This window comes from Mesorhizobium sp. M1329, from assembly GCF_040318035.1.
In the GTDB taxonomy this organism is placed as follows: Bacteria; Pseudomonadota; Alphaproteobacteria; order Rhizobiales; family Rhizobiaceae; genus Mesorhizobium.
In genome coordinates this window covers 1-54,087 of record NZ_JAMYLN010000032.1, presented here as the reverse complement: position 1 = coordinate 54,087, position 54,087 = coordinate 1, and the positions used below count along the sequence as shown (strand labels likewise).

The window sequence follows — 54,087 nt, the reverse complement described above, 5'->3', positions numbered from 1 at the left end:
AGGCTTGCGGCGATGGCCGGCGAGCGCATGAAGCAGCCTGGCTATACCGAACTCAGCGGCGTGTGCTCACATCCGGAATTTCGCGGCGGTGGCCTGGGCAAGCTGCTGTCCCTGTTCGTGGCAAACCGGATAGTGGCGCGCGGCGAAGTTCCCTATCTCCACGCCTACGCCAGCAACGCCACGGCCATTAGATTATACGAGTCCATTGGCTTCAGGTTGCGAAGCACAATGAATGTGGCTGTGGTTCAGCGCACCGGATGAGTGTCGGCGCATGATGCGCAGCATGGATGCATCCCGTATCGGAAAGGAAGGATTTCGTATGGCCGAAATCCTTCCTTGAGACTGCAAGACCTTGCTGCGTGTCAGACCGCGATCTTGCCGCCGCCTTGCCTGGTAATGGCAACGACCGACGGGCGCACCGGCATGTCCGGCTTGAAGTCGGGCCAGCGGGTCGACAAATCCTCATAGTAGGACGGACGGCCGAAAGCCTCCCAGTCCTCGCCGCCGTCGCCCGGATGCTGGACGGCAACGAAGGCGGTCTGGTCGTCCGGCGCAAACAAGGGACCGCACATTTCGGCGCCGATCGGCACGCGGAAGAACAGCTTTGATGTCGCCCGCGCCGGCCCTTCCGTATCGACAGCCCACAGACCATCGGTGCGGCCGGTGGCTTTCGGGCCTTGGCCGTCGGTAGCGACCCAGAGGCGGCCGGCCGAATCGACCGCGCAATTGTCCGGCATGCCGAACCAGCCATTGGCGGTGGTTGCGGTCGAGAAGGTGGCGCCGACAGCGGCAACCGAGGGATCACCGCATTTCAGCAGGATTTCCCACCTGCCCTTTGTCGCGGTGAAATCACCGCCGTCCTCGACGATCTCGATGATGTGGCCAAAGGCATTTTCGGCACGCGGGTTGGCGGCGTCGACCTGATCGGCCTTGCGCTTCGAATTGTTGGTCAGCATGACATAGACCTTGCCGTTGGCGGCATTGGGCTGGATGTCTTCCGGGCGGTCCATCTTGGTGGCGCCGAGCAGGTCGGCGGCGCGGCGCGTTTCGATCAGCACGTCGGCCTGGCTGGCAAAGCCGTTCTCGGCCGTCAGCGGCCCCTGGCCGAAGACGATCGGCAGCCATTCGACCGAACCGTCGTCGGCAAACTTGGCGACATGCAAGGTGCCGTCGTCGAGCAAATCCATGTTGGCGGCGCGATCGTCCGGGTTGAACTTGCCTGTGGTAACGAACTTATAGACATAGTCGAAGCGCTCGTCATCGCCGAGATAGAAGACGACACGGCCGTCCTTGGCGACGATCGATTCGGCGCCCTCATGCTTGAAGCGGCCCATCGCGGTGCGCTTCCTCGGCACCGAAGTCGGATCCTGGACGTCGACCTCGACGATCCAGCCGAAGCGGTTCGGCTCGTTCGGCTCCTTGCCGATGTCGAAACGGTCGTAATGCGCTGCCCATTCATAGGCACCTTCGGGAATGCCGAGGCGCTTGTAATTGGCGGCTTCCTTATGGCCCTGCGGCAGCTCGCCCGAGAAATAGCCGTGGATGTTCTCCTCGGCCATGACATAGGTGCCCCATGGCGTGACGCCGCCGGCACAATTGTTGACGGTGCCGATGACCTTCGTGCCGGTCGGATCGGCGCTGGTCTTGACGCGGTCGTGGCCGGCGACGGGGCCGGAGAGCGCAATCTCGGTATTGGAGGTGACGCGGCGGTTGAGCTTGCCGTTGCGAACGACCTGCCATTTGCCTGATAGCTTGCGGATCTCGACGATGGTGCCGCCATGCGCGGTCATCTCGACGTCGACTTGTTCCTTGCTGAGAGGTGCCTGCTTGGCTTTGCCATCGACGATGGTGACGAGGCCCGGGAACATCAGATGCGGATTGGTGTATTCGTGGTTGACGACCAGCAGGCCATGCTCGGCCGAGCCGTCGATCGGGATATAACCGGCATAGTCGTTGTTGTAGCCGAATTGTCTGGCCTGGGCTTCCGCCGACTGTTTTGTCGGATCGAATTCCGGCGAATCGGCGAACAGCGGGTCGCCCCAGCGCAGCAGCACGTCGGCGTCATAGCCGGGTGCGACGTGATGCTTGTCGTCGATGCCGGCCTCGAGCTCGTCGAAAGTGAAGGCGGAGCCTTCGGCGGCGCGGGCGCTGTCGGCGGTGATCAGCGCCAGCGGGCTGACGGTAGCGGCTATGGCCGAGACGGCAAGCGAGCCCTTGAGGAAGCCGCGGCGCGAGAACCGCGCGGCGATGATCTCACCCATGGTGCGGTTGTCGGTGGGATTGGCTCCCGGCCCATCGTTTTCCTCGAGCAGGCTGGTGCGGAAATGAGCGTCAGGGATGCGATGTTCGGTCGAGCGCTGTTCAGTCATGGGGGCCTGCCTCTGGCTGGATGGATTGCTGGAGCGTGTTGCCTGGCCAGTCCGGTATCGCCGGCAGGTCACAGTTTGATGACATGCCGGCTAATTGCCACCTGCGATTTCCTATCCAACATCGGGCCCGCTTGACCGCGACCGGCGCTTCGGAAACAAGAGCTGCGGCAGGCGCGTAGGGACACATCGGGAGGAACAAAAAGTGAGTTTCTGGGGACTTGGGCAGCTCTGCGTTTCGACGGTGATCTTCCTGCTGGCGGCGATGGCTGCAAAACAGTGGGGGCTGGCGCCGAGCCTCGGCAAGATCGTGCTGACGTTGGCGCTCTATTCGCTCGGCAATCTGATCATGCTGAGGCTGATCCGTGAATTCGGCATGTCGGTGTCGTTCAGCCTGTCGGCGGTGATCCAGCTGGTGTCGGTGAATGTGGTGGCGCTGGTCTTCTTCGGCGAGCGCGTCAATGCCTTACAGGCAACCGGCATCGTGCTTGCCATCGCAGCGGTGGCGCTGATCACGCTCGGGCCCTATCTGCAGAGGCTGTAACTGCGATCGGGCCGATGAAGAAGGTTGCAAGCAGACTGCGCAACTGGCTGGAGTTCCCGGTTCTGCTGGCCGGGCTGGTCATTGCCGGCGGGCTGTGGGGGTTCGAGGAGCTGATGGAGATGGCGCGGGCCACCACGCCGCATGCCTTCGATACCGAAATCCTGCTTGCCTTCCGCAAGGCCGGCCAGCCCGACAATCCGATCGGACCGGCGTGGCTGGAAGGAGCGATGCGCGACATCACCAGTCTCGGCAGCGCCAGCGTGCTGGTGCTGATCACGGCAGCAATGATCGTCTATCTACTCCTTATCCGCAGGCCAGGCGCGGCGCTTCTCATGTTCGTCGCGGTAGCGGGCGGCCAGCTCCTGTCGAGCGTGCTGAAATTCGATATCGACCGGCCGCGCCCCGATCTGGTCTCGCATCTCGCCGACGTGGCATCGCTTTCGTTTCCGAGCGGCCACGCCATGCTGTCGGCGGTGACATATTTGACGCTGGGCAGCATGGCGGCGCGGTTTTTGCCCGGGCGGACAACGAAGATCTATGTGCTCGGGCTGGCGGTGCTGACGACGGTGGTGGTCGGCATCAGCCGCATCTATCTCGGCGTCCACTGGCCGTCCGACGTATTGGCCGGCTGGTGCGCCGGCTTTGCCTGGGCGATGCTGTGCTGGCTTGCGGCACGGTTCCTGCAGCGATGGCTTGGGCGGGCCGACGGCACCTGACTCAAATCAGCCTGTTGATCAGGCCAGGGCCGCAGCCTGCCAGCAGGAAAACCATCGACAGCAAGGCTGTCGAGGTCGCCAACGCTTTGAATATCTTCACCCGCTCATCCTTTTGAAGTCGCGCCTATGAAATCGGGATCGCAGTGGATATCCCGCCAAACGATGCCGAGGTTTGTAGCATCATAGCGCATCGGCTGGCAAAGAGTGCTGCATGTCAGGTATGCAAGATGATTCTTGAACCATCATAATATTCAGGCGCTTCACCGTAGACACGCCGCATGCTGATCAACCACGGCGTCAAGCGGCCGCTGGTGACTTATGCCGCCTCGATCACGGATGCGCGGGCGCAGTTGAAGAAAGCCGCGCCCGCCGCCTGAGCCGATGGCTGGCTTAGTCGAGGCCTAGTGCCGCGATCTCGCCGTCGTTCATCAGCGGCACGAAGATGGTAGACCTACCGTCGGTGCCGATGTCGGCGCTGCCCGGCTTGAGCGTTGCAGCCACTTGCGGCGTGCCGCCGGCTTTGTAGCGGTAGAGCGTGCCCGTCATATACGCGGTGGCGTAGACGCTGCCGCCGATGACAACGACGCCATCGAGGTTGGCGAATTTTTCCGCGCCGGGCAGTGACGCAATTGCCTTGGTAGCGAGATCGACCGAGAGCAGGCCGCCCGGCTCCGCGGTGCTGAAATCTGATTTGATGCCCTTGCCCCACGAAGCGACGATCAGCCGGCCGCCATCTGCGAAGATGCCATTCGGCGAAGCAAGCGCCGCATCCCTGACGAACAGTTCGGGCCGGTCGCCGTCGATACGATAGATCGTGTCGGCCAGCATATCGGTGACGTAGACCTTGCCGGATGCATCGGCGGTCATGTCGTTGAGGAAGACGGCGTTCGGCACGTCGATCGTCGATGCTAGCTTGCCGCTTGCGAGATCGACGACGCGCACATGGGTGATATCGGCGACGTAGAGTTTGCCATCGGCAATCGCCATGCCCTTGGGCGCGTCCATGCCGTCGGTCCAATGTTGCGTAACCATCTTGCCGTCCATCGACAGGACCGACAGATATCCATTGCCGTCGGCGTCGCCGGGATTGCCAACGATATTGGAGATGATGATGCGTTTGCCGGCGGCATCGAACAGCGCCGATTCCGGCTGCTCGAGGCCGCCGGCGCGCCAGAGTTCAGCGGCCTGAACTGCCGGCGCGGCCGCGATGCCGACCAGAGTGAGAAGTATCGGTGTGAAGAGGCTCTTCATGGCTAGTCTCCTGTAATGGACTGGCGGAGAGCTAGGCCTTTCGATACTTTTCGGGAAGATGTATCAGGACTAGTACCGAAGGCTGATACCAAATCGCGCAAAAGAGGTGCATCCCATGAACGGCGTGATCTTCGAGGCGCTGAAGCGGACGCTTAAGGCCAAGGGCGTGACCTACCGCGTCCTTGCCGAGCGGATGGGCGTTTCCGAGCCGACAGTGAAGCGCATCTTCCACGAGCGCAACTGCAAGCTCGACCGGCTGATGGAGATCTGCACTGCCGCCGGCGTGGAGTTGGAGAACGTGCTCGGCTCTATGAACAGAGGGCCGGGACCTGCCAACCAGATCGCGCCGGAGATCGAGCGCAAGCTCGCAGGGCGGCCGGCACTGCTGTTCGTCTTCGTCATGCTTTCCGAGAAATTCACGCCCGAAGGTATCATGCGCTCACAAGGGCTGAGCGAGGCTTCGATGTTCCTCTATCTGCGCGACCTCGAGGAACTCGGCCTGGTCGCGCTCGGTCGCGGCCTGTCGGCAAGGCTGCTGGTCGAGGCGCCGATCCAGTGGAATTTCGACGGGCCATTGCGGCTGCTGTTCGAGATGACCAACAAGAATTTTATCGGCTGGGCCATCACCCATCTTGAGCGCGAGTCGACGTTCGTCAGCTTCTCCAGGCGGATGCGGCCGGAAACGGCGGAAATGGTCAGGCGCGAGGCTGAGGAATTGGCGGAGCGCGCCAAATTGCTTGCTCATCACGACCAGCACACGACGCCCGAAGACGGGCTGGTTGGTTACAAATGGACGTTTGCGTTCGGCGCAACGCCGTTCCCGGTGATCATGCCGATCGGGCCGCATCCGCGCGACGCAGGCGCGCGGACGGACAATCGAGTTGCAGCCGCCGCAAATGGACGGCGTCTGCCGGCCTAGGTCAAGACGCAGAACGACCGAATCCGGGCTGTTGGCGGCAGCCAGTCTGACTGAGCTTCTCACCCCTGAGTATCGGCCGCAAACCGGTTATCAGAGCGTCCCATGCTCAACCACAAGATCGAGCGGCTATTCGGCGGTCTTGTTCGCCGCCACCTTGTCATCCCAGACCATCTGCCGGTAGTCGAAGCCGTATTCCAGCGTCGGCTTGACGATGCGGAAATAGGGCGACAGGTCGAAGTCGCGCGGCGTGTAGAGCGAGTGGTGGCGGATGTGCAGGATTTCCTTGCGCGAATAGCTCGACTGGGCCGAAGCACGGCCGGGCGCCCGGGTAATCTCGGGCAGGATCGGGTAGCGGATCTGGCCGTAAGCCTCCGCGATCAGCGACGAGCAGATGGCGCGCGTCGGGTCGCCGGAACCGAAAGCCAGCATGCGGCGGCGCCAACGCACCGGCACCGGCGGCGTCGGCAAGAAGTAGCGCAGCATGTCGAATATGTTCTTGAGATCGTATCTGAGACCGAGTCTGCCGATCATGAAGGCGACGACCGCTTCGCGATCGTCCGGAGCCAGGCCGCTCGCACGGCAGATGCGGGTATTGTAGCTGCGGTAGCGCGACAGCGGCACGGCGATGCAGCCATCGCCGAGCGTGACCTCGATCAGGCGCCGCCGCTCCGATCCGTCTTCCGGCTCCGGCAATGCATCGCCGACATAGAAGGCGGCATGCGACCAGGTCGACTGGGTGAGGTATTTGATTGCCGCCGAGATCTTCTGGTTGCCCTCGATGAGCAGGATGTCGCCGGGTTCGAGCGTGCGGCGCAGCGTTTCGGCGTCCGACGGCGTGTAGGGCTCGTAGCCGGACGATTCCTCCTGCAGCCGGCCGGCAAGCCAGCGGCCAAGTCGGTCCAGAAGCGTGTCGCCGGGCTCGGTCATGCCAGACGGCGATTACCACAGGGCGGCAAATTAGACCATGATCAGCCCACGCCAGGCGCGCCGGCGTCTTCGTGCTGCGGTACCGCTGTGAGATCTTCGCGCGCTTTACGGGCGAGCTTCCTCGTCGAGCGCTTCAGGCTGTCGCCGAAAAGCTCGGCCGCCTCGGCGAGGCAGGTCTTTTTCAGGCTCTTTTCCGAGCGTTTCAGCAGCTTGGCAAGCAACCGCGTGTCCTCAGGGGGGCCAAGCGGCTGGTCCTCGGCATCGAGAAGCGCGCGCATAACGAACACATCGTGCAATTCGCCGAGCCGCTCGCCCAATTCGTCGACGGCCTTGCGTCGCGTCTTGATCGACGTCGGCCACAGCCTGCCGAGCAGCGACAGGTGCATGGCATGCGTCTTGGCCGCCTTGCGCAGATCGTGAAAGTCATCGGCTTCGCCGCGCGAAGCCGCCTTGTCCAGCGCTTTCCTGGCGCGGCGCAAAGTGGTGCGCGCGCCTTCGGCGAGCACGTCGGCAGCCTGCTCCGGCTGGTCGGGCAGAGCGAGCTTGTCGATCCGAACGACACCTTCCTCGCAAGCGGCGATCGCCGCGCCTATCGCAGCGTCAAGGCCTGCTCCGCCATGCAGTTCATGCTGGCGCGCAACGAGCCTGTCACGCACGGCATCAAGGCCGCCGGCACTTTGCTCGGGAAAGCTTGCCGCCAGCCGGTCGATTGTTTCGACCAGTGCAGTCGCCTCACGCGGGCCGGCAAGCAGGGCCGCTACCTGGCGGTAGCACTGGTTCTCGGTCACGCAGAATGTTTCGTCTCCGGAACGGACAAGGCGCAGCAAGGCGCGGACGTTCTTCAGCCGTTTGCGGCATTTGTGCAGCCCCTGTTCGGGCCTGTCACGCGCCGCGTTCAGATGGTCGAGCGCCTTGCCGATCTCCTCGGCAAGGATGCGCCTGACCTCGCCGGTCAGCGACATGCGCGGATCGATACGAAAGCTCATGCGACGATCTCCGGAATCCCCCCAAGGGCGAGCGACGCGTTGTAAAATCTCGGCTCGCCGGTGACTTCACGGCCGAGCCAATCTGGCAGCATTTCGTCCGGTACATCCTCCGGCGTCTCGAGCTCGGCGATCACCAACCCCGCAAGCGTCCCGCCGAAGACATCGACTTCGTAGCGATAGCCGCGGTGTCTAACATGATGGCGTGTCTTCTCGATGACATGTCCGATGGCAAAGGCCTGCATCTCCTGCGCCTCCGCCAAAGGTACTGGATATTCGAATTCATCGCGCACGCGTGCCTGGCTGCCGAACTTGAGCGTCAGCTTGGCGGCCGCATCGTTGCTGATGCGCACACGCACCGTACGGCTGGGTTCGGCGACAAGATAGAATTGACGGATATGAATGTCCGCCTCGACCATTGCCCGCCATTCCTCACCTGAGACCAGGAATTTACGCTCGATTTCCTTGCCCATGGCCAGGCACTAAAGCGCGCACGGCCAGAGTTGGCAAGCCGCTTGACCGCACTTGACTTTAATCATTCGATTGATTAAATTATCGGCCATGATCAAATCGCCCAGCGCCAGCGGCCCTCCTCATGAGGCGCCCAAGGCCGCCGCAGATATGACGCGGACGGCACTCGTGCACGCGGCGCTGAAGCTGTTCGGACGGCAGGGTTTCGACGGCACGTCGACGCGCCAGATCGCGGCTGAGGCCAAGGCCAATATCGGCTCGATCGCCTATCATTTCGGCGGCAAGGAAGGGCTCCGCAACGCTGCGGCCGACTACATCGTCGACACCATCCAGACCGTTGCCGGCCAGGCGATCGGCAATCTGCAAGCGCCGGCCGCGGCATTGGCGGACACCGAGGCCGCGCGGGCACATTTAGCCGTTGCACTGGAGCGGATGGTCGCCTTCATCGCGGCAAGGCCGGAAGCCGGCGAGATTGTACAGTTCGTCCTGCGTGAGCTGTCGCATCCAACCGCCGCGCTCGACCGAATCTATGATGGCGTGTTCGAACCGGCGCATCACCGGCTCTGCCTAATCTGGGAACAGGCGACGGGCGAGCCGGCCGAGAGCGAGCGCACAAAACTCACCGTATTCACGCTGATCGGCCAGGTCGTGTATTTCCGCATCGGTCGCGAGGCGGTTATGCGCCGGATGGGCTGGCGCGAGATCGGCGATGACGAGGCCGGCAGGATCGCGGCAACAGTAACCGACAATCTCAGTGCGATTTTAGCTCGGCGCGATTTGGCTGTACGGAAGGATCGTGGATCATGAGCCTGCTCTGTTCTTTGCCGCTTGCCGCCCAGCTTTTCAGCGCCTGCGCGCCGGCAGCACCGCTCGCCGTCGGCTACGTCGAGGGCGATTATGTCCTGCTGGCACCGATCGAGGTGGCGCAGGTCGAGACGATTGCGGTCAAGCGCGGCGACCGCGTCGCGCCCGGCACGCCGGTGGTGACGCTGGAAAACGCCGACGCCAAGATCGCGATCGCACAAGCCGAGGCGGCCCTCGCGCAGGCCCAGGCGCAACTTGCCGACCTGCAGGTCGGCAAGCGGCCGGAAGAGATCGCGGTGCTCAAGGCGCAGGTCGACATGGCCAAGGCGCAAGCCGCCGACGCCAAACGCCGATACATCCGCGCCAGCGATCTGTTCAAACGCGGCACCGGCACACAGGCCGACTACGACACGGCTTCCGCGACGCTGGAGACGGCCAACGCGCAGGTCGGCCAGGCGGAGGCCAATCTCGCCGTCGGCGGCCTGCCGGCACGGTCCGAGACGATCAAGGCCGCCGACAATCAGGTGAGGCAGGCGCGATCGGCGCTGGAGCAAGCGCAATGGCGGCTGTCGAAGCGCGTGCTGACGGCGCCCTCGTCCGGCCGGGTCAACGATGTCATCCGCTATCCGGGCGACACGGCCGGCCCGACCGCGCCGGTCATCTCCATACTGCCGGACGGCGCGGTGAAGCTCAGCGTCTATGTGCCGGAAAGCGCGTTCTCCTCGGTTGACGTCGGCACGCTGCTCAACGTCCATTGCGACGGTTGCGGATCGGGCGTGAAGGCTCGCGTCAGCTATGTGTCGCCGGATCCGGAATTCACGCCGCCGGTGATTTACTCGCTCGAGACCCGGCAAAAGCTGGTCTATCTGGTCGAAGCGCGGCCGGAGGGCGACGCCAGCGCATTGCAGCCCGGGCAGATCGTCGACGTCGATCTGGCGGACATCGGAAAATGAACGTCATCGACGTGCATGGCCTGGTCAAACGCTTCGGCGACAAGACCGTCGTCGACCATGTGACGATGACGGTGGCCGAGGGCGAGATCGTCGGCTTCCTCGGGCCGAACGGCTCAGGCAAGACGACGACCATCCGCATCATGTGCGGCTTGCTGACGCCGGATGAGGGTGAAGGCACGGTTCTGGGCTTCGACATCCGCACCGACAGCCTGCGGATCAAACGCGAAGTCGGCTACATGACGCAGAGATTCTCGTTCTACGAAGACCTGACGATCGGCGAGAATCTCGAATTCGTGGCACGGCTGTACCGGCTGAAGCCGCTCGATGAGCATGTGGCTAAGACGCTTGAGGAGCTTGGCCTGACGTCGCGCAGAAACCAGCTGGCCGGCACCTTATCCGGCGGCTGGAAGCAGCGGCTGGCGCTGGCCGCCTGCATCATGCACAAGCCGAAACTGCTGCTTCTCGACGAACCGACGGCTGGCGTCGACCCGAAGGCCAGACGCGAATTCTGGGACGAGATCCACCGGCTGGCGGGCGGCGGGCTGACCGTGCTGGTCTCCACCCATTACATGGATGAGGCCGAGCGCTGCCATCGCATCAGCTACATCTCCTATGGCAAGATGCTGGCCACCGGCACGGTCGAGGACGTGGTGAGGAATGCCGGGCTGACTACGTTCGTCCTGCAGGGGCCGCGGCTCGACCAGGTCGCTGCCGCACTTCATGGCCGCCAAGGCGTCGACCAGGTGGCGCCGTTCGGCGCGACGCTGCATGTCGTCGGCTCCGACAGAACGGCCCTTCAGGCAGCGCTCGCCGACGTCGAGAAAGACCACAAGGGCGTCAGGGTCTCGCCCGGCGAGACCAGCCTGGAGGATGTGTTCATCCAGTTCATGTCCGGTTCGAAGGACAACATGGGATGAAAAACGGGATAAACAGCATCTTTTCCTTCGCCAGGCTGGGCGCGCTGCTGATCAAGGAGTTCATCCAGATGCGGCGCGACCGCATCACCTTCGCCATGATGCTCGGCGTGCCGCTGATGCAGCTGGTGCTGTTCGGCTATGCCATTAACAACGACCCGAAGAGCTTGCCGGCAGCGCTGGTGGTGATGAGCAGCGATCCTTACACGCGAGCCATGGTTTCGGCGCTGCAGACCACCGGCTATTACCGCTTCGACTATGTCGCGCAAAGTGCCGCCGAAGCCGAATTCCTGATGGCGCGCGGCGACGTTGCCTTCGTCGTCACCATTCCCGCCGATTTCGCCCGACGGGTCGAGCGTGGCGACAGCCCGCAGATCCTGATCGAGGCGGATGCGACCGACCCGGCCGTCGCCAGCGGCGCCATCTCGACGCTCGGCACAGTTGCCAACCAGGCGCTGCTCAGGGCACGCGGCATGCAGGAGACGGCGGCCGAAGCTGCCCGGGGCCAGCTCCAGGTGGTGGTGCACCGGCGCTACAATCCGGAAGCCGTCTCGCAATACAACATCGTGCCCGGCCTGCTCGGCGTCATCCTGCAGATGACGATGGTGATGATGACCTCGATCGCGCTGACGCGCGAGACCGAGCGCGGCACGATGGAGAACCTTTTGGCGATGCCGTCCAGCCCGCTCGAGATTATGCTGGGCAAGGTGCTGCCCTATCTGGCGGTCGGCGCCGTGCAGGTGCTGGTGGTGCTGGCGGCGTCGAAGCTTCTGTTTGCCATCCCCTTCACCGGATCGATGTCGCTGCTGTTGACGGCCGTCCTGATCTTCGTGCTAGCGCTGGTGCTGCTCGGCTACACGATCTCGACGATCGCCCGCACGCAGATGCAGGCACTGCAGCTCACCTTCTTCTTCTTCCTGCCGTCGATCATGCTGTCGGGCTTCATGTTCCCCTATCGCGGCATGCCGGACTGGGCGCAGATTTTCGGCGAGGTGCTGCCGCTGACGCATTTCCTGCGCATCATCCGCGCGGTGATGCTGAAGGGCGCCGAGCTGCCGGCGGTGGCAACGGAAATCGGTTGGCTGGTGGTGTTCGTGGCGCTGTTCGCCGGCATTGCGCTGGTGCGGTTCCGCCGGACGCTGGATTAGGGTCAACGCAATCAGCTTGCGCAAATGATCGAGATTCACACGGTCCTGGCCTGGCCCGGAACCGGGGTCAATTCAGGCGCATTGAGCCCTTCGAAGGGATCGCGCCAGGCGTCGATTTCTTCAAGCTGCCGATACCAGCGGCCGACAGAAGGATAGTCATCGAGAGGCAATCGGGCGACGTCGTTGAAGGGCAGAAACGTCGCCATTCGAAAGTCGGCGTAGGAAACCGAATTGCCGACCAGCCATTCTCGCTGGGAAAGCTCGGCATCAAGTATTACAGCGGCGGTACTGAAGTCCCTCAAGCCCTCCTCAACCCGCGCCTGATCGATCGGGCCGAGCGCATAGCGCTGTTTGGTCCCGCGTTCGAAATGCACGACGTCGCAGGCTCTTACGAAGTTCTCTTTGCCCCAACTCAGCCATCGGATCATCTCGGGCTCGTCGTCGCCGGTGCGCCAGAAATGCGAATGGGTGTCGCGTGAAAGCCGGCAGGCTATGGCGTCGGCCTCCCAGAGGCTTTTTCCCAGGCCTACGAGAATGGGCAATGAGAGATTTGGATTGAGCGGCCGAAAGCGCTCGGCCTGCCCCGGAGCGAAGGGCGAGGCGAATTCGAACTCGACCTTGGCTTTGAGATACCGCGCCACCGCGACCGCGAGGCGAGGATTGGGATTGCGGCTGAAGAACAGTTTCATTGATCTCAGTCTTTGAAGGGTACCAGTTCGACTAACGCAACGGAGGCTCGAGCGCCTCGAACCGGCACATCACCTGGAATTGGTTGCTATCTTAGCCGGCAGCAATGATCTCGGCATAGGTGCTGAGATCGACATTGCCGCCGGAGAGCACCACGGCAATGGATTTCCCGGCAAGGTCGATCTCGCCTGACGACAGCGCAGCCAAGCCGACGCAACCGCCAGGTTCGACCACCAGCTTCAGGCAAGCCATCGCATCGCGCATCGCCTGTGCCACCGCCTTGTCGGAAACGGCGATGGCCCCAGCGAGGTTCTTGCGGTTGATCTCGAAAGTGATCGCGCCCGGCTCGGCGACGAGAAGGGCATCGCAGATCGAAGTGTGGCCGGGCGCGTTCGACACCCTGGCGCCTTTGATCAGCGAGCGGCGTGTGTCGTCGAAATGCTCGGGTTCCACGGCCCAGACGGCGGTGCCCGGCGAGGCGTCCTTGACCGCAATCGAAATGCCGCTGCTCAACCCGCCGCCACCGCAGGGAACCACTACCGCATCGAGGCTGACACCAAGCGCTCTTGCTTGGCGCATCAATTCGAGGCCGATCGTGCCCTGGCCGGCGATGATGGCCGGATCGTCGTAGGGCGGCACCAGGACCATGCCCTTTTCCACGTAAGAACGGACGACGGCAGTGCGATCGTCGCGGACCCGGTCGAAGGTGATCACGTCCGCGCCCATCTTCCTGACATTGCCGACTTTCATCGCCGGCGCATCGGTGGGCATGGCGATGACGGCCTTGACGCCGAACATCGCCGCCGCGGCGGCAACGCCTTGCGCGTGATTGCCCGACGAAAAGGCGACGACGCCGCGGGCGCGTTCTTCCGCCGAGAGCGAGGAGAGCTTGTTGTAAGCGCCGCGGAACTTGAACGAGCCGGTGCGCTGCAACGTCTCCGGCTTGAACAGGATCCTGGCGCCGAAGCGCTTGTTCAGCTCCGGCGATTCGATCAGCGGCGTTTCGACGATCAGTCCGGACAATCGCGCTGCGGCACTGTGAATATCGGCGATGCCGGGAGGGGTGGTCATGGCTAGGTCCTGCAAGAGATGAGACCGCCTATGTGTACGGAATGGGAGGCGGCGCACCAATGAAAAAATGTGACCGTTACAATTCGTCTTTGGAGGCAGGAGTGGGGCGTGACCGTCCCCACCGCCTCCTCGGCCCTCCGCCATGCATTCGGTCGCTTCAATCGACAAATCGTTGTCGATTGACCGGCATAGCCTGCCGCTCCTCACCCCAACAGCGTCTTTTGCCGTTTGGGGCCGCCCATCTTGCGCCAGGTGTTGAAGCGGTGGGTGGCGGCGGCGAATGAGATCTTCATCTGTTGGGCGACCGAATAGCGCGACTTGCCCTCGTCGAACAGCCGGTAGCAGCACTCGACGCCCTCCTCGGTCAACTTGCCGTCGGGAGCCTTGTTGTGCGGATTGGCGGGATCGAATTTTTCGACCTGCTGCTCGACCAGGCCTTTCAGGCGCTGCAGATCCGCCTCAATGTTAGCGATCAGGTCGAGGACCGGTTTGGGATCAAACGGCTGCTGTTTTTCCGGCATCTGCGGCGTTCCTTTCTCTTGGTTGAGATTCGGTTATATAAGTGAACGTTTGCCGATAGCAACAGGCGACGTGTTCGGGATTTTGAAGCCTGTACCTTTTGAGCATGAGCGGAGCGCACACGATTGACCGGCGACGCGTGAGGTCATAGTTTAGAACTATTCTAAACTAGGGTGAATTTCTCATGCTTTCCCGCGTTTTCGGCATTGGCCGCCGTCCCTTTGAGTCGCTCTCGGAACAGGAGATCCTGGCGCTCGCCATCTCCTCCGAGGAGGATGACGGGCGCATCTATCGCGCCTATGCCGACGGGCTGGCGGAGAGCTTTCCGCAATCGGCCAAGGTGTTCGAGGAGATGGCGGAGGAGGAGAATGGCCATCGCGATTCGCTGATCGAGCTTTACCGCAAGCGTTTCGGCGAGCGTATACCGCTGATCCGGCGCGAACATGTGAAGGGCTATTACGAGCGCAAGCCGGACTGGCTGGTGAGGCCGCTCGGCATCGATCATGTGCGCAGCCAAGCCGAGGCCATGGAGCGGCAGGCCTACCTGTTCTATATCGAGGCGGCCAAACGCACAGGCGATGCGTCGACGCGAAAGCTGCTCGACGACCTGGCGATCGCAGAACAGGGCCACGAGACACTGGCGCAGCGGCTGGAGCAAAAGCATGTGCCGGGCGCGGTCAAGGACGAAGAGGCGGCAGCCGAGCAGCGCCAGTTCATCCTGACCTACGTGCAACCGGGACTGGCCGGGCTGATGGATGGATCGGTGTCGACGCTGGCGCCGATCTTTGCCGCCGCCTTTGCCACGCATGACACGTTCCAGACCTTTCTGGTCGGGCTTGCCGCCTCGATCGGCGCTGGCATCTCGATGGGTTTCACCGAGGTGGCTTCCGACGACGGCAAATTATCGGGCCGCGGCTCGCCGGCAAAACGCGGGCTGACCGTCGGCGTCATGACGACGCTGGGCGGGCTCGGCCATGCGCTGCCCTATCTCATCCCGCTTTTCTGGACGGCAACCATTGTCGCCGCCGTGGTGGTTTTCTTCGAGCTGTGGGCGATCGCCTTCGTGCAGAACCGCTATATGCAGACGCCATTCTGGCGCGCCGCCTTCCAGGTGGTGCTGGGTGGCGCGCTGGTGTTTGCAGCAGGGGTGCTGATCGGGAATGCATAGCGGTCCCTATCCGTTCACAACCCGGCTATCTGTTGGCGCCTCGGCGCGTTCGGTCAGGCCGTAGTCGCGCACGACATGAGCGATACGCAAACGATAGTCCGCAAAGATACCGCCGCGCCCGGCCTTTTGCGCCTGCCGATGTTCCTGCGTGTTGCGCCAGGCCTTCACCGCGTCCTCGTCGCGCCAGAAGGACAGCGACAGGATGCGGTTCGGATCGGCAAGGCTCTGGAAGCGCTCGATCGACAGGAAGCCGTCGAGGCCGTCGAGCAGTGGGCGCAGGTCGGCGGCAATGCCGAGATAGGCATCGCGCTTGCCCGCCGCCGGCTCAACCTCGAAGATGACGGCGATCATGGCTTCACCAAAGGAGCATGCGGTCCGGAGGCCAGCTTGAGGAAGATGCGGTCCTCCTTCAGAATGAATTTTTCCCGCCGGGCGAACTCGTAATTCGTCCTGCCGGCGGGATCGGCGGCGAGCCGGGCGCGGTAGGCTTCGTAGGCTGCAAGACTGTCGATGTTGTAGGCGGCATAAGCCGTGGTGGCCGAGCCTTCGTGCGGCGCGAAATAGCCGATCAGATCGGCGCCGCAGCGCGGGATCGCCTGTCCCCAATTGCGAGCATATTCCTCGAACGCCGCCTTGCCGAACGGATCGATTTCGTAGCGGATGAAGCAGGTGATGGTCATTTTTCGCCTCCTTGGCGGTGGATGTTTTCTTGCGGTCACAGTTCGAGCCGGGTCGAAACGTTCCGAAGATCGATATGCTAGGCAAATCTCTCGCTGATCATGCCTGCCAGAACGATTTCGCGCATTCGTGGCGGACGTCTTCAGGTGTCAGGCCAAGGTCACGCAGCAGATGATCGTCGATCTCGGCGAGGTCGAGACGCTGCAAATGACGGTCGTACCACCGCTTCAGGAGCCGTAGCCGCAAGCGGCGCAAGACAATGAACGGGAACGGCCGGCGATCGGGCGCGGCGCTGAGAATGGTCCTTGCAGGCATCGTCGTCTCCTTGATTTGCATGGAGACTAATGCTTTATCTGACGAGGATGCTTCGATGAGGAACGAACTATGCGCGAAGGACCTGACATACCCCGCATTGCCAGCCTGGTGGGCGATCCGGCGCGGGCAAACATGCTGTCCGCACTGATGGGCGGCACGGCACTGACGGCGAGCGAACTGGCACTCGAAGCCGGCGTGTCGCTTCCGACCGCGAGCTCCCATCTGTCGAAGCTGATGGAAGGCGGGCTGCTGACGCTGGCGAGCCAGGGACGGCACCGCTATTACGGCCTCGCCGGCCCGCAGGTGGCAGGAATGATCGAAGCCATCACCGGCGTTGCCGCCGCGGTCGGGCCGCAGAGGGTGCGACCCGGCCCTCGCGACGCGGCCATGCGCGTGGCGCGGGTCTGCTACGACCACCTCGCCGGCGAGCAGGCGGTGGCGATGCTGGACCGTCTTGTCGCTCGACAAGTGCTCCTGCGCGATGATGAGGAGATTCAACTTGGGCCGTCGGCCGCCTCGCATTTCGCCGCGATCGGCATCGACATCCATACCAAAGCGCGGCGACCGGTGTGTCGGGCCTGCCTCGACTGGAGCGTGCGGCGTTCGCACCTTGCCGGCACGCTGGGCGCCGCCATTCTCGACAAGATCCTCGCCGAGAAATGGGCGCGGCGCGAGAAGGACAGCCGTGCCGTGATCTTTTCACCGGTAGGCAAGCAGGTCTTCGAGAAGACGTTTCTCGCCTGACAGATCGCTTCGATGCGCTAGAACGGTTCGTCGTTTCACAAACGCTGAACCGCTCTAGCTTTTTTGTTTTGACGCATGTCGTTATCGCAAAACCGCTGCGCACTTTTGCGCGACATGCATTAGCCGCGCTTGAGCGGCTTGGCCCGCTTGAAAAAATCAGCCCAGGGATCGGCTTGCCCGAGCCGCTTCAGCGTCGTCTTGTCGCCGATCGGAAAGGCGTTCGGCGGCAATCCGGCCTCGATTTCCGCCCACGTCACCGGCATCGATACCGTGGCGCCTTTTTTGGCGCGCGACGAATAGGGGGCGACGGTGGTGGCGCCGCGGCCGTTGCGTAGATAATCGACGAAAATCTTGCCCGTGCGCGCCTTCTTCGACAGCGTCGCCGTATAGCGGTCGGGTGCGCGCTGTTCGAGCGCTCGGGCGAACTCATGGGCGAAGCCTTTGACCTCGTCCCAGTCCGCCGACGGCTTCAGCGGCACGAGGACATGATAGCCCTTGCCGCCCGAGGTCTTGACGAAATTCGGCAGGGACAGTTCGTCGAGCCGGCTGCGGATATCGAGCGCCGCGGCACGCACCGCCTTCACGTCGACACCCTCGTCGGGATCGAGATCGAAGATGATCTGGTCGGGTTTTTCCAGCTCGTCCGTGGTCGAGCCCCAGATGTGGATCTCGACGACGCCGAGCTGCACCAGGGCCACGACACCGTCGAAATCGCGGATGAACAATATCTCCTCGCCGTCGGTGGGATCCTTCATCACGGCGATCTTGTCGTGCATGCCGGCCGAGGCATGTTTTTGGAAGAACCGTTGGCCGCCAACGCCGTCCGGCGCCCGCACAAGGCTGAGCGGCCGGTTGATGACGAATTGCTTCATGCGCGGCCAGACCAGCGCGTAGTGATCGACCAGATCCTGCTTCGATACGTTCTCCTCGGGCCACAGAAGCTTGTCGGGGCGGGACAGCGTAACCGAGGTTTTCGCCGCCGCGCCCGCAGGTTTGGCGGGGTTTGGCTTCGGCTCTGCCGTGGCTGAGCGTGCTTTCGGTTTCTCCTGCACGACTTCCTCCGCCGGCTTGTCCTCGCGCAATCCCTGGAACGAGGCGTGGCGTATTATACGGTCCGACGTCCAACTGCGAAACTCCACTTCGCCGACAAGTTCGGGCTTGACCCAGACCAGCCCCTTGCCCCTTGGCACCTCCCCGTCGAAGGGCGAGGTTGTCGTCTTCAGCGCATCAAGCCTCTTCTTCAACTCGTTGGTGCTTTTGGCGGTGAAGCCGGTGCCGACGCGGCCGGCATAGCGCAGCTTGCCGCCCTCGTGATAGCCGACCAGCAGCGAGCGCACGCCCCGCCCGGTCTTGTCCGACGGCATGTAGCCGCCGATGACGAATTCCTGGCGCGCCGTGCATTTCGACTTCACCCACGAGGGAACGCGGCCGCTGCGGTAGGGCGCTTCGGCGCGCTTGGAGACGACGCCTTCGAGGCCCAGGCGGCAAGCGTGCTCCAGCATGATCTTGCCGGGCTCGGCAAAGTGGTCGCTGAAGCGCACGGCCTGATTCTCGGCCTGTCCGGCGAGCAAAGTGCACAGCCTTTCCTTGCGCTCCACCAGCGGCTCCGAACGGATATCCTCACCGTTGAGACGCAACAGGTCGAAGACATAGTAGATGAAACGGTCCGTACGGCCCGCCGACAGATCTTGCTGCAGCAGCGAGAAGGACGACACGCCACTATCCGCCAGCACGACGATTTCGCCGTCGATGATCGCATCGGTGCATTTCAGGCCGCCAAGTGCCGCGACAATTGCGCCACCGAATTTGTCGGTCCAGTCGAGGCCGGCACGTGTCAAAAGCCGCACCTCGGTGCCGACAAGCTGCGCCTGCATGCGATAGCCGTCGAACTTCACCTCATGCAGCCAGTCCTTGCCGGGCGGCGCGTCTCGCTCCAGCGTTGCGAGCGCCGGTTCGATGAATTCGAGCCGCCTTGCCGCGACAGCCTTCGCTTTGCTGGCGGCCGGCCTGTCGGACTGCCAGACGCTTGGCTTCTTGCCGTCGGCGCTCTTGCCTTCGCCGACCTCCTCGATGGTCAGGCCGGATTTCACCGATTGCGGCGCCTCCTGCAAAATGTCCTCGCCCGGACGCGCGGCGGCATCGTCGGATTTGATCAGCAACCAGTTGTCACGCTTTTCGCCCGGACGCGGCTTCAGCCGCACCAGATGCCAGGCGCCATGCAATTTGTGGCCATGCAGTTCGAAACTGATATGGCCTTTCTTCATCGCCTTTGCCGGGTCGCCATCGGGGACCCAAGTTCCCTCGTCCCAGACAATGACCGAGCCGCCGCCATATTGGTCCTTCGGGATGGTGCCTTCAAACGGCGCATAGTCGATCGGGTGGTCCTCGACATGCACGGCGAGCCGCTTTTCGTGCGGGTCGAGGCTCGGGCCTCGCGTCACCGCCCAGCTCCACAGCACGCCGCCATGCTCGAGGCGAAGGTCGTAGTGAAGCCTGGTGGCGGCATGCTTGTGGATGACGAAAATGCCACCCGGCTCGGCTTTTTTGCCGCGCGAAACCTTGCCGGCCGGTTCGCCCGTCTTCTTGAAATTGCGCTTGGCATGGTACTGCTCGAGGCTGGCCATGGTCTGATCCTAAGCAGATTTGCGCCGAGCGGCTTTGGACTTGGCGCCCTTTGCCGGGCGTCCGGTCTTTGCCGGCGCACCGGCTTCCGACGAAAGGCTCTTCTTCAATGCATCGAAGAGATTGACGACGTTGGAGGGCCGTGGTTCCGCCTTGGTCTTCGGTGCCTTCTTGCCGGCCTTCTTGGCGCGGACCAGCTCGATCAGGGCGTTTTCGTATTTGTCCTCGAATTCGAAAGGATCGAACTTTGCCTGTTTCTCATCGACGATGTGTTCGGCCAGCCTGATCATCTCGGCGTCGGTCTTCACCGGCTTGATGTCGCCGAACACGATCTCGGGCCTGCGAACCGTATCGCCATAGCGCAGCGTCGTCAGCAGCAGACCCTTGCCCGACGGCTCGATGACCACCGGACGTTCGCGGCGATAGAGCACAATGCGGGCTAGCCCCGCCGTCTTCTTGGCGGCCATGGCGTCGCGGATGACGGCGAAGGCCTCTTCCGAGACCTCGTCAGCAGGCGTCACATAATAGGGCGTATCGAGATAGATCTGCTGGATCGAGGATTTTTCGATGAACCCATCGAGGCTCATCGTATGCGAGGATTCGATCTGCACGGCTTCGATCTCCTCCTCCTCGATTTGGACGAAGTCGCCGTCGCCGATCTCGTAGCCCTTGATCTCGTCGCCTTCATCGAGCGGCTTGCCGCTTGCCGAATCGACATAGACGCGCTTGACGGTATTGCCGGTCTTGCGGTTGAGCACGCGGAACGAGACTTTCTCGGCCTGGGTGACGACATTGGTCAGTTCGACGGCGCAAGTGACCAGCGAAAGCTTGAGATACCCTCTCCAGGCGGGGCGCGGCGCCATGACAAACTCCCTGCGCGACAACGTTCAACCGAGAACGGGCAAAGTCCGTTCCGGTTCCGGCGGCGCAAAAGGCAAGTCCGGGGTTTCGGCCCAGCCTTGCCTTGAACTCAATTCTCTATCGCTGCCCTACTCGGCGGCTTGCAGGTTGATCTTGCTTTCCGCCATCTCGGTAAGCTTGCGGTCGGTCGCCTGTTCCTCCTTGAGATTGTTGGCCAGCACATTGGCGCAGTCGGTGCGGCCCAGTTGCTTGGCCCAGGCAATCAAGGTGCCGTAACGGGTCATTTCATAATGCTCGACCGCCTGGGCCGAGGCGATCAGCGCAGCGTCGAGGACCTCCTTGTCGGCGATGTCGCCGCTGACGTCGTCGGCCTCTTCGAGAATGCCGTCGATGGCCGGGCAGTCGACCTGCTTGGCCTTCACACCGTGCAGTTCGAAGACCTGCTCGACACGCTGGATATGACCCTTGGTCTGGGCGAGATGTTTCTCAAAGCCGGCTTTCAGCTGCGGATCACTCGCCTTGTCGATCATCTTCGGCAGCGATTTCTCGATCTGTTTTTCAGCGTAATAGATGTCGCGCAGCGTGTGCACGAACAGGTCATCGAGTGTTTTGATATCCTTCGAAAAGAAGCCCATGGCCTTTGCCTTTCCATTGCTCTTGCAGTTTCGGATTTTTGGCTGCGGCCCAACCCGAGCACCACAGCCTGCGGAACCGGTTCGTCCCGGCACTGGGAAATCAACGTGCGGCTGACGGGCGGGTTCCTGGTTTTCCGGCCGCGTGCACGGAAATTTCGCGGTCCAGTAAGAACCTGAAACAAAACCGCGCTTCTGCGACATTCAGGCGAAACATATGTGATGCAAAAGTCACACTGGACGAAATGCCGACGGACTGCATGGAAACACCGCGAATCAGCCGCATTCCAGCCATGAACAAAGGCATTTTCGACCAGAGATTAACATCGCGTTCACCGACTATTCACGCCTGGACGCTATGATCCCCGCAATTCGGAAGGGACATCCGAAACGGGACAGGGACCGAGTAAAATGAGCTTCTGGAATCAAATCGCCGGCTATGCCGCCGCCATCCGCGAATTCGTCGCGCCGACCTATCGACCCGAGCGCTATTACATGCGCGGCCCAGGCCCCGCCTGCGCGCGCCGTGGCAACACGCTTGGGATCGGCGTGCACTGATGATGAGCATGGAGAGCCGTCACGACAGCCGTATCTGCCGGCCTGACGCCGACAATCGGTCGACGACCTATCGCGCCGAGCGCCCTGCGCTGACCGACAGACGGCGTGCGACACCGCCAAGCCTCTAGCATTCCGGGCCTTGATCCAGCCGCCGGCAGGCCTAGTGTCGCCTGACACCAGCTGCCGGGCGCCCCGTGATCGTCAAGCCTAACCATTCTCCTGAGCCGCCAGAATTCGAATCGAGTCGCCCGTTGATCGTGTTCGACGGTATTTGCGTGTTGTGCTCGGGCTTTGTGCGCATGGTGGTGAAGCTCGACCGCAAGGGCCGCTTCCATTTCGTAACGGCGCAGTCGCGCTTCGGCGAAATGCTGTTCAAGAAATACGGGCTGCGGACGGATCGCTACGAGACCAATCTCGTCATCGTCGATGGCGCCGCTTTCACCCGCCTGGACAGTTTCGTTGCCGTCATGGCCGAACTCGGCTGGCCGTGGCGAGCGGCGCGGGTCCTGCTGCTGTTGCCGCGCCCGCTTCGCGACTGGCTCTACGACCGCATCGCAAAGAACCGCTACGCGCTGTTCGGCAAGAAGGACAATTGTGAAATCCCTTCCGCCGAGGTGAGGGCAAGATTGATCGGCTAGGCTCACTGCCGTGGCCGGGAGCGGGGCGGGGCATTTTGGGGAACTGCGGATGAAGGTTCTTGTCGTCGGCGGCTATGGCACCTTTGGCGGTCGCACCGTCGAGCTTTTGGAGGGCGAGCCGCGTCTGATCCTCTTCGTCGCCGGGCGCTCGCTCGCCAAGGCTAACGCATATTGCAAGAAGCGCGCCCCGGCAGCAGCCCGGCTGGTGCCGGCACTGTTCGACCGTGACGGCGATCTTGCCGCGCAACTCGCCGCATTTGAGCCCGATATTGTAGTCGACGCGAGCGGTCCGTTCCAGGCCTATGGCGAGGGACGCTACCGCTGATCGAGGCCTGCATCGCCCGGCGCATCAACTATCTCGATCTAGCCGACGGCTCAGATTTCGTCGCCGGTGTCTCTGCGTTCGACGAGGCTGCGCGAAACGCCGGCGTCTTCGTGCTGTCCGGCGTCTCGAGCTTTCCGGTGCTGACGGCGGCGGTGGTGCGCCGCCTGTCTTCGGACCTGACGCGGGTCGACGGCATTCGCGGCGGCATCGCGCCTTCCGCTTCCATGTCGAGATCTCGCATCCGCTTGCCGGCATGATCGCCCGCTACCGCGGCTGGCTGGAGCCCTCCGGCCCGCACGGCTCCAGCGAGATCGTGTCGCCTGCCAGCTTAGCCAGTTCGCGGCAGTCCTGCACCGTGCACAGCGTCCAGCCCTGACCCGTGGCGCCCGAGGCGGCGAGCACGAGGCGCCGCTGTGGCCCGAGCTTGGGCGCATAAACCCACCAGCCGTTTCTCAGCACCGAGCCTTGCGGCGGCTCCATCCCGGCGCCCGATCCCTTGATGCGGGCCTCGACGAGTTCCAGGCCGGACGGCAGCACCTTCCAGTCTTCCTGCCACTGGGTCTTCTCCACCGAATGCACCCAGGACAGCGTGAAGGCAGCGACCGCGAGCGTCACCGTCTTGCCGGCCGCGACGATGCAGAGGCTCATGCCGAGTTGGCCAGCGAAGCCTGTCGCGCGCGCCAGCAGTGCCAGCCGATCCAGGCAAGAGACAGCGCCCAGCCCGCCTCGTCGGTGAGCGGCAGTGCAGCAACCAGCAGCACGCCGGCGGCGAAGGCGACGAGGCGTTCCCACCAGGCCATGCGCCGGGCGAGAAATCCGACGGCGGCGGCGCCCCACAGGACGATACCCATGCAGGCTTTGATGACGATATAGGCGACCTCGACGGGATAGCCGAACTGGGCGGCGATCGGGCCGGGATCCTGCAGCATCAGCGCCGGGGTATAGACCGCCATGAACGGCACAACGAAGCCGGCAATGGCAAGCTTGGTGGCCTGGATGCCGATCTTGAGGCCGCTTTCCTTGGCCATGGGTGCGGCGGCGAAGGCGGCCAGCGCCACAGGCGGGGTGAGATCGGCCATTATGCCGAAATAGAAGACGAACATATGGCTGACCACCAACGGCACGCCGAGCGACAGCAGCGCTGGCCCGGCCAGCGACGAAGTGATGATGTAGTTGGGAATGGTCGGTATGCCCATGCCGAGCACCAGGCAGGTGAGCATGGTCAAAAGCAGCGACAGGAACAGATTGTTCTCGCCGATCGAGATGATCCAGCCGATGAAGGTCGAGGCGATGCCGGTAAGCGTCAGCGTGCCGATCACGATGCCGACAATGGCGCAGGCAATGCCGACCGGCAGCGCGTTCTTTGCTCCCTCGGCGAGGGAATCCACGCATATGCGCAGCGTCTCGCGCCCGCCTTTGAAAGTGAGGCAGGCGACGACCAGCACGGCGATGACCAGGCTGAGGATGTTGACGCCGAATTTCATGAAGGAAGCCGCGGCAAGCCCGAGCGCCAGCCAGAAGACGACGCGGAAGGCGAGCGGCCCGATCGATGCCGCAAGCGGCGTGCCGAGGATAAGCACAATGGTCAACGCCAGGCCCATGGTGCCGGCGAACACCGGTGTGTAGCCGGCAAACAGCAGGTAGATCAGTGCTGCGAGCGGCAGTACCAGCGGCCAATGTTGTCTCACCGCATCCCACGGATTGGGCAGGTCGGCCTTGGCCATTCCGTGCAGGCCGGCCTTGCCGGCTTCCAGGTGCACCTGCCAGAAACAGGCGCCGAAATAGAGCAGCGCCGGAATGATCGCCGCCTTGACAACCGCGGCATAGGGGATGTTCAGGGTCTCGGCCATGATAAAGGCAACCGCTCCCATCACCGGCGGCATGATCTGGCCGCCCATCGACGAGGTCGCCTCGACGGCGCCGGCGAAGGCCGAGCGGAAGCCGAAGCGCTTCATCAGCGGGATGGTGAACTGGCCGCTGGCCACCACATTGGCGACGCCGGAGCCGGAAATGGTGCCCATCAGCGCCGAGGACAGCACACAGACCTGCGCCGGGCCGCCGCGCCATGAGCCGACCAGGCCAAGCGCAAAATCGTTGAACAGCGCGATCATGCCGGCGCGCTCAAGAAAGGCGGCGAAAACGACGAAGATGAAGATGTAGGCGGCCGAGACATAGATCGGCGTACCGTAAATGCCTTCGGTGCCATAGGCGAAGGTGTCGACGAGCTGGGCGAAATCATAGCCGCGATGGATGAAAGGCGGCGGCAAATGATTGCCGACAAAGCAATAGGCAAGGAAGATGAAGGCGATGACCGCGAGCGGCAGACCCATCAGCCGGCGAGCCGCTTCGAAGACCAGCACGACCAGCACCGCGCCGACGATCAGGTCGGGTGTGGTGAGGAAGCCGGAGCGGCGGATGAGGTCGGCATAGAACACCCAATTGTAGAGGCCGGTGCCGAAGCCGAGCACGCCGAACGTCCAGAACAATGCTTTCGCCGGGCCGCTTTTGGCGCGCAGATTGGCGATTAGGGCAAAGCCGAGCAGCAGCAGGAAGCCGACATGCATGGCGCGTACGACCTGGCTCGGCAGGCTGCCATAGGCGGCGATGTAGATCTGGAAGATGGAGAAGGCGATGGCGATAAAAAAAGCCACCTTGCCGGCGATGCCTTCGCCGAAGCCCGGCGGCAATCCTTCGACAGGAGCTTCCGCTGTGGGGGAAAGAACGGTCGGGGTTGCGGTCATTGGCGGGTTCCTGGCGGGGCGCGCTCCAGCGAAGCGAGGCGGGTGGGGTCGGTGCGGCAGTGCGCGGCCTCAACCGACCGTACCCATCCATCCGCCTGCGGCAGCTGTCCACCTTCTCCTCAAAGGGGGATGGCTCCTTACTTCACCAATCCCTTTTCCTTGTAATACCTCTCGGCGCCTGGATGCAGCGGCACCGGCATGCCGTCGAGCGCCTTGGCCGGGTCGATCGCCTTGGCGGCGGCGTGGGCAGCGGTCAGCTGGTCGAGATGCTCGAACAGCAATTTGGTCATCTGGTAGGCGGTCTCGTCGGAGACATCGGCGCTGGTGATCAGGAAATTTCCGACGGCGGCGGTCGCGACATCCTCGGTCTGGCCCTCATAGGTGCCCTTGGGGATGACCACGGACAGATAGGGCGAGCCGATCTTGGCGACGTCCTCCGCCGGCACGGCAACGATGTTCACCGGCACCGAGGTGGCGAGATCACGGATCGACGCGACCCCAAGGCCGGCCGACTGCAGCGTGGCGTCGAGCTGGCGGTTCTTGATCAGCTCCACCGATTCGGCGAAGGGCAGATATTCGATCCGCCCGAGGTCTTCGTATTTCAGCCCGGCAGCGGCGAAAATGGTGCGGGCGTTGAGCTCGGTGCCTGAGGCCGGCGCGCCGACCGAAAGGCTCTTGCCCTTGAGATCGGCGAGCGTCTTGATGCCCGACTCCTTGCTGGCGACGATCTGGATGTAATTGGGATAGATGGCGGCAATGCCGCGCAGCTTGTCGAGCTTGCCTGGGAAGCCTGCTTCGGTGTTGCCTTCGGCGGCCAGCTTGACGGAATCGCCGAGCGCAAAGGCGATCTCGCCCTTGCCCTGCTGCAGCAGGTTGAGGTTTTCGACCGACGCTTTCGTTGCTTGCACCTGGGTGCGCGCGCCTTCGATGCCCTTGCCGTAGATTTCCGATAGCGCGACGCCGAGCGGATAGTAGACGCCGGACGTGCCGCCGGTCAGCACGTTGATGAATTCCTGTGCCTTGGCCGATACCGCGCCAAGGCCAAGCGACAGCGACAGCACGCCGGCTGCAACAAATTTCGTCCTGAAATTGAGCATGCGATTTCCTCCCTGAAAATTCGCCGCCGTGCCCTCCTCTGCGGCACGAAGCGAGGCGAGTTTAGACAGCGGGCGGGAAATGCCAACCCGCAATAGCAGCGATTAGACGAACGGCTAAGCAGTGCCCCAGCATATCGGCGCTTGCGCGAGGTCGCATCGCGGCCGAAAGATTTTTCCTGCGCCTGTCGAAATCGGCCAGGGCCGCGCGACATACGTCCGGCTCGCAACAATGCGGCCTTCCAAAAACGGGAGAAGACCATGCGCTATATGCTTTTGATCTACGGAAACGAAGCGGGGATGGCAGCCGCGCCGGCAGACGCGGTGACACAGATGTCGAGCGCCTATGTCGCCTACACCGAAGCATTGAAGAAATCCGGCGCCTGGCTCGCCGGCGACCGGCTGAAGCCGACCCAAGCCGCCACCTCGGTGCGGATGGCCAATGGCAAGACCAACGTGCTCGACGGCCCCTATGCCGACACCAAGGAGCAGCTTGCCGGCTTCTATATGATCGAAGCGGAGGACGCCGACGCCGCCATTGCCTGGGCGGCGCGCTGCCCGGGCGCCAGCACAGGCACGGTAGAGGTGCGGCCGATCTGGGAACTCACCATGTGATGCCGGAATTGCCCGATACTGCGCGGGCGGCGGCGGAAGCCGCCGCCCGGCAAAGCTACGGCAAGCTGGTCGCCTATCTCGCCGCGCGCACACGCGACGTGGCCGCTGCCGAGGACGCCTTGGCCGATGCCTTTGCAGCGGCGCTCGAGCGTTGGCCACAGGCGGGCGTGCCCGACAAGCCGGAAGCCTGGCTGCTGGCAGTGGCACGCAAGCGCCGCGTCGACGCTGTCAGACGGCGGCTGACAAGCGAGGCGGCCCGCGACCACCTTAGGCTGATCGCCGAGGAGATGGAGGCACGCGTGGCCGACGAAGACCTGCCGGACGAGCGGCTCAGGCTGATGTTTGCCTGTGCCCATCCGGCAATCGAGGCCGGCGTGCGAGCACCGCTGATCCTGCAGACGGTCCTGGGCTTCGACGCAGCGACCATCGCCTCGGCTTTTCTTGTCTCGCCAGCCACGATGAGCCAGCGCCTAGTGCGCGCCAAAATGCGAATTCGCGAGACAGGCATTCCGTTCCGCGTGCCGGAGCGGGCCGAGCTCGGCGAGCGGCTGGGCACCGTTCTGGAAGCAATCTACGCGGCGTTTGCCGAAGGTTGGTCCGACCCGGCCGGCACCGAAACGCGGCGCCGCAATCTCGCGACCGAAGGCATCTGGCTCGGCCGGCTGGTCGCCTCGCTGATGCCGGATGAGCCGGAAGCACTCGGCCTGCTGGCGCTGATGCTGTTCGCCGAGGCGCGGCGTGCAGCCCGGCGCAATGCGGCGGGTGACTATGTGCCGCTGGCCGAGCAGGATCTTGCATTGTGGGACGACACCCTGATCGATGAAGCGGAGGCGCTGCTCGGGCGCGCGGCCGCCAAGGGCGTTGTCGGCCGCTATCAGCTCGAGGCCGCCGTGCAGTCTGCGCATACGACGCGGCGGCTGACCGGTTGTACCGACTGGGTCGCGATCAAGGAGCTCTACGACGCGCTGTCGGTGATTGCCGGTTCGCCGGTGGTGTCGATCAACCGTGCAGTGGCGATTGCCGAGGCCGAAGGTGCTTCGGCAGGATTAGGCGCGCTTGATCAACTCAGCGGCGACAAGCGGCTGTATGACTATCAACCTTACTGGGCCGCCCGCGCGGGCCTGCTGGCCAGACTCGGCAAAGTTCCGCAAGCGAGCGAGGCCTATGACCGGGCTATCGGCCTCGAACGCGATCCGGCCGTGCGCCGGTTCCTGCAGGAACGACGGGCAGGGCTCGGCCATGCGGAAAGACACTGAGACAAGGCGGAGTGCTTAGGCCGGCCACATGTCGTGGGAAGCATTCAGCCTCTTTATCACCCGATGTTCCCGCAAATTGGCCCAAAGGCGTTCGATATTCGGCCAAGCGGTTGGAACCGTCGCGACCTCCGGATGCCAGGCCACCAACATGACGAGATAGATGTCGGCCAGCGAGAGCCGGTCGCCGGCCAGCCAGTCCCGGCCTTCGAGGGCAGCATCGAGAATGGCGAAGCTGCGATCCATTTCCGAGACCGCCGCCTGTTTGACGGCGTCCACGCCGCCGGCGTCGGCCGTGTAGCGATCAGCGTAGAAGAACCGCAGGTTGGCTGGATAAATGACGGAGGACATGAAAAACATCCAGCGCAGGAAGTCGGCACGGTCAGGTGTGTTCGCTGCCGGCGCTAAAGCTGCTTCCGGGTGGCGTTCGGCGAGCAGAATGCAGATTGCCGCCGACTCGGTCATCGAGCGTCCGTCCGGCAAGACCAGCACCGGCACCTGGTTCAAGGGGCTGATGTCTAAAAAGGCCTGGTCGAGTCGGCCCTTCGGAACGTCGATCCGGTCGAAAGGCACACCTGCCAAAGCGAGCGCCGCCTCGACGACAAAGCCGCCGGTATTGGCACGTGTATAGAGCTTGTACATGAAGTCCTCCGCCAGGCAGCGACGATTTGATACGGAAGTGACCCGCCGCTCAAAGCGAACGACGCCCGCCACAGGTGGTTTTCAGCGGTCCACGCCGAAGCGTTGATACAGAACGTTTGATGCCGGAGGGCATCGCGAAGGATCGCTACGAACCGGTCAAAAACGCTCGTGTCTAAGCGCCCAATCCCTCAAACAGGATCGTCGAGAGATAGCGCTCGGCGAAGGAGGGGATGACGACGACGAGGTTCTTGCCCTTGTTCTCGGGCCGCGAGCCGACGACGATCGCCGCTTGCAGGGCGGCACCCGACGAGATGCCGACCGGCACACCTTCGAGCCGAGCGACGAGCCGTGCATTGGCAACCGAATCCTCGTTCGAGACCTTGACGATCTCGTCATATATCGTCGTGTCGAGGATTTTTGGCGCGAAGCCGGCGCCAATGCCCTGGATCTTGTGCGGGCCTGGCTGGCCGCCCGACAGCACCGGCGAGGCTTCCGGTTCGACGGCGACGATATGCACCGAGGGCTTGCGCTTCTTCAGCACCTGGCCGACGCCGGTGATGGTGCCGCCGGTTCCGATGCCGGCAACGAAGATATCGACTTCGCCATGGGTGTCGTTCCAGATTTCCTCGGCCGTGGTGCGGCGATGGATTTCCGGATTGGCCGGGTTTTCGAATTGCTGCGGAATGACAGCGTCGGGCAGCGTTGCCGCCAGCTCGTCCGCCTTGGCGATGGCGCCCTTCATGCCTTTCGGCCCTTCGGTCAGCACCAGTTCGGCACCGAGCAGCGCCAGCATCTTGCGGCGTTCGACGGACATGGTTTCCGGCATGGTCAGGATCAGCTTGTAGCCCTTGGCGGCGGCGGCAAAGGCGAGCGCGATGCCGGTATTGCCCGAGGTCGGCTCGATCAGGGTGGTCTTGCCGGGCGTGATCCTGCCCGAAGCCTCCAACGCCTCGATCATCGAAACGCCGATTCGGTCCTTGACCGAGGCGATCGGGTTGAAGAATTCGAGCTTGGCCAGCAGATTGGCGACGACACCCTTCTCCCTGGCGAATTTGTCAAGCCGCACCAGCGGCGTGTCACCGATCGTCTCGGTGATCGAATTGTAGATGCGGCCGCGGCCGGGCACGTGCGTGGGGGTGGCGGGCTTGTTCATTGATTTTCCTCCCAAAGGTCAAGCGGCAAGAGTCGGGCGGGCATAGGATAGAGCCATCCACCGCGCAAGATAGGCTGTCGATCGAAAAATATCCCGAGTGAAGGTCGTGCTGAATACCCCCGCCCTGCAACGCGTGGCAATCGTTGGGCGGATTGGCGAAAGAGATCTATTGGCGGGCGGCAATTGCCGCCGCCGCACCGACCATGAAGCCGGCGGCGGTGCGGTTGAGTGCCCTCAGCGCCCGCGGCGACTTCAGGAACCATCGCGCCTTGGCCGCCAGCGCCAGATAGGGCACCAGCACCACGAGCAGGACGACGATCGTGATCGCGACGAGGATGCCGTAATCGGCCAGCGTGATCATCTTCAGATCGACGATGGTCGGGGTGATGGCGAGATAGAAGATCATCGTCTTCGGATTGCCGAGCGTGACCGCGAGGCCGGCTACGAAGCTGGATGCCAAGCCGCCCTTGCCTTTCTTCGCCTCTACCGTCTCCGGCGTGATACCGCTCGTCCAGAAACGCCAGCCAAGAAAAGCGAGGTAGGCGACGCCCAGCCATTTGATGGCCAGGAAGACCATGCCGAAGGTTTGTGCGACGAAAGCCAGGCCGAGCACCACGGCAGTGAGATAGGTCAGGTCGCCGAGCATCAGCCCGAACGACATGGCCAGCGACGAGCGGAAGCCGGAACCCAGCGCACGCGCAACAAGCGCGGTGACGCCTGGGCCGGGGATGGCTGCGGCGATGCCGAGGGCGGCGCTATAGGCGAGGAACCCGGTGAGTGTCATGATTCGCGCTTGTCGCACAATGTTGAGGTTGGGTGAATTCCCTCGGCTCGGATTCGATTGCGCCAGCGCAGCAGGCGCCACCGCCGTTCAGGAGCGGCCGTCTTCGTAGGTAACGCGCCAGATGGTGCCGTTGCCGTCCTCGGTGACGATCAGCGAGCCGTCCTTGGCAATCGCGACACCGACCGGGCGGCCCCAGACGGCGTCGTTCGAGACGACGAAGCCGGTCATGAAGTCCTCATATTCGCCGGTCGGCTTGCCATCCCTGAATTTGAGCCTCACCACCTTGTAGCCGGTCCTGGCGCCACGGTTCCACGAACCATGCATGGTGACGAAAGCGTCACCCTGGTAGTCCGCCGGGAAGTTCTTGCCGTCGTAGAAGGCTATGTTCATCGGCGCCGAATGCGCCTGCATCAGTACATCGGGGACAGTGGCCTTGCCGGCGAGGTCTGGCCGCTCGCCCTGATGGCGCGGATCCTCGTTGTTGCCGATGTAGTACCAAGGCCAACCATAGAATCCGCCGTCCTTGACCGCAGTTGCAAATTCGAACGGCACGTTGTCGCCGAGTTCGTCGCGCTCGTTGACCACGCACCACAATGCGCCGGTGGCGGGCTGCACGGTCATGCCCGTACAGTTGCGCAGGCCGGTGGCGACCGTTCGGGGGTTTTTCCCATCCGGATCGAAGGCGAGCACGTCGGCACGGCCGTCCTCGGAGCCCCAGGCCGCCCCGAGCGGCTTTGATTTGGCCCAGGCGTCGAGGCCGCTATCCGGCTCCTTGCCTATGTCCTCGGCGACGTTCGAGGCGGAGCCAACCGACAAATAAAGCGTTTTGCCGTCCTGCGAGAAGGCGATGTCGCGGGTCGTGTGACCGCCCGACGGGATTTTGGCGACAATGGTTTCTGGTTTGCCGGATGTCTTAAGGTCGCCGTCACGATAGGGGAAGCGGACGATGCTGTCGCTGTTGGCGACATAAACCCATTGCGGTTTGTCTCCTGGCGGATAGAAGGCGATGCCGTAGGGATAATTGAGCCCCTTGGCGAAGATCGCTTTCTCGATGGGCTTGGCGCTGCCCTCGGCGAGACGATAGACGCGTATTTGGTCGGCATGGCTGTTGGCAACAAACAGGTCGCCATTCGGAGCGACGCGCACGACACGTGGATTGACGATGCCGGATGCGATCATTTCAGCCGAAAAGCCCGGCGGCAATTCTGGCTTGGCGCTTTCGGGCCGTTCCGCCACGCCGGCGCCGTTCGAAGCGGATTGGGCGGGGTCGGCTGCCGGCATGTCTTGCGGCCCGATCAGGCGGCGGACGCCAGGCCTGTCGGCGTGCCAATCGCCGAACGCGGCTTCGCCTTTGAGCACATTTTGGTCCGCCTGCTGGGCGGCTGCCGGTGTCGCAACAAGGAGGGCAGCGGCAACGGCCGCAAAGCCGCCAGATCGGATCATCAACGTCCTCCGGGATTCGCCTCGAACAGGGCAAACGGCATCCGGCATTGATCGTTCCAAACGGTCGTCGAGCACACGAGGATTTGAAGCCGAACCCGTTCAGTTGCCAGAGGCGTAAAAGTCGTCGTCGAGGCGCTTTTCCAGCGCGACCAGATCGGCAGGCAGCGGCAGGCCCATGGCCCGCATCTCTTGCAGCTTCTCACGCAACTGCTCTTGCACCTCGTGCTGATCCTCTGGCTGGTTGATCATTTCTTCGAGCAGCAGACTGATCTGGGCCTTGAACGATTCCAGCGCCATTCTTTTCTCCTCCTTGCGGCAGGCCCGCGGCGGCTCTAGCTCAGCATGCGCGAAATCAGCTGCGCGGTATAGTCGACCATCGGTACTATGCGCGCATAATTCAGCCGCGTCGGCCCGATGACGCCGAGCGCACCGACGACGCGCGCGTCCTTGTCGCGATAGGGTGCCACCACCAGCGAGGAGCCAGACAGCGAAAACAGCTTGTTTTCCGAACCGATGAATATGCGCACGCCCGGGCCTTCCTCGGCGAGGTCGAGAAGCTGGATCAGCCCATCCTGCGTCTCCAGATCCTCGAACAGATGCCGCAGCAACTCTATGTCGGCCTGGGCAGTGACGTTTTCCAGGAGATTGGCGCGGCCGCGCACGATAAGCCGCCCAGGCACGCCGCTTTCAGCGCCTGCCCAGACCGCCAGGCCCTTCTCGACCAGATCCTGCGACAGCGTGTCGAGGGCTGCCCTGGTCTCTTCCTTGATGCGGGCGATCTCGACCCGCGCCTCGGCCAGGGTGCGGCCGCGGATATGGGCGTTGAGGAAGTTGGAGGCTTCGTGCAATTGCGAGATGGTGATGCCGGCGGGCAGATCGATGACGCGATTTTCGACGTCGCCGTTCTGCGAGACCAGCACGGCCAGCGCCTTGGTCGGCTCGAGCTGGATGAATTCGATGTGCTTAAGCGCCACCTCATTCTTGGCGGCGAGCACGAGGCCGGCGCCGCGCGACATGCCGGACAGCATCTGGCTGGCCTCGGTCAGCATATGCTCCAGCGTCGCGCCCGAGCCGGAGGCGCGCACCTGCGCCTCGATGGTGCGGCGCTCCTCGTCGGAGAGGTCACCAAGTTCCATGAAAGCATCGACGAAGAAGCGCAGGCCTGCCTGGGTCGGCAGCCGGCCAGCCGAAATGTGCGGCGCATAGATCAGGCCGAGATGCTCAAGGTCGCTCATCACATTGCGGATGGTGGCCGGCGACAGCGACGACGGCAGGATGCGCGACAGGCTGCGCGAACCGACGGGTTCGCCATCCCTCAAATAGGAATCGACGATGCGCCGGAAGATGTCGCGCGAACGCATGTCGAGCGATTGAAGCGCGGGCGATTGCAGCGCGTGCGACGGGAGCACGTGCGACTGCAAACCGGGATCGACTGCCTTTGTCATTTCGAGCCAAAACCTCCGCCCCGAAGATATAGACTTCCGCGGCGGCGGCGCAACCGGTCCATTTTCCTTTGCGCCTCACGCCCCGTGCGGCTACAAGCCGGCCAAGATTCCCCGGCCAAGATTCCGAAGAAAGAAAGAAGCCTGAATGCGCCCTTCCAAACGCCAATTCGACGAAATGCGCCCCATCTCCTTCGAGCGCGGCGTCTCCAAGCATGCGGAAGGCTCGTGCCTGGTGAAGTTCGGCGACACGCATGTGCTGTGTACGGCCAGCCTGGAGGAAAAGGTGCCGGGCTGGATGCGCAATTCCGGCAAGGGCTGGGTGACGGCGGAATACGGCATGCTGCCGCGTTCGACCGGCGAGCGCATGCGCCGCGAGGCTTCGGCCGGCAAACAAGGCGGCCGCACGCTGGAGATCCAGCGGCTGATCGGCCGCTCCCTGCGCGCCGTGGTCGACCTGCAGGCGCTCGGCGAGCAGCAGATCACCGTCGACTGCGACGTGATCCAGGCCGACGGCGGCACGCGCACCGCTTCGATCACCGGCGGCTGGGTGGCGCTCTACGACTGCCTGCGCTGGATGGAAGCCCGCCAGATGGCGAGCCTGGGCAAGGTGCTGAAGGATCACGTCGCAGCGATCTCCTGCGGCATCCATGATGGCCAGCCGGTCATCGATCTCGACTACATCGAGGATTCCTCGGCCGGCACCGACGCCAATTTCGTCATGACCGGCAAGGGCGGCATCGTCGAGATCCAAGGCACGGCCGAGGGCGAGCCGTTCTCGGAAGAGCAGTTCGCGGCGTTGATGGGGCTCGCCAAGAAAGGTATTCAGCGCCTGGTCAGCTTGCAGCAAATGGCGGTGGCTTAGCTGCAGTCAATATTGATGAGATTGGCGATCCTGTGACTCCTTCCGCAATCCTGGAATCAGCACTCTACGTGACGGACCTTGCTGCCGCGGAACGGTTCTATTCGGGCGTGCTCGGGCTCGATCTGCTCGGCAAGGTCGATGGCAGGCATCTCTTCTTCCGCTGCGGCGACGGCGTGCTGCTTATCTTCAATGCCGAGGCGACCAAAGTGCCGCCGCCGGCCGACGCCAAGCTCAAAGTACCGCCGCATGGCGCGGTCGGCGAGGGCCATCTTTGCTTCGCCGCAAGCGCGGCTGAAATCCCACGCTGGAAAGCGCATCTTGAGGCGAAAAAAATCGCCATCGAAAGCGAGTTCGAATGGCCGCAGGGCGGCTGCTCGATCTATATTCGCGACCCGTCGGGCAATTCGATCGAATTCGCCGAGCCAAGAATCTGGGGCATCTGATGCATTCGCCAACTGTTCACTCGCTTAATGGGCATAAGATCGTCGTCGCCAGCCATAACGCCGGCAAATTGCGGGAATTCGCCGATCTGATGGCGCCATTCGGCATAGAAGCGAAGTCCGCAAAGGAATACGGCTTGCCGGAGCCGGACGAGACCGGCACCACTTTCGAGCAGAACGCCCTCATAAAAGCCTTGGATGCCGCCAAGGCCACTGGATTGCCGGCGCTGTCGGACGATTCCGGCCTGTGTGTCGATGCGCTCGACGGCGCACCCGGCGTCTACACCGCCAACTGGGCTGAGACGCCGGACGGCTCCCGCGACTTCGGCATGGCCATGCAGCGCACGGAAGTGGCCTTGCAAGAAGTTGGCGCGATGACGCCTGCCCAGCGCAAGGGCCGCTTTGTCGCGGTCATCTGCCTGGTCTTTCCCGATGGCCAGGCGGAATATTTTCGCGGTGAGGTCGACGGCACGCTGGTATGGCCGCCACGCGGCGAGCTCGGCTTCGGCTACGATCCGGTGTTCTTGCCCAACGGGTTCGAAAAGACCTTCGGCGAGATGAGCGCGGAGGAAAAGCATGGCTGGAGGCCCGGCCAGCCAACCGCATTGTCGCACCGTGCCCGCGCCTTCCAGAAATTCGCCCAAGCCCGATTGGCCGCCGCATGACCATGCTGCTCGACCGCAGCCCGGGTTTCGGCGTCTACGTCCACTGGCCGTTCTGCGCGGCCAAATGCCCCTATTGCGACTTCAACAGCCATGTCCGCCACCAGCCGGTCGACCAGGAGCGTTTTGCCCGCGCCTTCGAGACCGAGCTGGCGACGATGCGCGGCCGCACCGGGCCGCGCGAGGTGACCAGCATCTTTCTCGGCGGCGGCACGCCATCGCTGATGAAGCCGCAGACCGTGGCGGCGGTGCTGGATGCCGTGGCGAAGAACTGGACGGTGCCAGATGGCATCGAGGTGACGCTGGAGGCCAATCCTTCCTCGGTCGAGGCCGAGCGCTTTCGCGGCTATCGCGCGGCCGGCGTCAACCGGGTGTCGCTTGGCGTGCAGGCGCTGAACGACAAGGATCTGCGCTTTCTCGGCCGTTTGCACAATGTCGATGAGGCCCTGCATGCGATCAGCCTGGCGCGCGAGATATTCCCACGGCTGTCGTTCGACCTGATCTACGCGCGACCCGGCCAGACGCCTGAGGCGTGGCAGACGGAGCTCGAGCAGGCGATCGGCCACGCCGCAGACCATCTGTCGCTCTATCAGCTGACCATCGAGGAAGGCACGCCGTTCCATGCACTGCATGCGGCAAGGAAATTAATCATTCCAGACAATGAGCTTGCCGCCGACCTCTATGCGCTTACGCAGGAGATCACCGCCGCACACGGATTGCCGGCCTACGAGATTTCCAACCACGCCAGGCCCGGCGCCGAAAGCCGGCACAATCTCACCTATTGGCGCTATGGCGAATATGTCGGCGTCGGTCCCGGTGCGCATGGCCGCTTCGTCGAGAGCGGGCGGCGCGTGGTGACGATCGCCGAGAAAATGCCGGAGACCTGGGCCAATCTGGTCGAGGCCAAGGGCCATGGGGTTACCGGCGGCGAGATCCTGACGCGGTCCGAAGAGGCCGACGAGTTCCTGCTGATGGGGCTGAGGCTGGCGGAAGGCATCGACCTTTCCCGCTACGAGGCATTTTCAGGGCGCGGCCTGTCGACCGCACGGCTGTCGGTGTTGCAGGACGAAGGCCTGGTGGCGCCAATCGGCAATGCCCGCCTGCGCGCCACGCCGGCCGGCATGATCGTGCTCGATGCGGTCGTGGCGGATTTGGCCAGATAGCACGTTGAAGAACGTTCTCTTCATCTGCAGCCAGAATCGCTTGCGCAGCCCGACGGCGGAGCAGGTGTTTTCCAAGTGGCGGGACATCGAGGTCGCTTCGGCCGGCACTAATCACGATGCCGACGTTCCGTTGACGCATGAACTCGTCGCCTGGGCCGACATCATCTTCGTGATGGAAAGAACGCACCGCGCCAAACTGCAGCAGAAATTCAAGACAAGCCTGAAAAAGGCTCGAGTAATCTGCCTCGATATTCCCGACGACTATGCATTCATGGACCCGGCTCTGGTGGGCCTGCTGGAGGCGCGTGTCTCGAAGTATCTGGGTTGAATGATACATCGCGGGGCATCGCAACCGCGCTTCGAGAACTGTCTCGACCAATCACTAAGCTTTGCGGGGTCAAGCCTCGTGCTTGTGGCGGTGTTTGGCGCGATCTTTTTCGCTGGTCTCTCCGGAACGGGCCGGCTTGATCTCGCTTTTGTCACGCGAGGCATGGTGCTGGTCGTCTGTGGAATGTGATGCTGCACCATCGCGGGCGCTTTTTGTTTCGAGGCGGGTGATGAAAATGTCGAAGCGATTGGGCATCGTCCGGTCAGTGCTCCGTCGTGCTGTCGGTTTCGGTTGCGGGCTTGCTCTCGGCCGATCTCTGGCGTGCAAGCGGCTTCTTGGCTCTGCCATCTGCGGCTTCGGCTGGCCGGCCCTTGTCGCATGGCGCGGCGAAGCGCTTGCGGCCGGCATAGTAGGGTTCGAAAACGTCCTGTATCGTCAGGCTGTCCATCCTGCTCCTCCCGAGATCAGGGGTAAAATTCGCCGGCAACGGTTTCGTTCCCTACTATGGCGAAGGCATGGCGGCCGGTTCACATCGGCATCCCTTTTGGAACCCCGGCCGTTGCAACCCAGACTTTTGCAACCAAGCGTGAGCCGTGCCAAACAGGGTCGAACGGAGTTGTGCAGGTGACCGGCGAATTGGCCAAACGCAGTTATGTGGTCGGGCAGACCGAGATTGCCGCCCGGCCGCTCGAGCCGGCGCTCTATCTGGTGGCGACGCCGATCGGCAATCTTGCCGACATCACACTTCGCGCACTGGAAACGCTCGCCGCCGCCGATATCGTCGCCTGCGAGGACACACGTGTTTCGCGCGTGCTGCTCGACCGCTACGGCATCCGCCGCCGCACCACCGCCTACCACGAGCACAATGCCGGCGAGGCCGGGCCGAAGCTGATCGCAGCACTCCTGGCCGGGCAGAGCGTGGCGCTGATCTCGGATGCCGGCACGCCGCTCATCTCCGACCCCGGCTACCGGCTGGTCGGCGAGGCGCTGGAACGCGGCATTCGTGTCGTGCCGATCCCCGGCCCATCAGCAGCACTTGCCGCTTTGACGGCATCCGGCCTGCCTTCGGATGCCTTTCTGTTTGCCGGCTTCCTGCCGGTGAAGACCGGGCAGCGGCTGACGCGGCTGGAAGCGTTGAAGGCGGTGCCGGCAACGTTGATCTTCTTCGAATCACCGCGCCGGCTGGCCGAGACGCTCAATGCCATGGTCGAGGCACTGGGCGGTGTCCGCAAGGCGGCGATCGGCCGCGAGCTGACCAAGACTTTCGAGGAGATGCGGACCGGCACCCTGCAGTCGCTTGCCAGCCACTACGCCGCCGCAGACACGCCGAAAGGCGAAATCGTTATTTGCGTCGGCCCGGCCGATGCGGTCGCTGATGAGCCTGAAGACATCGACCGGCTTCTGCTTTCGCTGGCCGCCGAGATGCCGGCCTCCAAGGCAGCGGCGGAAGCCGCCAAGATGACGGGTGGCCAGAAGCAGGCGCTCTACCGGCGGCTGCTCGACCTCAAGAATGCCGGAAGAGATGGAGCCGGCGGAGACGGCGATGGCTGAACGGCCGAGCGCCAGCCGGCAAAAGGCCTACCGGCGCGGCCATCACGGTGAATGGCTGGCGGCAGCGGCGCTGATGCTGAAGGGCTATCGGATTTTGGCCCGCCGCCACCGCACCAGGTTCGGCGAGATCGACCTGATCGCGCGGCGCGGCGATCTGGTACTGATCGTCGAGGTCAAGGCGCGCCGCACGCTGATGGAGGCAATGGAAGCAGTCGGCCGCGAATCGGAGCGCCGCATCGAAGGTGCCGCCGATTTCTGGCTGTCGCGCCAATCCGACTACGGAAAATTATCGGTGCGCTTCGACATGGTGGCGGTGCTGCCGTGGCGCTGGCCGGTGCATGTCGAGAACGTTTTCTACGGGCGGAGCTAGGCTATTCCCGAAGTGGGGCCGGTTTTGCTGCGATCTCCGGTTCAGATCATGTTGCCTGTCGTCTCGTCGATGGGAACAAGGAAGTCGTGCCGTTTGCTGACCTTCGATGCGCCGCGCAAAGCGGACGTCCGGCAGGAGGCGTTCGGGGTTTTTCGTCGGCAGCCCTCGATCATGTGCCGGCGCTCACCTGCGTTCGCTCAATTGTTCAGTTTGTCTACCTGACTGGAACAAAAGCGTTCCGGCGTTGTTCTCCAATCGTCCTGATGTTCGACGGGCTGGTTCAAATGCCGGCCAGGGCAGTCCTCGTGGCAGCTATGCGAGGACAAGGGATGGCGAGGCAAATGGATCCTGACGATCTCAACCCGGAACGGATCGTCACCGTGTTCGGCGGAACCGGCTTTCTCGGGCGAAGGATCGTGAAGCGGCTCCTGGAAAGGGGTTTCACGGTCCGTGCCGTATCTCGCCATCCGGCTCGCGTGGCGCTGGTCTTTTCCCCGATTACAAGGATGCCCGAAGCAGTCGAGGCGGATATATTGGATACATCCTCGATCGGGTCGGCCATTACCGGATCACAGGTGATCGTGAATGCCGTCAGTCTTTACGTCGAGCAGGGCGTCCAGACCTTTGAACGCGTCCATGTGAAAGCCGCGGCCGATCTCGCTGCCGCGTCGCGCAACGGCGGGGTCGACCAGTTCGTCCAGATTTCAGGGATCGGCTCCGATCCTCAATCGGATTCGAATTACATAAGGGCACGTGGGCGCGGAGAAGTTGCCGTGGAAAGCGCATTTCCCGGCGCTTTCATTGTGCGTCCCGCCGTCATGACAGGACCTGACGACGCTTTCCTCACGACCATTGTGAGGATGATACGCCTCCTGCCGGTCTATCCGCTGTTCGGCGACGGGGGCACACGGCTTCAGCCGGTCTATGTGGCAGACGTCGCGGAAGCAGTGAGCCGGCTGATCGACGGCCGAAGCCACAAGGGTTCAACCACATTCGAATTCGGTGGCCCGCGTATCTATACCTATAAGGAACTGCTTCGGGAGATCGCCCGACAGCTCGATACGCACGTCAAGCTGATGCCGGTGCCGTTTGCGGTATGGAACGCCTTGGCTGGCGTGGCGGAACTCCTCCCGGCCGCCCCCATAACGCGTAACCAGATCGATCTTATGCGTCAGGACAATGTGGCAGCAATCGACGCGCCGGGCCTGAAGGAACTCGACATCGAGCCGCGGGATATCGACGAGGTGATCCGCACGATCGAACAGCGCCGTGGCGCAGGCTCGCGCTCGTCTCCGCCTTAGGACGGCCTCCTGATCCTGGCGGGAACCTATCGCCGCGCGACAGGTTGGTCGAGCTTGAAGCCAGTGAAAGAAGGAAAAGGACTATGGCCAGATGCGATCAATGCGGGAATGACTACGACAAGGCTTTCAAAGTGACGATGGCCGAGGAGACCTACACATTCGACAGCTTCGAATGCGCGGTCCAGAAACTTGCTCCAATATGTCCGCACTGCGCATGCCGGATCATCGGACATGGCGTCGAACAGGATGACATCATCTACTGCTGCGCACATTGCGCCGCGGAGGAAGGTGCGAACGCGCTAACCGATCGCGCGCCTTGACGCACCTCCTTTGGCGTCTCCAGGGCGAGCATTTCCGAATGACTGCGCCGGCTCACCCCATATGGCCGGTGCTGCCAGCCCAACGACGACCAGCCGAGGTCAAGGCCGCCGCAGGCTGATGGAGGCAATGGATGCAGTCGGCTGCGAATCGAAGCGCCGTATCGAAGGTGCCGGCGATTTCTGGCTGTCGCACCAATCGGACTACAGAAAATTGTCGGTGCGTTTCGACAAAGGCAGCGTGCGTCGTCTTGATCGCGCCAGAGCTGTCATGTTCAACAACCTGCGCTCGACGGATTCGGTTAGACGTCGTTCCGTGGCAAGTCGGCTCCCGCTTGGACAAGCCGCTCCACGACGGCGGCCGCCTCCTCTGGAATGGCCGGTATGGTGCCCGACTTCCGCGTCGATCCGAAATCAAGGCCGGCGAAAAAGAGACCTGGAACAGCGCCAACGCCATCCTCGTGGACGGGCTGGCCGACTGCATCAAGCGCGCCGGCAAGCCGAACCCATGAGAAATCGCCGGTGAAGCCCGTGCACCAGATCACTGATCTGATGCCGCTCGCCGTCCAGTCGAGGGAGCGGATCGGCGGATCGGGCAAGCGCGGTTCAATCGTCTCGCCTGGATCGTCCTCGGCCAGTGGCGCATCGAGGCCGGCGCGCTCTATGTACTCGTCAACCAGGCGCTTGGCATCTGCCGAAACCTCGTCGGCAAATCGCATATGGTCGTCGAGCTCGTCGCCGAAGACGAGGTTGCCGTTCTCCACACCCCTGAAGCGGCCGAGCAGCACCACGCCCTGCGCGCTCAGCGATTGCAGGCTGATCGTGTGGGTCGCGCCGACCAGCGCGCGGGCCTGCAGCTTGCCGGAGGGAAGGACGAGTTCCTTGCGCGGGACGTCGAGAAAACCGGACAGCGTCAACCATTTAAGTATGTTGCCCCCGCGGTAGCGCCGCACCCAACGGCCGTTGCGGCTGGTCGCCAAAAAGACCACACGTCCGGCCAGCGCCAGATCCTCGGCGATCTGGCCGCCCGACTGGCCACTGCCGACCACCAGCACCGCGCCACTCTCGAACTCGGCCGGGTTGCGATAAGCCGAGGAATCGACTTGGCGAATTGCGGTTGGCAAATCAGTCGACCCCGGTGGCCGGACCTGCCGGTTTTGATCGCCAGTAGCGATCACCACATTGCGCGCCAGAAATGCCCTGTCCGTCGTGGTGATGCGAAAGATCCCATCGTCTCTCGTCAGCTCTTGCACCGGAGTTTGGGTGCTTACCGGCAGGCGGTGCCGCTCGGCATAGCCTTCGAGATACGCGACAAACTCGCGGTGGGTTATCGCGCCCCAGGGCTCGGGCCCCTCGTAGGAATCACCGGGTAAGATGGAGCGAATGGTGGGCGAATTCAGTCGAAACGAGTTCCACCGCTGCGTTCGCCACGTCTCGCCGATCCGGCCTCGATCGAGCACGCGGTGGTCGCGGCCCTGCCGTTTCAAGAAATAGCTGACGCCGAGCCCCGCCGGACCGGCGCCAATAACGAGGGCGTCAAGAACTTCGCTCATGCTTTCCCCCTGCCAACCATACGTCCACAAGATCGTATGGCTCGGCGTGGGGCAAGAATAGAGTTCCGGCTGGGATTGCGCTATCCGCGCCGGCTCACCCCCAGATTACCAGCCCCGTCAGGCCGACGATGCCGACGACCAGCCGCCACCAGCCGAACAGCGCATAGCCATGGCGCGAGACGTAGTCGAGCAGGAACCGCACGACGATTAGCGCGGTGACGAAGGCGGCGACGAAGCCGACGGCGATGATGGGCAGGTCGGCGCTGCTCAGCACATTGCGGTTCTTGAACAGGTCGAAGGCGAAGGCGCCGACCATCGTCGGGATGGCAAGGAAGAAGGAGAATTCCGCCGCCGCCCGCTTGTCGACGCCGAGCAGCAGCGCGCCGACGATCGTCGAGCCCGAGCGCGACGTGCCGGGGATCAGCGACAAGCACTGAAACAGCCCGATCTGCAGATAAAGCCTGGTCGGGAACCGCTCGACATCGTGGTAATACGGCTTCGGCTTCATGCGATCGACCAGCAGCAGGATGACGCCGCCGATGATCAGCATGATGCAGATCAGCCGCGGTGATTCGAACAGCACCGTCTTGATGAAATCATGCGCCAGCGCGCCTATGATTGCCGCCGGCAGGAATGCGATAAGGATGCCAAGGACGAAATGCCGCGTCAGCCGGTCATAGGGCAGCTCGAGCAGCATTTTCCAGAGACGGCGGAAGTAGACGCTGAGGATCGCCAATATGGCGCCGAGCTGGATCAGGATTTCGAAGGCCTTGCCGGTCGAATGAAAGCCGAGGAAATGGCCGGCGAGCAGGATATGACCGGTCGAAGACACCGGAATAAACTCGGTCAGGCCCTCGAGCATGCCGAGCAGCAGCGCTTCAACGACAGTCTGGCTTTCCATGGCAACCTCGGCGTTGGAGGGAGGGCTTGAGAAAACGGCTTGCTTGTCACGGCGCGGAAGTCCCCCTATAGGTCGCAGCACCCTGACAGCCCCTGAATCGGGCGGCCAAGACTTACCGGCGCAGCCGGCGATTTGCCAGTGCGCTCTATTATCGCGGGACCATGCTGACGCTTTTCCACCATCCGATGTTCGCCAGCTGCCGCTTCGTCCGCCTCGCCTTTGGCGAGTATGGCGAGGAACTGGCGCTGATCGAAGAGAAGCCGTGGACGCGGCGCAAGGAGTTCCTGGCGCTAAACCCGGCCGGCACGCTTCCGATCCTGCTTGCCGAAGGCGACGTGCCGATCGTCGGCGCAGTAGTCATTGCCGAATATCTCGACGAGACGCGCGGCGTACTCAAGCGCGACAAGCGGCTGTTCGCCGAGGATCCGATGGAGCGCGCCGAAATCCGCCGGCTGACCGACTGGTACCTCAACAAGGCGGAAAGCGAGGTTACCCGGCATCTGGTGCGCGAACGCGTCCTGAAGCCGGTCATGCCGGAAACGGCCGGCGGCGGCTCGCCCGATTCGGCGGCGATCCGCGCCGCCCGCGCCAATATCCGCCAGCACATGAAATACACCAACTGGCTGGCCGGCACCCGTCATTGGCTGGCCGGCAACAAGGTCACCTATGCCGATCTCGCGGCGGCGGCGGCACTATCGGTGCTCGACTATCTCGGCGAGATCGACTGGCGCGAACACAGCGCTGCGCGCGAATGGTATACAAGGGTGAAATCACGGCCTTCGTTCCGGCCGCTTCTGTCCGACCGGGTGCGTGGCCTGTCGCCGGTGTCACATTATGCGGACCTCGATTTCTGATACGGCAAAGCTGCGCGCGCTGATCGACCGCGAGGCGCGGAATGCCGGCTTCGACGCCGTTGCCGTCACCACGCCCGATGCGATTCCGCAGGCGCCGGAACGGCTGGCCGAATTCGTTGCCGACGGCTTTCACGGCTCGATGGGCTGGATTGCCGAAACGCTCGAGCGGCGAGGCAACCCGACGACGCTTTGGCCAGAGGTCCGCTCGATCATCGTGCTGGCGATGAATTACGGCCCCGACCACGACCCACGCGATATCCTGAGAAAGCGCGACCGCGGCGCGATCTCGGCCTATGCGCAGAACCGCGACTACCATGATGTGATGAAAGGCCGGCTGAAGGAGATCGCCGGCAAGATCGTGGCGCGCGCCGGCGGTGACGTGAAAGTGTTCGTCGACACCGCGCCGGTGATGGAAAAGCCGCTGGCCGAGGCGGCCGGCCTCGGCTGGCAAGGCAAGCACACCAACCTGGTCAGCCGCGCGCATGGTTCCTGGCTGTTCCTCGGCACTATCTTCACGACGGCCGAACTGGTGCCGGACGCGCCTGAGGACGATCATTGCGGCTCCTGCCGGGCCTGTCTCGATGCCTGCCCGACGGACGCCTTTCCGGCGCCTTACCGGCTCGATGCGCGGCGCTGCATTTCATACCTCACTATCGAGAACAAAGGACCGATCCCACATGAGTTCCGGGAAAAGATCGGCAACCGTATCTATGGCTGCGACGACTGCCTGGCCGCCTGCCCGTGGAACAAGTTCGCCCAAGCCGCTTCGGAGGCAAAGCTTGCCGCCCGCGCGGACTTGCGCGAACCGCCGCTCGCCGAGCTGCTGCGCCTCGACGACGCTGCCTTCCGCGTGCTTTTTTCGGGCTCGCCGGTCAAGCGCATCGGCCGCGCCCGTTTTATACGCAACGTGCTGATCGCCGCCGGCAATTCTCAGGATTTGTCGCTTGCCGGCGCCGTCCGCGCGCTGCTCGACGACGCCTCGCCCCTGGTTCGCGGAGCTGCGGTATGGGCGTTGTCGCGGCTGGTTCCGGGTCGGGAGTTTGCCGAACGTGCCGCAGCCGCGTTGCAAGCAGAAGATGACGAGGCGGTGAGAGGCGAATGGCTTCTGGCCCTGCCAATGCCGATCGAGGCGCATACATGACCAAAAAGCAGATTTTCATCTTCGGCGCTGGTTATTCGGGCAAGGCCTTCGCCCGCGCCAACAGGGATGCCGATACAACGATCTTCGGTACAACACGGTCGCTGGAAAAATTCGCGACGCTGCGGCAAGCCGGTATCGTGCCGCTGCGTTTCGATGGCACGCTGACCTCCGAAATCGGCGATGCGCTTGGGAAGACAACCCATCTCGTCGTCTCGGTCGCGCCGGACGAGACCGGCGACCCGGTGCTGGGCGCGGCACGCGCGGTGATGGTGGCCAACATGCCGGAGCTCAAATGGATCGCCTATCTCTCCACCGTCGGCGTCTATGGCGACCATAGCGGCAATTGGGTGGACGAGGCCGCCGAATGCCGGCCAGTGTCGAAGCGATCAGTGATGAGGGTTGCCGCCGAGCAGTATTGGCTGAGACTGGGCCACGACACCGGCCGGCCGGTGGCGATCCTGCGGCTTTCCGGCATTTATGGGCCAGGCCGCAACGCCCTGGTCAATCTGGAAAACGGCACCGCCCGGCGACTGGTCAAGCCGGGCCAGGTGTTCAACCGCATCCATTGCGACGATATTGCCGGCGCTCTCTGGCATCTCGCCGAAGGCAATCGCGGCGGCGTCTTCAACGTCACCGACGACCTGCCGGCGCCGCCGCAGGACGTCGTCGCCTATGCCGCCCGATTGATGGGCATCGAGCCGCCGCCCGAAATTCCGTTCGAGACCGCCCAACTTTCGCCCATGGCGCGGTCCTTCTATGGCGAGAACAAGCGTGTCGCCAACGCGGCGATCAAGGCGGCCGGCTATGGCTTTCGCTTCCCCGACTACCGCTCGGCGCTCGACGCCATGTGGGCGAGTGGCGGCTGGCGCGACGGCGAGGCGCGCAGCCCGATGAAACGGTCATGATCGATACGTAGCGCGGGCCGTGGTATGATGCGGTTCAAATCGCGGAGGGGTCCAGCTTGGGGAAGACGTTAACGCGAGCCTTGCGGGGAAAAACACTGCTGCTGACGGCAGCACTGGCCGTCGCCGGCTTGACGCTTGCCGCGCAGACGGCGAGCGCCGAGCAACGGGCAAAGGACCTGTTCGGCGCCAAAAAGCTGCCGGCACTCGCAGCAGCGCAATCGATCGGCTTTTATTCCAAAGGCTGTTTTTCCGGCGGCGTCGCCCTGCCCATGGACGGCCGGCACTGGGAGGTGATGCGACCGTCACGCAACCGCCGCTGGGGCCATCCGGCAATGATCGCGCTAATCGAGAAACTATCACGCGATGCTGCGGCCGACGGCTGGCCGGGCCTGCTGATCGGCGACATCTCGCAACCGCGCGGCGGACCGATGCTGACCGGCCATGCCTCGCACCAGATCGGCCTCGACGCCGACATCTGGCTGACGCCGATGCCCGACCGCAAGCTTTCTACCGAAGAGCGCGAAAACATCAGCGCTACCTTGATGGTCGATGAAAAAACCCACCTGGTGAAGGACGGGCTGTGGACGCCGATGCATACGCGGCTGTTGAGGCGCGCCGCGAGCTATCCCGAAGTAGAGCGCATCCTGGTCAATCCAGGGATCAAGAAGAAGCTCTGCGATACGGTCAAAGGCGACCGCAGCTGGTTGCGCAAGGTCAGGCCGTTCTGGGGCCACGATTACCACTTCCATATTCGCATCGGCTGCCAGCCTCGGTCACCCGACTGCAAGGCGCAGGAAGCGACGGCGCCGGGCGATGGCTGCGACCAGGCGCTGGCCTGGTGGTTCACCGAGGAGCCGTGGCGCCCCAACAAGAATCCGGACAAGCCGAAGGCACGCGACGTGATGACGATGGCGAACCTGCCCAGGCAATGCCAGTTCGTGCTCGACGCGCCGGCTCCGGCCTCGGCGGAAGCAGTCACCTACTATGGCGACGGCGTACCGATCGCGGCCGCACCTGCTCCCGCGGCAGAGCCTTCGCCACCGCCGACGGTCGCAGCCGGCGCGGCAGCGCTTCCAGCCTCGGCGAGCGCCTTTGTGGCGACCCCCGAGATCGGCATTCCGCTGCCGCGGCCACGACCGGGGCACTGATGCGAACAGCGTGTTCGCTGTCTGCATCCGTGCATCTCCACTTCGAAAACCGATTTCCCTTTTTGCGGTCATGCGCTAGTCAACGAGAGACCGGCGATACGCGTCGGGAGCGGACGAGAGCATGCCAGGCGTAAGCGACGACGACACTCTGTTGCGATTTCCGATCCTGATCGGCGACATAGGCGGCACCAATGCGCGCTTCTCGATCGTGCTCGACGCGAATTCCGAAGCCGGCGAGCCGACGATCGTGCAGACCGCCAACTTCAATACGATCGACGAGGCGATCCAGTCGGCCGTGCTCGACCGCTCGTCGGTCCGGCCGAATTCAGCTGTGCTGGCGGTAGCCGGTCCTGTCGAAAGCGACGAGATCCCGCTTACCAATTGCCCATGGATCGTCAAGCCGAGACAGATGTTCGCCAGTCTCGGTCTCAGCGACGTCGTGGTGCTCAACGACTTCGAGGCACAGGCGCTGGCTGTCGTCGCGCTCGGCGAAGAGCATATGGAGCAGATCGGCGGCGACGCGCCGGAACCGAATTCCGGGCGGGTAGTGCTCGGCCCGGGAACCGGGCTCGGCGTCGCCGGGCTGGTTTATGCGCTGCATCACTGGATACCGGTGCCCGGCGAGGGCGGCCATATGGATATCGGCCCGCGCTCGCCGCGCGATTTCCAGGTGTTTCCGCATATCGAGAAGCTCGAGGGCCGCATCTCCGGCGAACAGATCCTGTCAGGGCGCGGCCTGGTCAATGCCTACCGGGCGGTGGCCAAGGCGGACGGCAAGCCGTCGCCCTTCACCACGCCCGCCGAGGTCACCGCCGCGGCGCTGGCAAAGAACGATCCGGTGGCCGAAGAGGCGCTGTCGATCTTCGTCACCTGCCTGGGGCGCACCGCCGGCGACCTCGCTCTGGTGTTCATGAGCCGCGGCGGCGTGTTTCTCACCGGCGGCATCGCGCAAAAAATCCTGCCGGCGCTGCGCACCGGCAGTTTCCGCGCCGCCTTCGAGGATAAGGCGCCGCACAGCGCCCTGATGCGCAGCATGCCGGTCTACGTCATCACCCATCCGCTGGCGGCGCTTTTAGGGCTGGCCGCCTATGCCAGAAATCCGTCGCTGTTCGGCGTGCAGACGGCGGGGCGGCGCTGGCGGGTCTAGGACATAAGCTGCGCCGCGACGAAGTTTCGCCGTCCCCGGCCATAGGCAAGCCGCCATTGGGGCGTTAAGAGGTTGCCGAATTGCAGCCCGGCCGAACCGAAACCACAAAGCGCTCCAACTTTGACAATTCCAGCACCAACCAAAGGGAAAGTCCGTCCCAGCGAGATCGTGGCAGTGATCCGCCGCATCATCGCCGAGAACAGCCGCGATTATCGCTGGTACTATGCTCTTGCCGTGCTGTGCCTGGTGACGATCGCGGCAACGACCGCCTTCACAGCCTGGATCATGAAGGATGTCATCGATCAGATATTCTACCAACAGCGCGGCGATCTTATCGCGCTGATCAGCGTGTCGATCCTGGCCGCCTTCATGCTGCGCGGGCTGGCCAGCTACGGCCAGGCAGTGACGCTGGCCAAAATCGGCAACAATCTGGTGGCGCGCTATCAACGCCGCATCTTCGACCACCTGATGAAGCTCGGCGTCAGCTTCTTCAACGACACCCGCTCGGGCCGGCTCGCCGCACAGATCAACGAGAACGTCAACGGCATCCGCGATCTCCTGTCGATGACGCTGACATCGCTGGCGCGCGATGCCGTATCGCTTGTCGCGCTGGTCGGCGTCATGATCTGGCAGGACCCGATGCTCTCGGCGATGTCGCTGCTGATCGGCCCGCCTTTGATCTACAGTGTCACCTATCTGATGCGCCGGGTGCGTCGCATCACCCGTGAATCGGTGCAGATCAACTCGCGGCTGATCGGCGCCATGCAGGAAGCGACGCAAGGCATCGCTATCGTCAAGGCCTTCACCCTGGAAGACGAACTGTCGCGCCGCATCGGCGGCCTCGTCGCGGGCGCCGAGCAGCGGGCAAACAAGATCGCCCGCGTCTCGGAACGGCTGACGCCGATCTCCGAAATGCTGGCCGGCTTCGCCGTCGCCGGCGTCATCGCCTATTCTGGCTACCGGGCGACCGTCGGCGGCCAGCCGCCGGGCGCGGTGTTTGCCTTCATCACCGCCCTGCTGCTTGCCTATGACCCGGCCAGGCGACTGGCGCGTATGCAGGTCGGCATGGAGAAGTCGCTGGTCAATGCGCGCATGATCTACGAGCTTCTCGACCTCGAGCCGCAGCAGGGTGACGTGCCGGGAGCCGCCGAGGCAAAATTCACCTTTGGCGAAGTGCGCTTCAACAATGTGTCCTTCCGCTATGTCGAAGAGGCGCCGGTCCTCCAGGACCTGAGCTTTGTCGCCGCCGCCGGCAAGGTGACCGCGATCGTCGGCGCCGCGGGCGCCGGCAACACGACTCTGGTTGCGCTGCTGCAGCGCTTCTACGACGTCGAGTCGGGCAGCATCGAAATCGACGGCCAGGACATTTCAAAGATCACCAAGCATTCGCTGCGCGGCTCGATCGCCTATGTTTCGCAGCAGCCCTATCTGTTCGAAGGCACCATCCGCGACAACATCCGCTACGGGCGACTGAGCGCGACCGACGCCGAGATTGAACGCGCCGCGCAACAGGCCGCGGCAGACGATTTCATCCGCCAGCAGCCGCAAGGCTACGACACGCCCGTCGGCGAGAACGGCGTGACGCTGTCGGGCGGCCAGCGCCAGCGCGTATCGATTGCACGCGCTATCGTGCGGCAGGCGCCGATCCTGCTGCTCGATGAAGCCACCTCGGCGCTCGACAACGAGGCCGAGGCCCGCGTCCAGGAAGCGCTGACCCATGTCATGGAAGGGCGCACCACCATCGTCATCGCGCACCGGCTGTCGACGGTGGTCAATGCCGACCATATCATCGTGCTGGAGCAGGGCCGGCTGGTCGAACAGGGTACGCATGCCTCGCTGATGGCCGACCCGCGCAGCGTCTATGCGCGGTTCCACCGGGTGCAAGGCAGGAAAGGGCTGGGGCTTGTCGATGACGCCAAGCCAATCCAGACTGCGGCGCAAAATGGTCGCGCGAAAAAGGCGGCCGGGAGACATTCATGAGTGACACGCCGACCGCCAACATCAATGAAACGGAGGAAATGGGCCTGGTGGTGGTGGGTGCGGCCGGCCGTATGGGCCAGGCGCTGATCCGCGCCATCCACACGATACCGGGCGCGCGTGTCGCCGGCGCGATCGAGCGGGCCGGTTCGCCCCATATCGGCAAGGATGCCGGCGAGCTGGCCGGCGTCGGCAGGCTCGAGGTGGCGATCGGCGACGATCCGCTGCCGGCCTTCGCCAAGGCCGACGGCGTGCTCGATTTCACCACGCCGGCAGCGACGGTCGAATTCGCCGGCTATGCCGCGCAGGCGCGCATCGCCCATATCATCGGCACCACCGGCTGCTCGGCCGAAGACAATGCCAAGATCGCGGCGGCGGCGCGGCACGCGACGATCGTCAAGTCAGGCAATATGAGCCTCGGCGTCAATCTGCTGGCGGTGCTGGTTGAGCAGGCCGCGCGCGCGCTCGACGCCGACGATTTCGACATCGAGATCCTGGAAATGCACCACCGGCACAAGGTCGATGCGCCGTCGGGCACTGCGCTGCTGCTCGGCGAAGCCGCCGCTGCCGGGCGCGGCGTAGCACTTGCCGGCAACGATGTTCGCGTGCGCGACGGCCACACCGGCGTGCGCAAGAGCGGCTCGATCGGTTTCGCCAGCTTGCGTGGCGGCTCGGTGGTCGGCGACCACAGTGTGGTGCTGGCCGGTACCGGCGAGCGCATCACGCTTGCCCATCATGCCGAGGACCGAGCGATCTTTGCCCGTGGCGCGGTCAAGGCAGCCCTGTGGGCGCGCGGCCGCAAGCCGGGCCTCTATTCGATGCGGGACGTACTCGGCCTGACAATCTGATCAACAGAATTGGCTGATCCACAAGATTTGATCCACAAAATTTGAAGGAGCAAATATGTCGAGAACTCTCGTGCTCGTGCGCCACGGCCAGAGCGAATGGAACCTGAAGAACCTTTTTACCGGCTGGCGCGACGTCGACCTGACCGAATTGGGCCATGCCGAGGCCAAGCAAGCCGGCGCCAAGCTCAGGGCGCGCGGCATGAAATTCGATATCGCCTTCACGTCGTCGCTGATCCGGGCGCAGAAGACCTGCCAGCATATTCTCGACGCCGTCGGCCAGAGCGACCTCGAGACCATTCGCGACCAGGCGCTGAACGAGCGCGACTATGGCGATCTCTCCGGCCTCAACAAGGATGATGCGCGCAAGAAATGGGGCGAGGAGCAGGTGCATATATGGCGCCGCTCCTACGACGTGGCGCCGCCCGGCGGGGAAAGCCTGAAGGATACCGGCGCGCGCGTCTGGCCCTATTACCTGCACGATCTGCAGCCGTATGTGCTGCGCGGCGGCACCGTGCTGGTGGCGGCGCACGGCAATTCGCTGCGCGCGCTGATCATGGCGCTGGACGGCAAATCGGGCGAGGAGATCGTCAAGCTCGAACTCGGCACCGGCGTGCCGGTCATCTACACGCTCAACGCCGATTCCACGGTGGCATCGAAGGAAGTGCTGGAGGGCTGAAGCGGAGAAGCAACGCGGCTTTCAAAAAAGCGCGTTGACACTCATCCCTCGCCCGCTTAATGAGCGCGCACCAGCCCAGATGGCGGAATTGGTAGACGCGCACGGTTCAGGTCCGTGTTCCGCAAGGAGTGGAGGTTCGAGTCCTCTTCTGGGCACCATCAACCCTTTAACTGGTTGGTGCAGCTGAAAAGTCAGCAAAATTATAGGCTTAGGGCTACCCGAGTGCTACACACAGGTGTTACACATGGTCCTAGCTATGAGCCGTCCTGTCAAACACCGTAAGACCGGCGTATACTGGTTTCGCAAGCGCGTACCAGCCGACATCGCTGCGTTGACTGGCCGCCGAGAGGTCAACAAGACCCTTGGAACGAAAGACCCCGAAGAGGCTAAGCGAAAATATGCAGAGGTCCTTGCGGAATTTGAGCGCGAGTGGGCTCAACTTCGGCTCGGAAATCATTCGGTCAATGGAAGCAGCATAGGTCGTCTTGCCGCTGCTGGTGTAGATGCGCTCGCACCGCGCCTCATCACGGACCGGGAGGCACACGTCTTTGCCGCGGCGGTGCACGATGAGTGGCTTGCAAAATTCTATGACAATCCGAGTGAACAGCTCCACTGGCACACCGAACTGTACGAGGGCATGTGGAAAAAGTACCCGTTGCCGTCAACCGATCCCGTTGCAGGAGTGGAAGGCATCGCTGATCCCATTCCGGGGACTATGCCGATCGAGAATGTCTTTTGGAAGTCGATGCGGGCCGGATGCGTAAGCAGGGCGGAGGACATCCTCGATAAGAATGGCTTCAGTGACGATCCATGGAGCATTCAAAAAACTGCACGTGCGGTAGGTGCTGCTCTCCAGAGAGCTAGCTTGACGCTGCAAAGGCTTGAACGCGGGGAGTTTGAGCCAAGCGCGGAGCCCGGGTGGCTTCAGGGTTTGGCAGATACTCAGCCAGCCGTCAGTCGCTCGCCTAACACGGCGGCTGCAAAGGAGAGCTCCGACGCAGCGACTTTGACGGGGCTCGTGGACGGTTGGTGGAAGGAAAGCAAAGCAGCGGGCAAAAAACCGAGCACATATGAAAGCTACAGGGACTCTTTTGCCTATCTCGTTCGATTTCTCGAGCACAACGAGGCATCGAAAGTTACGAGCAAGGACGTGATCGCGTTCAAAGACCACCGACTGAGCACACCGTCGCCGAAAACGGGAAAGATGGTTTCCGCCAAGACGGTTAAGGATAGCAATCTCTCGGCTCTGAAAGTCGTCTTCGGCTGGGGGGTCGCCAACGGACTCGTCGCTCACAACCCGGCTGTCGGTGTGACCTTAAAGGTCGGAAAACCTGCTCGCCATCGATCGAAGGGCTTTTCTGATGAAGAGGCCAAAACGATCCTTTCTGGCGCGCTATCTCATCAGCGAGGGCGGGAGAATCCGAAGACATTTGCGGCCAAGCGTTGGATACCATGGTTGTGCGCATTCACCGGAGCTCGCGTCGGCGAACTAGCCCAGTTACGAAAACAGGATGTGTCGTTACGTGGCGACGTCTGGGTAATTCGGATCACCCCTGAAGCTGGAACGGTCAAAACCAATGAAGCCCGGGAGGTCCCTCTTCACCAGCAGGTGATCGACCTAGGATTCCCTGCTTTTGTACAAAAGGCGGCAAGCGGCCACCTCTTTTTAAATGTCGACCCGTCTGAAAACGTCCGAGGGGCTTTGCGTGGCTTGAAAAATCGGCTCGCTGAGTTCGGGCGCACCTTTGTGTCAGATCCGAATGTTGCTCCCAACCACGGTTGGCGTCATCGCTTCAAAACAATTGGCATGGAAGCCGGAATCCCTCCCCGCATTTTAGATGCGATCCAGGGTCAGGCAGCCAGGACGGTTGCCGATGACCTTGCCCCTCTGATCTAATCCGGTTTGAAGTTCGTTCTGGCCATCGAGAGGACCAGGACATGAAACGCAGCCGCTTCTCT

General features: G+C 63.2%; 61 protein-coding genes and 1 tRNA gene (1 of these 62 only partly in view). 35 read left to right on the top strand and 27 right to left on the bottom strand.

The features are described 5' to 3' along the window. Positions 1–261 carry the end of a GNAT family N-acetyltransferase gene (locus NKH21_RS26265; RefSeq protein ID WP_352665151.1) on the top strand. It extends 420 nt beyond the left edge of the window, so the window shows 261 of its 681 coding nt (coding positions 421–681); its start codon lies beyond the left edge, outside the window; its stop codon occupies positions 259–261. A gap of 101 nt (positions 262–362) precedes the next feature. On the opposite strand, the gene NKH21_RS26260 is transcribed toward NKH21_RS26265, so the two are convergent. Next, positions 363–2,369, bottom strand: coding sequence for a PhoX family protein (locus NKH21_RS26260; RefSeq protein WP_352868461.1), 2,007 nt, complete (start codon positions 2,367–2,369; stop codon positions 363–365). A gap of 202 nt (positions 2,370–2,571) precedes the next feature. On the opposite strand from NKH21_RS26260, the gene NKH21_RS26255 reads away from it, so the two are divergent. Next, on the top strand, positions 2,572–2,910 hold the full coding sequence (locus NKH21_RS26255) for a hypothetical protein (protein ID WP_023679017.1): 339 nt from the start codon (positions 2,572–2,574) through the stop codon (positions 2,908–2,910). A 14-nt stretch (positions 2,911–2,924) separates the two neighbouring features. Continuing rightward, on the top strand, positions 2,925–3,626 hold the full coding sequence (locus NKH21_RS26250; protein ID WP_352868458.1) for a phosphatase PAP2 family protein: 702 nt from the start codon (positions 2,925–2,927) through the stop codon (positions 3,624–3,626). 390 nt (positions 3,627–4,016) lie between these two features. On the opposite strand, the gene NKH21_RS26245 is transcribed toward NKH21_RS26250, so the two are convergent. Beyond that, positions 4,017–4,877, bottom strand: a complete 861-nt coding sequence (locus NKH21_RS26245; RefSeq protein ID WP_352868455.1) for an SMP-30/gluconolactonase/LRE family protein — start codon at positions 4,875–4,877, stop codon at positions 4,017–4,019. Between the two features lie 115 nt (positions 4,878–4,992). Between NKH21_RS26245 and NKH21_RS26240 the strand changes: the two genes are divergently transcribed. Continuing rightward, positions 4,993–5,796, top strand: a complete 804-nt coding sequence (locus NKH21_RS26240) for a helix-turn-helix domain-containing protein (protein WP_352868453.1) — start codon at positions 4,993–4,995, stop codon at positions 5,794–5,796. A gap of 126 nt (positions 5,797–5,922) precedes the next feature. Here the strand turns inward: NKH21_RS26240 and NKH21_RS26235 are convergent, their stop codons facing one another. Genes NKH21_RS26235 through NKH21_RS26225 form a run of 3 tightly spaced genes read right to left on the bottom strand, consistent with a single transcriptional unit; the run spans position 5,923 to position 8,179 of the window. Continuing rightward, positions 5,923–6,723: a C40 family peptidase gene (locus NKH21_RS26235; protein ID WP_352868451.1), complete on the bottom strand. Its 801-nt coding sequence runs from the start codon at positions 6,721–6,723 to the stop codon at positions 5,923–5,925. 41 nt (positions 6,724–6,764) lie between these two features. After that, a complete protein-coding gene (locus NKH21_RS26230) occupies positions 6,765–7,709 on the bottom strand; it encodes a CHAD domain-containing protein (protein ID WP_352868449.1) in 945 nt (314 codons plus the stop codon). Then, positions 7,706–8,179, bottom strand: coding sequence for a CYTH domain-containing protein (locus tag NKH21_RS26225; RefSeq protein ID WP_352868447.1), 474 nt, complete (start codon positions 8,177–8,179; stop codon positions 7,706–7,708). The genes NKH21_RS26230 and NKH21_RS26225 overlap by 4 nt, the downstream gene beginning before the upstream one ends. Positions 8,180–8,267: 88 nt before the next feature. Here NKH21_RS26225 and NKH21_RS26220 point away from each other — a divergent pair, with 88 nt between their 5' ends. Genes NKH21_RS26220 through NKH21_RS26205 form a run of 4 tightly spaced genes read left to right on the top strand, consistent with a single transcriptional unit; the run spans position 8,268 to position 11,996 of the window. After that, positions 8,268–8,984: a CerR family C-terminal domain-containing protein gene (locus tag NKH21_RS26220; RefSeq protein WP_502911916.1), complete on the top strand. Its 717-nt coding sequence runs from the start codon at positions 8,268–8,270 to the stop codon at positions 8,982–8,984. Continuing rightward, positions 8,981–9,934, top strand: a complete 954-nt coding sequence (locus NKH21_RS26215) for an HlyD family secretion protein (protein ID WP_352868445.1) — start codon at positions 8,981–8,983, stop codon at positions 9,932–9,934. The genes NKH21_RS26220 and NKH21_RS26215 overlap by 4 nt, the downstream gene beginning before the upstream one ends. Next, positions 9,931–10,851 (top strand): ABC transporter ATP-binding protein, encoded by a 921-nt coding sequence (locus tag NKH21_RS26210; RefSeq protein ID WP_352868442.1) that lies wholly within the window; start codon positions 9,931–9,933, stop codon positions 10,849–10,851. The genes NKH21_RS26215 and NKH21_RS26210 overlap by 4 nt, the downstream gene beginning before the upstream one ends. Positions 10,852–10,859: 8 nt before the next feature. Then, positions 10,860–11,996 (top strand): ABC transporter permease, encoded by a 1,137-nt coding sequence (locus tag NKH21_RS26205; RefSeq protein WP_352868504.1) that lies wholly within the window; start codon positions 10,860–10,862, stop codon positions 11,994–11,996. 35 nt (positions 11,997–12,031) lie between these two features. Here the strand turns inward: NKH21_RS26205 and NKH21_RS26200 are convergent, their stop codons facing one another. From NKH21_RS26200 to NKH21_RS26190, 3 genes are all read right to left on the bottom strand, one after another. Next, a complete protein-coding gene (locus NKH21_RS26200; protein WP_352868440.1) occupies positions 12,032–12,685 on the bottom strand; it encodes a glutathione S-transferase family protein in 654 nt (217 codons plus the stop codon). Between the two features lie 91 nt (positions 12,686–12,776). Beyond that, positions 12,777–13,754 (bottom strand): threonine/serine dehydratase family protein, encoded by a 978-nt coding sequence (locus NKH21_RS26195; RefSeq protein WP_352868438.1) that lies wholly within the window; start codon positions 13,752–13,754, stop codon positions 12,777–12,779. Positions 13,755–13,957: 203 nt separating this feature from the next. After that, entirely contained in the window at positions 13,958–14,275 is a 318-nt protein-coding gene (locus NKH21_RS26190) for a hypothetical protein (protein ID WP_023718860.1), read from the bottom strand. 182 nt (positions 14,276–14,457) lie between these two features. Here NKH21_RS26190 and mbfA point away from each other — a divergent pair, with 182 nt between their 5' ends. Continuing rightward, positions 14,458–15,441, top strand: a complete 984-nt coding sequence (mbfA, locus tag NKH21_RS26185; protein ID WP_352868436.1) for an iron exporter MbfA — start codon at positions 14,458–14,460, stop codon at positions 15,439–15,441. Positions 15,442–15,447: 6 nt separating this feature from the next. On the opposite strand, the gene NKH21_RS26180 is transcribed toward mbfA, so the two are convergent. From NKH21_RS26180 to NKH21_RS26170, 3 genes are all read right to left on the bottom strand, one after another. Continuing rightward, complete coding sequence (locus NKH21_RS26180) at positions 15,448–15,792, bottom strand: antibiotic biosynthesis monooxygenase family protein (protein ID WP_352868433.1); 345 nt, start codon at positions 15,790–15,792, stop codon at positions 15,448–15,450. Then, on the bottom strand, positions 15,789–16,121 hold the full coding sequence (locus tag NKH21_RS26175) for an NIPSNAP family protein (RefSeq protein ID WP_352665176.1): 333 nt from the start codon (positions 16,119–16,121) through the stop codon (positions 15,789–15,791). The genes NKH21_RS26180 and NKH21_RS26175 overlap by 4 nt, the downstream gene beginning before the upstream one ends. A 97-nt stretch (positions 16,122–16,218) precedes the next feature. Beyond that, positions 16,219–16,434, bottom strand: coding sequence for a DUF1127 domain-containing protein (locus NKH21_RS26170; protein ID WP_352868430.1), 216 nt, complete (start codon positions 16,432–16,434; stop codon positions 16,219–16,221). Positions 16,435–16,503: 69 nt separating this feature from the next. Here NKH21_RS26170 and NKH21_RS26165 point away from each other — a divergent pair, with 69 nt between their 5' ends. Beyond that, complete coding sequence (locus NKH21_RS26165) at positions 16,504–17,178, top strand: ArsR/SmtB family transcription factor (protein ID WP_352868428.1); 675 nt, start codon at positions 16,504–16,506, stop codon at positions 17,176–17,178. Between the two features lie 119 nt (positions 17,179–17,297). Here NKH21_RS26165 and ligD read toward each other — a convergent pair whose 3' ends face one another. From ligD to NKH21_RS26150, 3 genes are all read right to left on the bottom strand, one after another. Next, positions 17,298–19,802 carry a DNA ligase D gene (gene ligD, locus NKH21_RS26160; protein ID WP_352868426.1) on the bottom strand — a complete coding sequence of 835 codons (2,505 nt, stop codon included), beginning with the start codon at positions 19,800–19,802 and terminating at the stop codon, positions 17,298–17,300. Positions 19,803–19,811: 9 nt separating this feature from the next. Beyond that, positions 19,812–20,663: a non-homologous end joining protein Ku gene (gene ku / locus NKH21_RS26155; RefSeq protein WP_352868424.1), complete on the bottom strand. Its 852-nt coding sequence runs from the start codon at positions 20,661–20,663 to the stop codon at positions 19,812–19,814. A 126-nt stretch (positions 20,664–20,789) separates the two neighbouring features. After that, a complete protein-coding gene (locus NKH21_RS26150) occupies positions 20,790–21,296 on the bottom strand; it encodes a YciE/YciF ferroxidase family protein (protein ID WP_352868421.1) in 507 nt (168 codons plus the stop codon). Between the two features lie 408 nt (positions 21,297–21,704). On the opposite strand from NKH21_RS26150, the gene NKH21_RS26145 reads away from it, so the two are divergent. The 4 genes from NKH21_RS26145 (at position 21,705) to NKH21_RS26130 (ending at position 23,190) form a co-directional block, all read left to right on the top strand. Next, on the top strand, positions 21,705–21,851 hold the full coding sequence (locus NKH21_RS26145) for a hypothetical protein (protein WP_352491190.1): 147 nt from the start codon (positions 21,705–21,707) through the stop codon (positions 21,849–21,851). 257 nt (positions 21,852–22,108) lie between these two features. After that, positions 22,109–22,489 (top strand): thiol-disulfide oxidoreductase DCC family protein, encoded by a 381-nt coding sequence (locus NKH21_RS26140; protein WP_352868501.1) that lies wholly within the window; start codon positions 22,109–22,111, stop codon positions 22,487–22,489. 49 nt (positions 22,490–22,538) lie between these two features. Beyond that, a complete protein-coding gene (locus NKH21_RS26135) occupies positions 22,539–22,814 on the top strand; it encodes a Rossmann-fold NAD(P)-binding domain-containing protein (RefSeq protein WP_352868419.1) in 276 nt (91 codons plus the stop codon). After that, positions 22,792–23,190, top strand: coding sequence for a DUF4166 domain-containing protein (locus tag NKH21_RS26130; protein WP_352868416.1), 399 nt, complete (start codon positions 22,792–22,794; stop codon positions 23,188–23,190). The genes NKH21_RS26135 and NKH21_RS26130 overlap by 23 nt, the downstream gene beginning before the upstream one ends. On the opposite strand, the gene NKH21_RS26125 is transcribed toward NKH21_RS26130, so the two are convergent. From NKH21_RS26125 to NKH21_RS26115, 3 genes are all read right to left on the bottom strand, one after another. After that, entirely contained in the window at positions 23,079–23,462 is a 384-nt protein-coding gene (locus NKH21_RS26125) for a DUF1850 domain-containing protein (RefSeq protein WP_352868413.1), read from the bottom strand. The two genes, NKH21_RS26130 and NKH21_RS26125, sit on opposite strands and share 112 nt — an antisense overlap. After that, positions 23,459–25,555, bottom strand: a complete 2,097-nt coding sequence (locus NKH21_RS26120) for a TRAP transporter permease (protein ID WP_352868410.1) — start codon at positions 25,553–25,555, stop codon at positions 23,459–23,461. Before NKH21_RS26120 ends, NKH21_RS26125 begins: the two co-directional genes overlap by 4 nt. A 137-nt stretch (positions 25,556–25,692) precedes the next feature. Continuing rightward, positions 25,693–26,652, bottom strand: coding sequence for a TAXI family TRAP transporter solute-binding subunit (locus NKH21_RS26115; protein WP_352665185.1), 960 nt, complete (start codon positions 26,650–26,652; stop codon positions 25,693–25,695). 258 nt (positions 26,653–26,910) lie between these two features. On the opposite strand from NKH21_RS26115, the gene NKH21_RS26110 reads away from it, so the two are divergent. Then, positions 26,911–27,264, top strand: a complete 354-nt coding sequence (locus NKH21_RS26110) for a YciI family protein (RefSeq protein ID WP_352868407.1) — start codon at positions 26,911–26,913, stop codon at positions 27,262–27,264. Further along, positions 27,264–28,520 (top strand): RNA polymerase sigma factor, encoded by a 1,257-nt coding sequence (locus NKH21_RS26105; RefSeq protein WP_352868404.1) that lies wholly within the window; start codon positions 27,264–27,266, stop codon positions 28,518–28,520. Before NKH21_RS26110 ends, NKH21_RS26105 begins: the two co-directional genes overlap by 1 nt. Positions 28,521–28,535: 15 nt before the next feature. Here NKH21_RS26105 and NKH21_RS26100 read toward each other — a convergent pair whose 3' ends face one another. The 6 genes from NKH21_RS26100 to hrcA form a co-directional block, all read right to left on the bottom strand. Further along, positions 28,536–29,159 (bottom strand): glutathione S-transferase family protein, encoded by a 624-nt coding sequence (locus NKH21_RS26100; RefSeq protein ID WP_352868498.1) that lies wholly within the window; start codon positions 29,157–29,159, stop codon positions 28,536–28,538. A 172-nt stretch (positions 29,160–29,331) separates the two neighbouring features. Beyond that, on the bottom strand, positions 29,332–30,312 hold the full coding sequence (cysK, locus tag NKH21_RS26095; protein ID WP_352868402.1) for a cysteine synthase A: 981 nt from the start codon (positions 30,310–30,312) through the stop codon (positions 29,332–29,334). A 166-nt stretch (positions 30,313–30,478) separates the two neighbouring features. Then, entirely contained in the window at positions 30,479–31,096 is a 618-nt protein-coding gene (locus NKH21_RS26090) for a LysE family translocator (RefSeq protein WP_352868400.1), read from the bottom strand. An 87-nt stretch (positions 31,097–31,183) separates the two neighbouring features. Then, positions 31,184–32,539: a PQQ-dependent sugar dehydrogenase gene (locus NKH21_RS26085; RefSeq protein ID WP_352868398.1), complete on the bottom strand. Its 1,356-nt coding sequence runs from the start codon at positions 32,537–32,539 to the stop codon at positions 31,184–31,186. Positions 32,540–32,638: 99 nt separating this feature from the next. Continuing rightward, positions 32,639–32,836, bottom strand: a complete 198-nt coding sequence (locus NKH21_RS26080; RefSeq protein WP_023678983.1) for a hypothetical protein — start codon at positions 32,834–32,836, stop codon at positions 32,639–32,641. 35 nt (positions 32,837–32,871) lie between these two features. Continuing rightward, positions 32,872–33,984, bottom strand: coding sequence for a heat-inducible transcriptional repressor HrcA (gene hrcA / locus NKH21_RS26075; protein ID WP_473553980.1), 1,113 nt, complete (start codon positions 33,982–33,984; stop codon positions 32,872–32,874). Between the two features lie 145 nt (positions 33,985–34,129). On the opposite strand from hrcA, the gene rph reads away from it, so the two are divergent. Genes rph through NKH21_RS26050 form a run of 5 tightly spaced genes read left to right on the top strand, consistent with a single transcriptional unit; the run spans position 34,130 to position 37,439 of the window. Beyond that, positions 34,130–34,846: a ribonuclease PH gene (gene rph, locus NKH21_RS26070; RefSeq protein ID WP_254818003.1), complete on the top strand. Its 717-nt coding sequence runs from the start codon at positions 34,130–34,132 to the stop codon at positions 34,844–34,846. Positions 34,847–34,878: 32 nt separating this feature from the next. Beyond that, on the top strand, positions 34,879–35,289 hold the full coding sequence (locus tag NKH21_RS26065) for a VOC family protein (RefSeq protein WP_352868394.1): 411 nt from the start codon (positions 34,879–34,881) through the stop codon (positions 35,287–35,289). Then, entirely contained in the window at positions 35,289–35,951 is a 663-nt protein-coding gene (gene rdgB / locus NKH21_RS26060) for an RdgB/HAM1 family non-canonical purine NTP pyrophosphatase (RefSeq protein WP_352868391.1), read from the top strand. The genes NKH21_RS26065 and rdgB overlap by 1 nt, the downstream gene beginning before the upstream one ends. Next, positions 35,948–37,111 (top strand): radical SAM family heme chaperone HemW, encoded by a 1,164-nt coding sequence (hemW, locus tag NKH21_RS26055; protein ID WP_352868388.1) that lies wholly within the window; start codon positions 35,948–35,950, stop codon positions 37,109–37,111. Before rdgB ends, hemW begins: the two co-directional genes overlap by 4 nt. A 4-nt stretch (positions 37,112–37,115) precedes the next feature. Beyond that, positions 37,116–37,439, top strand: coding sequence for a low molecular weight protein tyrosine phosphatase family protein (locus tag NKH21_RS26050; RefSeq protein ID WP_352868385.1), 324 nt, complete (start codon positions 37,116–37,118; stop codon positions 37,437–37,439). 69 nt (positions 37,440–37,508) lie between these two features. On the opposite strand, the gene NKH21_RS26045 is transcribed toward NKH21_RS26050, so the two are convergent. Both NKH21_RS26045 and NKH21_RS26040 read right to left on the bottom strand, forming a co-directional pair. Then, positions 37,509–37,694, bottom strand: coding sequence for a hypothetical protein (locus NKH21_RS26045; protein WP_023678976.1), 186 nt, complete (start codon positions 37,692–37,694; stop codon positions 37,509–37,511). Between the two features lie 7 nt (positions 37,695–37,701). Then, a complete protein-coding gene (locus NKH21_RS26040; protein ID WP_352868382.1) occupies positions 37,702–37,887 on the bottom strand; it encodes a hypothetical protein in 186 nt (61 codons plus the stop codon). Positions 37,888–38,063: 176 nt separating this feature from the next. Here NKH21_RS26040 and rsmI point away from each other — a divergent pair, with 176 nt between their 5' ends. The 4 genes from rsmI to NKH21_RS32865 all read left to right on the top strand — a co-directional run bounded on the left by rsmI (position 38,064) and on the right by NKH21_RS32865 (position 40,981). Next, positions 38,064–38,990, top strand: a complete 927-nt coding sequence (gene rsmI, locus NKH21_RS26035; RefSeq protein ID WP_352665196.1) for a 16S rRNA (cytidine(1402)-2'-O)-methyltransferase — start codon at positions 38,064–38,066, stop codon at positions 38,988–38,990. Continuing rightward, a complete protein-coding gene (locus tag NKH21_RS26030; protein WP_352469370.1) occupies positions 38,983–39,360 on the top strand; it encodes a YraN family protein in 378 nt (125 codons plus the stop codon). The genes rsmI and NKH21_RS26030 overlap by 8 nt, the downstream gene beginning before the upstream one ends. Beyond that, entirely contained in the window at positions 39,312–40,661 is a 1,350-nt protein-coding gene (locus tag NKH21_RS26025; protein WP_352868379.1) for a complex I NDUFA9 subunit family protein, read from the top strand. Before NKH21_RS26030 ends, NKH21_RS26025 begins: the two co-directional genes overlap by 49 nt. Before the next feature lie 83 nt (positions 40,662–40,744). Then, positions 40,745–40,981, top strand: a complete 237-nt coding sequence (locus NKH21_RS32865) for a metallothionein (protein ID WP_502903396.1) — start codon at positions 40,745–40,747, stop codon at positions 40,979–40,981. A gap of 299 nt (positions 40,982–41,280) precedes the next feature. Here NKH21_RS32865 and NKH21_RS26020 read toward each other — a convergent pair whose 3' ends face one another. Beyond that, the gene (locus NKH21_RS26020; protein ID WP_352868376.1) at positions 41,281–42,531 is read right to left on the bottom strand and encodes a flavin-containing monooxygenase; all 1,251 of its coding nucleotides are present in this window, start codon (positions 42,529–42,531) and stop codon (positions 41,281–41,283) included. Positions 42,532–42,625: 94 nt separating this feature from the next. After that, positions 42,626–43,432, bottom strand: coding sequence for an undecaprenyl-diphosphate phosphatase (locus NKH21_RS26015; RefSeq protein ID WP_352868373.1), 807 nt, complete (start codon positions 43,430–43,432; stop codon positions 42,626–42,628). A gap of 161 nt (positions 43,433–43,593) precedes the next feature. Between NKH21_RS26015 and NKH21_RS26010 the strand changes: the two genes are divergently transcribed. The 10 genes from NKH21_RS26010 (at position 43,594) to NKH21_RS25965 (ending at position 54,025) form a co-directional block, all read left to right on the top strand. Then, entirely contained in the window at positions 43,594–44,286 is a 693-nt protein-coding gene (locus NKH21_RS26010) for a glutathione S-transferase family protein (RefSeq protein WP_023678968.1), read from the top strand. Further along, positions 44,267–45,427, top strand: a complete 1,161-nt coding sequence (gene queG, locus NKH21_RS26005) for a tRNA epoxyqueuosine(34) reductase QueG (RefSeq protein WP_352868370.1) — start codon at positions 44,267–44,269, stop codon at positions 45,425–45,427. Before NKH21_RS26010 ends, queG begins: the two co-directional genes overlap by 20 nt. Further along, positions 45,424–46,332, top strand: a complete 909-nt coding sequence (locus tag NKH21_RS26000; RefSeq protein ID WP_352868368.1) for an SDR family oxidoreductase — start codon at positions 45,424–45,426, stop codon at positions 46,330–46,332. Before queG ends, NKH21_RS26000 begins: the two co-directional genes overlap by 4 nt. A 56-nt stretch (positions 46,333–46,388) precedes the next feature. Beyond that, a complete protein-coding gene (mepA, locus tag NKH21_RS25995; protein WP_352868366.1) occupies positions 46,389–47,480 on the top strand; it encodes a penicillin-insensitive murein endopeptidase in 1,092 nt (363 codons plus the stop codon). A 121-nt stretch (positions 47,481–47,601) separates the two neighbouring features. Then, on the top strand, positions 47,602–48,627 hold the full coding sequence (locus NKH21_RS25990) for a glucokinase (protein WP_352868363.1): 1,026 nt from the start codon (positions 47,602–47,604) through the stop codon (positions 48,625–48,627). Positions 48,628–48,747: 120 nt separating this feature from the next. Beyond that, positions 48,748–50,607 carry an ABC transporter ATP-binding protein gene (locus NKH21_RS25985; protein ID WP_352868361.1) on the top strand — a complete coding sequence of 620 codons (1,860 nt, stop codon included), beginning with the start codon at positions 48,748–48,750 and terminating at the stop codon, positions 50,605–50,607. Beyond that, the gene (gene dapB / locus NKH21_RS25980) at positions 50,604–51,452 is read left to right on the top strand and encodes a 4-hydroxy-tetrahydrodipicolinate reductase (protein ID WP_502903395.1); all 849 of its coding nucleotides are present in this window, start codon (positions 50,604–50,606) and stop codon (positions 51,450–51,452) included. Before NKH21_RS25985 ends, dapB begins: the two co-directional genes overlap by 4 nt. A gap of 55 nt (positions 51,453–51,507) precedes the next feature. Then, positions 51,508–52,128 carry a 2,3-bisphosphoglycerate-dependent phosphoglycerate mutase gene (locus NKH21_RS25975; RefSeq protein WP_352665208.1) on the top strand — a complete coding sequence of 207 codons (621 nt, stop codon included), beginning with the start codon at positions 51,508–51,510 and terminating at the stop codon, positions 52,126–52,128. A 73-nt stretch (positions 52,129–52,201) separates the two neighbouring features. Beyond that, positions 52,202–52,286, top strand: a tRNA-Leu gene (locus NKH21_RS25970). A gap of 98 nt (positions 52,287–52,384) precedes the next feature. Next, complete coding sequence (locus NKH21_RS25965) at positions 52,385–54,025, top strand: DUF6538 domain-containing protein (RefSeq protein WP_352868358.1); 1,641 nt, start codon at positions 52,385–52,387, stop codon at positions 54,023–54,025. Positions 54,026–54,087 lie beyond the last annotated feature (62 nt).

Bases quoted from the DNA above. Each gene is read 5' to 3' on its own strand.
- NKH21_RS26260 (WP_352868461.1), bottom strand. From the start codon at position 2,369: ATGACTGAACAGCGCTCGACCGAACATCGCATCCCTGACGCTCATTTC.
- NKH21_RS26250 (WP_352868458.1), top strand. From the start codon at position 2,925: ATGAAGAAGGTTGCAAGCAGACTGCGCAACTGGCTGGAGTTCCCGGTT.
- NKH21_RS26245 (WP_352868455.1), bottom strand. From the start codon at position 4,877: ATGAAGAGCCTCTTCACACCGATACTTCTCACTCTGGTCGGCATCGCG.
- NKH21_RS26240 (WP_352868453.1), top strand. From the start codon at position 4,993: ATGAACGGCGTGATCTTCGAGGCGCTGAAGCGGACGCTTAAGGCCAAG.
- NKH21_RS26235 (WP_352868451.1), bottom strand. From the start codon at position 6,723: ATGACCGAGCCCGGCGACACGCTTCTGGACCGACTTGGCCGCTGGCTT.
- NKH21_RS26230 (WP_352868449.1), bottom strand. From the start codon at position 7,709: ATGAGCTTTCGTATCGATCCGCGCATGTCGCTGACCGGCGAGGTCAGG.
- NKH21_RS26225 (WP_352868447.1), bottom strand. From the start codon at position 8,179: ATGGGCAAGGAAATCGAGCGTAAATTCCTGGTCTCAGGTGAGGAATGG.
- NKH21_RS26220 (WP_502911916.1), top strand. From the start codon at position 8,268: ATGATCAAATCGCCCAGCGCCAGCGGCCCTCCTCATGAGGCGCCCAAG.
- NKH21_RS26215 (WP_352868445.1), top strand. From the start codon at position 8,981: ATGAGCCTGCTCTGTTCTTTGCCGCTTGCCGCCCAGCTTTTCAGCGCC.
- NKH21_RS26210 (WP_352868442.1), top strand. From the start codon at position 9,931: ATGAACGTCATCGACGTGCATGGCCTGGTCAAACGCTTCGGCGACAAG.
- NKH21_RS26200 (WP_352868440.1), bottom strand. From the start codon at position 12,685: ATGAAACTGTTCTTCAGCCGCAATCCCAATCCTCGCCTCGCGGTCGCG.
- NKH21_RS26195 (WP_352868438.1), bottom strand. From the start codon at position 13,754: ATGACCACCCCTCCCGGCATCGCCGATATTCACAGTGCCGCAGCGCGA.
- NKH21_RS26190 (WP_023718860.1), bottom strand. From the start codon at position 14,275: ATGCCGGAAAAACAGCAGCCGTTTGATCCCAAACCGGTCCTCGACCTG.
- mbfA (WP_352868436.1), top strand. From the start codon at position 14,458: ATGCTTTCCCGCGTTTTCGGCATTGGCCGCCGTCCCTTTGAGTCGCTC.
- NKH21_RS26180 (WP_352868433.1), bottom strand. From the start codon at position 15,792: ATGATCGCCGTCATCTTCGAGGTTGAGCCGGCGGCGGGCAAGCGCGAT.
- NKH21_RS26175 (WP_352665176.1), bottom strand. From the start codon at position 16,121: ATGACCATCACCTGCTTCATCCGCTACGAAATCGATCCGTTCGGCAAG.
- NKH21_RS26170 (WP_352868430.1), bottom strand. From the start codon at position 16,434: ATGCCTGCAAGGACCATTCTCAGCGCCGCGCCCGATCGCCGGCCGTTC.
- NKH21_RS26165 (WP_352868428.1), top strand. From the start codon at position 16,504: ATGCGCGAAGGACCTGACATACCCCGCATTGCCAGCCTGGTGGGCGAT.
- ligD (WP_352868426.1), bottom strand. From the start codon at position 19,802: ATGGCCAGCCTCGAGCAGTACCATGCCAAGCGCAATTTCAAGAAGACG.
- ku (WP_352868424.1), bottom strand. From the start codon at position 20,663: ATGGCGCCGCGCCCCGCCTGGAGAGGGTATCTCAAGCTTTCGCTGGTC.
- NKH21_RS26150 (WP_352868421.1), bottom strand. From the start codon at position 21,296: ATGGGCTTCTTTTCGAAGGATATCAAAACACTCGATGACCTGTTCGTG.
- NKH21_RS26145 (WP_352491190.1), top strand. From the start codon at position 21,705: ATGAGCTTCTGGAATCAAATCGCCGGCTATGCCGCCGCCATCCGCGAA.
- NKH21_RS26135 (WP_352868419.1), top strand. From the start codon at position 22,539: ATGAAGGTTCTTGTCGTCGGCGGCTATGGCACCTTTGGCGGTCGCACC.
- NKH21_RS26130 (WP_352868416.1), top strand. From the start codon at position 22,792: ATGGCGAGGGACGCTACCGCTGATCGAGGCCTGCATCGCCCGGCGCAT.
- NKH21_RS26125 (WP_352868413.1), bottom strand. From the start codon at position 23,462: ATGAGCCTCTGCATCGTCGCGGCCGGCAAGACGGTGACGCTCGCGGTC.
- NKH21_RS26120 (WP_352868410.1), bottom strand. From the start codon at position 25,555: ATGACCGCAACCCCGACCGTTCTTTCCCCCACAGCGGAAGCTCCTGTC.
- NKH21_RS26115 (WP_352665185.1), bottom strand. From the start codon at position 26,652: ATGCTCAATTTCAGGACGAAATTTGTTGCAGCCGGCGTGCTGTCGCTG.
- NKH21_RS26110 (WP_352868407.1), top strand. From the start codon at position 26,911: ATGCGCTATATGCTTTTGATCTACGGAAACGAAGCGGGGATGGCAGCC.
- NKH21_RS26105 (WP_352868404.1), top strand. From the start codon at position 27,264: ATGCCGGAATTGCCCGATACTGCGCGGGCGGCGGCGGAAGCCGCCGCC.
- NKH21_RS26100 (WP_352868498.1), bottom strand. From the start codon at position 29,159: ATGTACAAGCTCTATACACGTGCCAATACCGGCGGCTTTGTCGTCGAG.
- cysK (WP_352868402.1), bottom strand. From the start codon at position 30,312: ATGAACAAGCCCGCCACCCCCACGCACGTGCCCGGCCGCGGCCGCATC.
- NKH21_RS26090 (WP_352868400.1), bottom strand. From the start codon at position 31,096: ATGACACTCACCGGGTTCCTCGCCTATAGCGCCGCCCTCGGCATCGCC.
- NKH21_RS26085 (WP_352868398.1), bottom strand. From the start codon at position 32,539: ATGATCCGATCTGGCGGCTTTGCGGCCGTTGCCGCTGCCCTCCTTGTT.
- NKH21_RS26080 (WP_023678983.1), bottom strand. From the start codon at position 32,836: ATGGCGCTGGAATCGTTCAAGGCCCAGATCAGTCTGCTGCTCGAAGAA.
- hrcA (WP_473553980.1), bottom strand. From the start codon at position 33,984: ATGACAAAGGCAGTCGATCCCGGTTTGCAGTCGCACGTGCTCCCGTCG.
- rph (WP_254818003.1), top strand. From the start codon at position 34,130: ATGCGCCCTTCCAAACGCCAATTCGACGAAATGCGCCCCATCTCCTTC.
- rdgB (WP_352868391.1), top strand. From the start codon at position 35,289: ATGCATTCGCCAACTGTTCACTCGCTTAATGGGCATAAGATCGTCGTC.
- hemW (WP_352868388.1), top strand. From the start codon at position 35,948: ATGACCATGCTGCTCGACCGCAGCCCGGGTTTCGGCGTCTACGTCCAC.
- NKH21_RS26045 (WP_023678976.1), bottom strand. From the start codon at position 37,694: ATGCCCAATCGCTTCGACATTTTCATCACCCGCCTCGAAACAAAAAGC.
- NKH21_RS26040 (WP_352868382.1), bottom strand. From the start codon at position 37,887: ATGGACAGCCTGACGATACAGGACGTTTTCGAACCCTACTATGCCGGC.
- NKH21_RS26030 (WP_352469370.1), top strand. From the start codon at position 38,983: ATGGCTGAACGGCCGAGCGCCAGCCGGCAAAAGGCCTACCGGCGCGGC.
- NKH21_RS32865 (WP_502903396.1), top strand. From the start codon at position 40,745: ATGGCCAGATGCGATCAATGCGGGAATGACTACGACAAGGCTTTCAAA.
- NKH21_RS26020 (WP_352868376.1), bottom strand. From the start codon at position 42,531: ATGAGCGAAGTTCTTGACGCCCTCGTTATTGGCGCCGGTCCGGCGGGG.
- NKH21_RS26015 (WP_352868373.1), bottom strand. From the start codon at position 43,432: ATGGAAAGCCAGACTGTCGTTGAAGCGCTGCTGCTCGGCATGCTCGAG.
- NKH21_RS26010 (WP_023678968.1), top strand. From the start codon at position 43,594: ATGCTGACGCTTTTCCACCATCCGATGTTCGCCAGCTGCCGCTTCGTC.
- queG (WP_352868370.1), top strand. From the start codon at position 44,267: ATGCGGACCTCGATTTCTGATACGGCAAAGCTGCGCGCGCTGATCGAC.
- NKH21_RS26000 (WP_352868368.1), top strand. From the start codon at position 45,424: ATGACCAAAAAGCAGATTTTCATCTTCGGCGCTGGTTATTCGGGCAAG.
- NKH21_RS25990 (WP_352868363.1), top strand. From the start codon at position 47,602: ATGCCAGGCGTAAGCGACGACGACACTCTGTTGCGATTTCCGATCCTG.
- dapB (WP_502903395.1), top strand. From the start codon at position 50,604: ATGAGTGACACGCCGACCGCCAACATCAATGAAACGGAGGAAATGGGC.
- NKH21_RS25975 (WP_352665208.1), top strand. From the start codon at position 51,508: ATGTCGAGAACTCTCGTGCTCGTGCGCCACGGCCAGAGCGAATGGAAC.
- NKH21_RS25965 (WP_352868358.1), top strand. From the start codon at position 52,385: ATGAGCCGTCCTGTCAAACACCGTAAGACCGGCGTATACTGGTTTCGC.